The sequence below is a fragment of the Picosynechococcus sp. PCC 7002 genome (assembly GCF_963860125.1).
GTDB lineage: Bacteria > Cyanobacteriota > Cyanobacteriia > Cyanobacteriales > MRBY01 > MRBY01.
Genome location: NZ_CAWLFA010000006.1, coordinates 1 through 57,671, shown reverse-complemented (window position 1 = coordinate 57,671; position 57,671 = coordinate 1). Strand labels below are relative to the sequence as shown.

54 protein-coding genes and 1 CRISPR repeat array (1 of these 55 running past the window's edge) are annotated in these 57,671 nt (G+C 45.7%); of the genes, 32 read left to right on the top strand and 22 right to left on the bottom strand.

Annotation, left to right across the window (positions count from 1 at the left end; genetic code table 11):
- A CRISPR array of direct repeats spans positions 1-3,144; the repeat unit is 36 nt; unit sequence GTTTCTCTTCACCTGAGAAGCAAATAGATTGGAAAC (it extends 3,628 nt beyond the left edge of the window).
- A gap of 73 nt (positions 3,145-3,217) precedes the next feature.
- From AACQ84_RS15185 to AACQ84_RS15085, 21 genes are all read left to right on the top strand, one after another.
- Entirely contained in the window at positions 3,218-3,448 is a 231-nt protein-coding gene (locus AACQ84_RS15185; protein ID WP_012308595.1) for a hypothetical protein, read from the top strand.
- A 357-nt stretch (positions 3,449-3,805) separates the two neighbouring features.
- Positions 3,806-4,141 (top strand): hypothetical protein, encoded by a 336-nt coding sequence (locus AACQ84_RS15180; protein ID WP_156785486.1) that lies wholly within the window; start codon positions 3,806-3,808, stop codon positions 4,139-4,141.
- Between the two features lie 72 nt (positions 4,142-4,213).
- The gene (locus tag AACQ84_RS15175) at positions 4,214-4,915 is read left to right on the top strand and encodes a hypothetical protein (RefSeq protein WP_012308593.1); all 702 of its coding nucleotides are present in this window, start codon (positions 4,214-4,216) and stop codon (positions 4,913-4,915) included.
- A gap of 2 nt (positions 4,916-4,917) precedes the next feature.
- Positions 4,918-5,142 carry a hypothetical protein gene (locus tag AACQ84_RS15170; RefSeq protein ID WP_012308592.1) on the top strand — a complete coding sequence of 75 codons (225 nt, stop codon included), beginning with the start codon at positions 4,918-4,920 and terminating at the stop codon, positions 5,140-5,142.
- Positions 5,139-5,477, top strand: a complete 339-nt coding sequence (locus AACQ84_RS15165) for a hypothetical protein (protein WP_012308591.1) — start codon at positions 5,139-5,141, stop codon at positions 5,475-5,477. The genes AACQ84_RS15170 and AACQ84_RS15165 overlap by 4 nt, the downstream gene beginning before the upstream one ends.
- Positions 5,478-5,773: 296 nt before the next feature.
- A complete protein-coding gene (gene cas10, locus AACQ84_RS15160) occupies positions 5,774-8,725 on the top strand; it encodes a type III-B CRISPR-associated protein Cas10/Cmr2 (RefSeq protein WP_012308590.1) in 2,952 nt (983 codons plus the stop codon).
- A gap of 12 nt (positions 8,726-8,737) precedes the next feature.
- The gene (locus AACQ84_RS15155; protein ID WP_012308589.1) at positions 8,738-9,844 is read left to right on the top strand and encodes a type III-B CRISPR module-associated Cmr3 family protein; all 1,107 of its coding nucleotides are present in this window, start codon (positions 8,738-8,740) and stop codon (positions 9,842-9,844) included.
- 62 nt (positions 9,845-9,906) lie between these two features.
- Positions 9,907-10,704, top strand: a complete 798-nt coding sequence (gene cmr4 / locus AACQ84_RS15150) for a type III-B CRISPR module RAMP protein Cmr4 (protein ID WP_012308588.1) — start codon at positions 9,907-9,909, stop codon at positions 10,702-10,704.
- Positions 10,705-10,753: 49 nt separating this feature from the next.
- Positions 10,754-11,149 (top strand): hypothetical protein, encoded by a 396-nt coding sequence (locus AACQ84_RS15145; protein WP_012308587.1) that lies wholly within the window; start codon positions 10,754-10,756, stop codon positions 11,147-11,149.
- Between the two features lie 19 nt (positions 11,150-11,168).
- Positions 11,169-13,115, top strand: coding sequence for an RAMP superfamily CRISPR-associated protein (locus AACQ84_RS15140; protein ID WP_012308586.1), 1,947 nt, complete (start codon positions 11,169-11,171; stop codon positions 13,113-13,115).
- Between the two features lie 192 nt (positions 13,116-13,307).
- Positions 13,308-14,774: a tetratricopeptide repeat protein gene (locus AACQ84_RS15135; RefSeq protein WP_012308585.1), complete on the top strand. Its 1,467-nt coding sequence runs from the start codon at positions 13,308-13,310 to the stop codon at positions 14,772-14,774.
- Positions 14,775-14,842: 68 nt separating this feature from the next.
- A complete protein-coding gene (locus tag AACQ84_RS15130) occupies positions 14,843-16,903 on the top strand; it encodes a WYL domain-containing protein (RefSeq protein ID WP_012308584.1) in 2,061 nt (686 codons plus the stop codon).
- A gap of 82 nt (positions 16,904-16,985) precedes the next feature.
- Positions 16,986-17,864 carry a class I SAM-dependent methyltransferase gene (locus AACQ84_RS15125; protein ID WP_012308583.1) on the top strand — a complete coding sequence of 293 codons (879 nt, stop codon included), beginning with the start codon at positions 16,986-16,988 and terminating at the stop codon, positions 17,862-17,864.
- 31 nt (positions 17,865-17,895) lie between these two features.
- Positions 17,896-18,510, top strand: a complete 615-nt coding sequence (locus tag AACQ84_RS15120) for an alpha-ketoglutarate-dependent dioxygenase AlkB (protein WP_012308582.1) — start codon at positions 17,896-17,898, stop codon at positions 18,508-18,510.
- 139 nt (positions 18,511-18,649) lie between these two features.
- Positions 18,650-19,786: a hypothetical protein gene (locus AACQ84_RS15115; RefSeq protein WP_200807261.1), complete on the top strand. Its 1,137-nt coding sequence runs from the start codon at positions 18,650-18,652 to the stop codon at positions 19,784-19,786.
- The gene (locus AACQ84_RS15110) at positions 19,776-20,675 is read left to right on the top strand and encodes a hypothetical protein (RefSeq protein WP_012308580.1); all 900 of its coding nucleotides are present in this window, start codon (positions 19,776-19,778) and stop codon (positions 20,673-20,675) included. Before AACQ84_RS15115 ends, AACQ84_RS15110 begins: the two co-directional genes overlap by 11 nt.
- On the top strand, positions 20,668-21,831 hold the full coding sequence (locus AACQ84_RS15105) for a pentapeptide repeat-containing protein (protein ID WP_234991454.1): 1,164 nt from the start codon (positions 20,668-20,670) through the stop codon (positions 21,829-21,831). Before AACQ84_RS15110 ends, AACQ84_RS15105 begins: the two co-directional genes overlap by 8 nt.
- Before the next feature lie 229 nt (positions 21,832-22,060).
- Complete coding sequence (locus tag AACQ84_RS15100; protein ID WP_012308578.1) at positions 22,061-22,468, top strand: hypothetical protein; 408 nt, start codon at positions 22,061-22,063, stop codon at positions 22,466-22,468.
- 76 nt (positions 22,469-22,544) lie between these two features.
- Positions 22,545-24,242, top strand: a complete 1,698-nt coding sequence (locus tag AACQ84_RS15095; protein ID WP_012308577.1) for a hypothetical protein — start codon at positions 22,545-22,547, stop codon at positions 24,240-24,242.
- A gap of 17 nt (positions 24,243-24,259) precedes the next feature.
- Positions 24,260-24,928 (top strand): hypothetical protein, encoded by a 669-nt coding sequence (locus AACQ84_RS15090; RefSeq protein ID WP_012308576.1) that lies wholly within the window; start codon positions 24,260-24,262, stop codon positions 24,926-24,928.
- A 22-nt stretch (positions 24,929-24,950) separates the two neighbouring features.
- Complete coding sequence (locus AACQ84_RS15085) at positions 24,951-25,763, top strand: hypothetical protein (RefSeq protein ID WP_143589475.1); 813 nt, start codon at positions 24,951-24,953, stop codon at positions 25,761-25,763.
- 111 nt (positions 25,764-25,874) lie between these two features.
- On the opposite strand, the gene AACQ84_RS15080 is transcribed toward AACQ84_RS15085, so the two are convergent.
- Positions 25,875-26,330, bottom strand: coding sequence for a hypothetical protein (locus tag AACQ84_RS15080; RefSeq protein ID WP_012308574.1), 456 nt, complete (start codon positions 26,328-26,330; stop codon positions 25,875-25,877).
- A 165-nt stretch (positions 26,331-26,495) separates the two neighbouring features.
- The gene (locus tag AACQ84_RS15075) at positions 26,496-29,831 is read right to left on the bottom strand and encodes a helicase-related protein (protein WP_012308573.1); all 3,336 of its coding nucleotides are present in this window, start codon (positions 29,829-29,831) and stop codon (positions 26,496-26,498) included.
- Positions 29,832-29,868: 37 nt separating this feature from the next.
- Here AACQ84_RS15075 and AACQ84_RS15070 point away from each other — a divergent pair, with 37 nt between their 5' ends.
- Together AACQ84_RS15070 and vapC are read left to right on the top strand one after the other, a co-directional pair.
- Positions 29,869-30,108 (top strand): AbrB/MazE/SpoVT family DNA-binding domain-containing protein, encoded by a 240-nt coding sequence (locus AACQ84_RS15070; RefSeq protein ID WP_012308572.1) that lies wholly within the window; start codon positions 29,869-29,871, stop codon positions 30,106-30,108.
- Positions 30,109-30,504, top strand: a complete 396-nt coding sequence (gene vapC, locus AACQ84_RS15065) for a type II toxin-antitoxin system tRNA(fMet)-specific endonuclease VapC (RefSeq protein ID WP_012308571.1) — start codon at positions 30,109-30,111, stop codon at positions 30,502-30,504.
- On the opposite strand, the gene AACQ84_RS15060 is transcribed toward vapC, so the two are convergent.
- The 13 genes from AACQ84_RS15060 to AACQ84_RS15000 all read right to left on the bottom strand — a co-directional run bounded on the left by AACQ84_RS15060 (position 30,505) and on the right by AACQ84_RS15000 (position 42,257).
- Positions 30,505-30,927, bottom strand: a complete 423-nt coding sequence (locus tag AACQ84_RS15060; protein ID WP_012308570.1) for a type II toxin-antitoxin system VapC family toxin — start codon at positions 30,925-30,927, stop codon at positions 30,505-30,507.
- Complete coding sequence (locus AACQ84_RS15055) at positions 30,914-31,153, bottom strand: CopG family transcriptional regulator (RefSeq protein WP_238986484.1); 240 nt, start codon at positions 31,151-31,153, stop codon at positions 30,914-30,916. The genes AACQ84_RS15060 and AACQ84_RS15055 overlap by 14 nt, the downstream gene beginning before the upstream one ends.
- Before the next feature lie 67 nt (positions 31,154-31,220).
- Entirely contained in the window at positions 31,221-31,556 is a 336-nt protein-coding gene (locus AACQ84_RS15050; protein ID WP_012308568.1) for a XisI protein, read from the bottom strand.
- Complete coding sequence (locus AACQ84_RS15045; protein ID WP_012308567.1) at positions 31,544-31,969, bottom strand: XisH family protein; 426 nt, start codon at positions 31,967-31,969, stop codon at positions 31,544-31,546. Before AACQ84_RS15045 ends, AACQ84_RS15050 begins: the two co-directional genes overlap by 13 nt.
- Before the next feature lie 34 nt (positions 31,970-32,003).
- Positions 32,004-32,390, bottom strand: coding sequence for a helix-turn-helix domain-containing protein (locus AACQ84_RS15040; RefSeq protein ID WP_012308566.1), 387 nt, complete (start codon positions 32,388-32,390; stop codon positions 32,004-32,006).
- 12 nt (positions 32,391-32,402) lie between these two features.
- Complete coding sequence (locus AACQ84_RS15035) at positions 32,403-32,717, bottom strand: type II toxin-antitoxin system HigB family toxin (RefSeq protein WP_012308565.1); 315 nt, start codon at positions 32,715-32,717, stop codon at positions 32,403-32,405.
- A 105-nt stretch (positions 32,718-32,822) separates the two neighbouring features.
- Positions 32,823-35,987, bottom strand: coding sequence for a DUF1156 domain-containing protein (locus AACQ84_RS15030; RefSeq protein ID WP_156785485.1), 3,165 nt, complete (start codon positions 35,985-35,987; stop codon positions 32,823-32,825).
- A 282-nt stretch (positions 35,988-36,269) separates the two neighbouring features.
- Positions 36,270-36,635 carry an endonuclease domain-containing protein gene (locus AACQ84_RS15025; protein ID WP_041444102.1) on the bottom strand — a complete coding sequence of 122 codons (366 nt, stop codon included), beginning with the start codon at positions 36,633-36,635 and terminating at the stop codon, positions 36,270-36,272.
- A gap of 174 nt (positions 36,636-36,809) precedes the next feature.
- Positions 36,810-37,172 carry a type II toxin-antitoxin system VapC family toxin gene (locus AACQ84_RS15020; RefSeq protein WP_083764500.1) on the bottom strand — a complete coding sequence of 121 codons (363 nt, stop codon included), beginning with the start codon at positions 37,170-37,172 and terminating at the stop codon, positions 36,810-36,812.
- A gap of 65 nt (positions 37,173-37,237) precedes the next feature.
- Positions 37,238-37,585 (bottom strand): hypothetical protein, encoded by a 348-nt coding sequence (locus AACQ84_RS15015; protein WP_012308561.1) that lies wholly within the window; start codon positions 37,583-37,585, stop codon positions 37,238-37,240.
- 20 nt (positions 37,586-37,605) lie between these two features.
- Positions 37,606-38,034, bottom strand: a complete 429-nt coding sequence (locus AACQ84_RS15010; protein ID WP_012308560.1) for a DUF7680 family protein — start codon at positions 38,032-38,034, stop codon at positions 37,606-37,608.
- A 161-nt stretch (positions 38,035-38,195) separates the two neighbouring features.
- Positions 38,196-41,327, bottom strand: a complete 3,132-nt coding sequence (locus AACQ84_RS15005; protein ID WP_234991458.1) for an ATP-binding protein — start codon at positions 41,325-41,327, stop codon at positions 38,196-38,198.
- A 369-nt stretch (positions 41,328-41,696) separates the two neighbouring features.
- On the bottom strand, positions 41,697-42,257 hold the full coding sequence (locus tag AACQ84_RS15000) for a recombinase family protein (RefSeq protein ID WP_012305516.1): 561 nt from the start codon (positions 42,255-42,257) through the stop codon (positions 41,697-41,699).
- 138 nt (positions 42,258-42,395) lie between these two features.
- On the opposite strand from AACQ84_RS15000, the gene AACQ84_RS14995 reads away from it, so the two are divergent.
- The 7 genes from AACQ84_RS14995 (at position 42,396) to AACQ84_RS14965 (ending at position 46,196) form a co-directional block, all read left to right on the top strand.
- A complete protein-coding gene (locus AACQ84_RS14995) occupies positions 42,396-43,040 on the top strand; it encodes a plasmid pRiA4b ORF-3 family protein (protein WP_012305517.1) in 645 nt (214 codons plus the stop codon).
- A 4-nt stretch (positions 43,041-43,044) separates the two neighbouring features.
- Entirely contained in the window at positions 43,045-44,445 is a 1,401-nt protein-coding gene (locus AACQ84_RS14990) for an ISKra4-like element ISSysp7 family transposase (protein WP_012305518.1), read from the top strand.
- A gap of 301 nt (positions 44,446-44,746) precedes the next feature.
- On the top strand, positions 44,747-44,956 hold the full coding sequence (locus tag AACQ84_RS14985; protein WP_012308558.1) for a hypothetical protein: 210 nt from the start codon (positions 44,747-44,749) through the stop codon (positions 44,954-44,956).
- Positions 44,953-45,192, top strand: coding sequence for a type II toxin-antitoxin system HicA family toxin (locus AACQ84_RS14980; protein WP_012308557.1), 240 nt, complete (start codon positions 44,953-44,955; stop codon positions 45,190-45,192). The genes AACQ84_RS14985 and AACQ84_RS14980 overlap by 4 nt, the downstream gene beginning before the upstream one ends.
- 166 nt (positions 45,193-45,358) lie before the next feature.
- Positions 45,359-45,505, top strand: coding sequence for a hypothetical protein (locus AACQ84_RS14975; protein WP_012308556.1), 147 nt, complete (start codon positions 45,359-45,361; stop codon positions 45,503-45,505).
- A 91-nt stretch (positions 45,506-45,596) separates the two neighbouring features.
- Complete coding sequence (locus AACQ84_RS14970) at positions 45,597-45,848, top strand: AbrB/MazE/SpoVT family DNA-binding domain-containing protein (protein ID WP_012308555.1); 252 nt, start codon at positions 45,597-45,599, stop codon at positions 45,846-45,848.
- Between the two features lie 3 nt (positions 45,849-45,851).
- The gene (locus AACQ84_RS14965; RefSeq protein WP_012308554.1) at positions 45,852-46,196 is read left to right on the top strand and encodes a type II toxin-antitoxin system PemK/MazF family toxin; all 345 of its coding nucleotides are present in this window, start codon (positions 45,852-45,854) and stop codon (positions 46,194-46,196) included.
- A 20-nt stretch (positions 46,197-46,216) separates the two neighbouring features.
- Here the strand turns inward: AACQ84_RS14965 and AACQ84_RS14960 are convergent, their stop codons facing one another.
- The 5 genes from AACQ84_RS14960 to AACQ84_RS14940 form a co-directional block, all read right to left on the bottom strand.
- Positions 46,217-49,444: a UvrD-helicase domain-containing protein gene (locus tag AACQ84_RS14960; protein WP_012308553.1), complete on the bottom strand. Its 3,228-nt coding sequence runs from the start codon at positions 49,442-49,444 to the stop codon at positions 46,217-46,219.
- Positions 49,444-52,113 (bottom strand): PD-(D/E)XK nuclease family protein, encoded by a 2,670-nt coding sequence (locus AACQ84_RS14955; RefSeq protein ID WP_012308552.1) that lies wholly within the window; start codon positions 52,111-52,113, stop codon positions 49,444-49,446. Before AACQ84_RS14955 ends, AACQ84_RS14960 begins: the two co-directional genes overlap by 1 nt.
- Before the next feature lie 301 nt (positions 52,114-52,414).
- The gene (locus AACQ84_RS14950; protein ID WP_012308551.1) at positions 52,415-52,864 is read right to left on the bottom strand and encodes an AAA family ATPase; all 450 of its coding nucleotides are present in this window, start codon (positions 52,862-52,864) and stop codon (positions 52,415-52,417) included.
- Positions 52,865-52,877: 13 nt separating this feature from the next.
- Entirely contained in the window at positions 52,878-53,201 is a 324-nt protein-coding gene (locus tag AACQ84_RS14945) for a YlcI/YnfO family protein (protein WP_012308550.1), read from the bottom strand.
- A gap of 2 nt (positions 53,202-53,203) precedes the next feature.
- Entirely contained in the window at positions 53,204-53,635 is a 432-nt protein-coding gene (locus tag AACQ84_RS14940; RefSeq protein WP_012308549.1) for a putative toxin-antitoxin system toxin component, PIN family, read from the bottom strand.
- 422 nt (positions 53,636-54,057) lie between these two features.
- On the opposite strand from AACQ84_RS14940, the gene AACQ84_RS14935 reads away from it, so the two are divergent.
- Both AACQ84_RS14935 and AACQ84_RS14930 read left to right on the top strand, forming a co-directional pair.
- Positions 54,058-54,180 (top strand): hypothetical protein, encoded by a 123-nt coding sequence (locus AACQ84_RS14935; protein ID WP_254903518.1) that lies wholly within the window; start codon positions 54,058-54,060, stop codon positions 54,178-54,180.
- A gap of 50 nt (positions 54,181-54,230) precedes the next feature.
- A complete protein-coding gene (locus AACQ84_RS14930; protein ID WP_012308548.1) occupies positions 54,231-55,886 on the top strand; it encodes an AIPR family protein in 1,656 nt (551 codons plus the stop codon).
- A gap of 254 nt (positions 55,887-56,140) precedes the next feature.
- Here the strand turns inward: AACQ84_RS14930 and AACQ84_RS14925 are convergent, their stop codons facing one another.
- Together AACQ84_RS14925 and AACQ84_RS14920 are read right to left on the bottom strand one after the other, a co-directional pair.
- Positions 56,141-57,040 carry a ParB/RepB/Spo0J family partition protein gene (locus tag AACQ84_RS14925; RefSeq protein WP_012308547.1) on the bottom strand — a complete coding sequence of 300 codons (900 nt, stop codon included), beginning with the start codon at positions 57,038-57,040 and terminating at the stop codon, positions 56,141-56,143.
- The gene (locus tag AACQ84_RS14920) at positions 57,033-57,671 is read right to left on the bottom strand and encodes a ParA family protein (RefSeq protein ID WP_012308546.1); all 639 of its coding nucleotides are present in this window, start codon (positions 57,669-57,671) and stop codon (positions 57,033-57,035) included. Before AACQ84_RS14920 ends, AACQ84_RS14925 begins: the two co-directional genes overlap by 8 nt.

The window sequence follows — 57,671 nt, the reverse complement described above, 5'->3', positions numbered from 1 at the left end:
GATTGGAAACAGTCATCACATGTCATTAGATGACTTAATTCATAGTAGAGTTTCTCTTCACCTGAGAAGCAAATAGATTGGAAACGCCTCAATAGCCGCGACGTCTTCCCAATTACACATCAAGTTTCTCTTCACCTGAGAAGCAAATAGATTGGAAACGGCAGCACCCTCGACACATTACAGGATTAAAAATCGTTTCTCTTCACCTGAGAAGCAAATAGATTGGAAACAACAGGTCGTTTTCCGTCGCCGTCTACAAAAGTTGAGGTAGGTTTCTCTTCACCTGAGAAGCAAATAGATTGGAAACTCAGCCTTAAGACGAAGAGTTACATCAACTAAACCATTAATTGTTTCTCTTCACCTGAGAAGCAAATAGATTGGAAACTGGCCGTCGGGGCGCGTGGCGAGCCAGAACAGCGAGATCGACGGCGCCGCGTCGAGCGCCAGCGCGTGCTCGGTTTCTCTTCACCTGAGAAGCAAATAGATTGGAAACAACGTATTCTTCCTCCAGCCCATTGATTTGGCTGAACCTGTTTCTCTTCACCTGAGAAGCAAATAGATTGGAAACACGCAGCTCAGCATTTAGGTAATTGCTATTTACATAAATGTACGTTTCTCTTCACCTGAGAAGCAAATAGATTGGAAACGCAGTAGTTACTTGGTCAAACTGTACCAAAGAATCAACCGGTTTCTCTTCACCTGAGAAGCAAATAGATTGGAAACTAGAAGTGAATAAATTAGAGATAAAACCGAACATAAGTTTCTCTTCACCTGAGAAGCAAATAGATTGGAAACAGGTTGGCCAATACGGACTTGTTACGGCGTTTCACTTGAAGTTTCTCTTCACCTGAGAAGCAAATAGATTGGAAACAAGAGCACAGCGCACGCAATTCACGCACTGTCATTGCGCTGTAATCAAGTTTCTCTTCACCTGAGAAGCAAATAGATTGGAAACCCTTTTGAGCTGTATAGTCGTATCGAACCAATCCTTTACCCGGTTTCTCTTCACCTGAGAAGCAAATAGATTGGAAACTACGGGAATTGACCTACCCGTACTGAAGAGACAGGTCATTGTTTCTCTTCACCTGAGAAGCAAATAGATTGGAAACCTCCCTGAGGAAAAACTATTCATTGCCCGTAAGAATGCTAATGCGGTTTCTCTTCACCTGAGAAGCAAATAGATTGGAAACTCTAACTGATCGGCAGTTAGCTCATATTGAGACCAATGTTTCTCTTCACCTGAGAAGCAAATAGATTGGAAACAACTCCTCTAGTTCTGGTTCGGGTTCCCGTTCAGCGACGTTTCTCTTCACCTGAGAAGCAAATAGATTGGAAACAACTCCTCTAGTTCTGGTTCGGGTTCCCGTTCAGCGACGTTTCTCTTCACCTGAGAAGCAAATAGATTGGAAACCTCCAAACAAGATTCCCTACCTTAACAACCAGGGTGGAAGTTTCTCTTCACCTGAGAAGCAAATAGATTGGAAACCTCCAAACAAGATTCCCTACCTTAACAACCAGGGTGGAAGTTTCTCTTCACCTGAGAAGCAAATAGATTGGAAACGTTGGTAAGGCAGACGCAACCCTGCCTATCATTAGCTATTGTTTCTCTTCACCTGAGAAGCAAATAGATTGGAAACAGTAGCTGTAATCATATATAAATACTTGACTAACACGATGTTTCTCTTCACCTGAGAAGCAAATAGATTGGAAACGCCGCTAATAAGTGGGGGGGACTCCAACAATTCCAGTTTCTCTTCACCTGAGAAGCAAATAGATTGGAAACTAAGTTTACCAGACGCAATACTGCGTCAATGGTGAACAAAGTTTCTCTTCACCTGAGAAGCAAATAGATTGGAAACTTGGCATGGGCCTTTAGTTGTCTCACCAAGAGCTTACGCAACTGTGGTTTCTCTTCACCTGAGAAGCAAATAGATTGGAAACCCACTTTAGTCCCTTGCGTGAGGTTCTAGCTAATCTGTTTCTCTTCACCTGAGAAGCAAATAGATTGGAAACCACTTCGTCAAAGGTGAATTGCCACAGGCGTGCCCGTAAGTTTCTCTTCACCTGAGAAGCAAATAGATTGGAAACTCTTTGGTGGTCCTATTGGAGTTGACTCTGATATTGTTTCGTTTCTCTTCACCTGAGAAGCAAATAGATTGGAAACCCTTGTACAAAGGCGTGAACATACTTTTTCTCTTCTCTCAGTTTCTCTTCACCTGAGAAGCAAATAGATTGGAAACACTCAATTCTTTATAGAATTTTTCTGATTGTGACTGAAAAAAGTTTCTCTTCACCTGAGAAGCAAATAGATTGGAAACGATTCTAGAAAATTCTTTAACCGTAGGGTCATCTTTACAAGTTTCTCTTCACCTGAGAAGCAAATAGATTGGAAACTTAACAGAAAGTAATTCATCAAGATATTCAGCCATTTCTTGTGTTTCTCTTCACCTGAGAAGCAAATAGATTGGAAACATAGTTCCATAGAAAGTCTATATGATCTACAATCTCTGGTTTCTCTTCACCTGAGAAGCAAATAGATTGGAAACTCTTTTGATAGTCATCGGGTCCAAAGCGGACTTCTGCAGTAGTTTCTCTTCACCTGAGAAGCAAATAGATTGGAAACCTCCTTACTAAACTCAGGGAAGTTTTTCTCCTTCACCGTTTCTCTTCACCTGAGAAGCAAATAGATTGGAAACAACTTGTTGAGGAAGCTCAACGCTTTAACAATAAAGTTTCTCTTCACCTGAGAAGCAAATAGATTGGAAACGGTTCAATAGCTGATCATAGGATCGATAACCCATAGCACTCATGTTTCTCTTCACCTGAGAAGCAAATAGATTGGAAACTTGGTGTAAGTCACCAAGAACTCAGCAGTAAACCAGTTTCTCTTCACCTGAGAAGCAAATAGATTGGAAACTTAAAATAGATGTTGATTTGCTTTTAATAGATCCTTATGTTTCTCTTCACCTGAGAAGCAAATAGATTGGAAACTGTTACTCGCCAACAAAGCTCAAGAGAAGCCCTCTAAGTTTCTCTTCACCTGAGAAGCAAATAGATTGGAAACCAATAAGGAGTTTGCTGGTGTTCTCTCAATCCCTGTCTCTGCTTGTTTCTCTTCACCTGAGAAGCAAATAGATTGGAAAATAATGGATATGGCGTAGCCAACTAATCTTTAGGCGCGCCATTTTTTTTCAGCAAAGCCATTCAAAATTAATCAATGATTAAAAATCTCTTTCGTTTTTTTGCCGCTTCTTCCTTCGGGCTGACACTCTTTTTTTGCTACTGGACGTACCGCGATTACGTCGAACTGGTTAAGGCAGTGGAGGCCAATCAACCCCAAGCCGAACTGCGCCACCGGATTAACGTCGGTTTCGATGGTACTTGGGCGCTCATGTGTGCCATGACCATGGTCTATAGCATTGGGAAATTAGGCGATCGCCAACCCTAAGCTTGGCTGCTGGAATGGTTCTTGGGGGCAAAATTCAAAAGGCGATCGCCCCTTAGATTGTTTTGCACCACAAATCAACAAAAAGAAAATAATTTTAGTCCCCCCAGAATTCGGCTTTATTGCTGATTAGCTAGAGTTTTGGGGTTTTGCATTAGATATTGGCTTTTGATAGTTTTCCCCGGAGCCTTTCCCTAGGATAAAGATACAGTCAGCAATTCGTCAGCATTCCAGTTGCCCTTGCCGCCGACCACATCAAGTATCCCCAGAGAACAGTCCCCATGGTTGAAACCTAGAAAAAACCCATCTATCTCCCCGGTTATGCCGCCGTGGAACAACCCTTTGGCATCGATCCCCCCAATGTTCACTGTCCCATGCTGTGGCCAAGCCACCTTTACGATCACATCAGATAGCCACAACATGACGCCCTGTGACCATTTGGCCCTGATTTACGTCGGTTCCGTGGGTGAATATGTTTACCAATCTCCCACTTTCCAAGAACGAACTGCTTCCCTGGGGGTGCCAGACCAACCCTTTAAAGAATTTCCGCAGTACCTCAACCAAGCCGGTTATGACAATCAGTTATTGCTGTTAGAGATTACCTATGGGGGGATGGCCTGTGGCCCCATCTGGTACACCGACATCTATGGCTACGACTACAGCATGATTGGCAAGGAAACTGCTGAGACAGCCTGACTCCCCTGGGCGGCTTGGATACCCAAATTGTAAATTGTTGTCCCTTTTGGGGTGAGAGAGTATCAACCGACTATGTACGAAATTGAACCCGTTGCCCGCGTGTTATCAGAAACGACCCTCTATGACACTCTCCCTGTCTTTTCACGGGCCCAGGGCCTGCTGACCCATCAGCTAAATTTTTCAACCCTCAATGAAGAGTTCGTAATTCAACGCATTATCAACAATTACCAGGAGAAGAAAGCCCAGGAACAATCCCTCTGGCGTTGGGGGGGTGCCCTTGTGGGACTCTGTTTAGGACTTGGGGATGGCTTACAGATTGGCGACATGGTTGGGTCTGCCATTGGTGCCAGTATGGGCAACCTTGTGAGTAACGAATTGAATTTGGGCGATGAAGCAAAACTGCGGGAACTAAATCTGGAATGGGTGAATACCCCTGAATCTTATATTTATCATCGGCGGCGACATCGGGGTGATGCCCTGCGGCGACTATTACTAATTTTGCCCCATCCTAATACTGGCCGACCCTGCGCGAGTTTTGGGGTGCAGTTTCCCGATGGCTATGTGGCCCACCTTGGGATTATGCGTAACTTTGATCAGCCTCTTTTTTCAATGGCTGGGAGTGGCTTTGATACCGACTGGGTTCACGAAAAACAAACTTTGGGGATGATTCCCACTGATATTGGCATGAGCTTGCCAGTAGAACTTTGGCGTAGTCAACGCCAAGACAGTTTGATCGCGATTCCCTACCGAGTTCCTCACCATTGTTTGTACTAAAAATGGAACATAACAATCCTTTAGCCAGTAAACCGACCCTCAACACCATCGAGGATAACCGTTGGCAAATATTCCAGAGTGATGCCCGTCGTCGTCGCCTCATTGCCTTCGGTGGGACAACGGTGGCGATCGCCACCGGCATGTATTTCCAGAGCGTCTGGATTTTCCTCGCCGGGGAAGCGGGTCTCTGGTTAGCCCTCAGAACTTGGAGAGTATTAAAAAAATGACCTGGCACTATGATGATCTCCCCCCGGAGGAACAAGCTTACCTTGACCAAAGATTCACGGCCCATGGCCTCGATTCTGAGCTAGCCTATGATTATCTGATCCCCGATGCGGTTAAAACCCAAGGGCCTGATGCGGTTGAAATTTTTATGCGCCAAAAGGACATCTCCCACATTTATCCCCAGAGTGATTATCTAGAATTGGCTGATCAATTAAATAATGTTTTTTTAGAAGATCCGGATCTCAATGCCGCCCGGGGCGATCGCCTGGCTACACCCGATGAAGTATGGGCTGCCCATCAAGATAATTTAGCCGACGCCTGGGAGCTGTTTGGTTAACTACATAGGAGATTTTTAGCAGTATCGCGTCTAGCCTTTGGTAAAGCTTGGTCAAATTATGTAACCCAAAAGCCAATATTTTTAATAAAGCTTCATTACGGGCTTGAATATATTGAAAATAAACACTTTAACCTCTGTAATGCCCGCAATATTAAGAATTAATAATGAATAAATGACTTGTTTTTAAAATAACAATTAGCTAAAACAATAATATTGTCTTTTTAAAACTTCCCAAAATTTTTTTCCGAAAATCGCAACACAACGCCCCCTAGACCTATACGAGGAGATTTAAACGAGTGGCAGGTAAAGCATATTGGCAAGCAAAAATTTGGGGTCTACTCCATGATCCCGCCCTCAAAGCACTCTATGGGAATCCGGGGCGTGGCGAAGAAGGGTTATGGAAAAAGCTTGCTTGTATGGAAGGCTGGGCTTCTCCGAAATCGAGCGAGGAAAAACAAGCATCTGAGCTTAGTGGCACATGGTTAGATCATGTCGGCTTATGTGATCTCATTTCTTCAGCCAGCGATCGCGGCATTATCCACTACATCGGCACAGCCGTAGACTACGGTGCAGAAGGTCTAGAGTTATCGCACCTCCTATCTGGGGAGAAATTGCCCCTCCGACTCCAAAACCACGCTGAAATCCTTGGGCAGAGCAGCAGAAAAACTTACCTAGAACAGACTGAAGCCGATCTCATTGATCAAATGCCCGCCGAAATTCGTGACGATCCTGAAGCTGCCCAGGCTTGTTTCTGGTGGCTATGGCGCTGTTTACCCCAAGCTGTCGCTGATGAATTTGGCGCAGCAAGTTTTCTAATGCCCGCCGAAACTCGCTTACCTGACGGTTCGATCTGGAGTCATGCCAGTATGACTGCTGCCTTAGCCGGAGCCTTAGCGGGATACGATACCGAGTTAGACGATATCCCAAAAGGTGGTCAAAATACCCCGAAATCTCACCCTTATCTGGCGGTGTTTACCTTTAGTCCCGTCCAGGAACTCATTAAAGCCAGTCGTAAAATGAAGGACTTTTGGGCGGGGTCATGGATTTTGCATTATCTTTCTGCGAAAGTCTGCTGGCGATTGGCCCACAAATACGGCGCAGATTGTTTTCTCTATCCCAGTCTTTATGGACAACCGCTAATTGATCATTGGCTATTGCAAAAACATTCAGAATTTGAGGACTGGATCCAGCCACCAGATGACCGTCAACTGCTCACTGCCGGATTTCCCAACGTCATCATGTTGGTGTTACCGGAAGCCCAAGTAGCTGCAGCAATGCAATCAGCAAAGAATTTCTTACTTGATGCATGGCGCGAAATTGCGAAGGAAGTCCTCGCAGAATTACAAGGCGATCGCCATTGGCAAACAAACCTGAGCGATACAGATCCCAGTTGGAAAGGCTGGCTCGATGCCCAATGGCAAACCTATTGGAGTGCGGTGGCGATCGGTGATAAAAATAGCAGCTTTAAGAGTGTTGGGATTCCTACCCAGACTTCAGACAAAAAGGCTGATCTCGAAAAATGGATCGAACAACAAAATAAAGCCTTTAATGGCAAGCTTTTCACAGATACTGAACGGGACTTTTTTGAGAAAGCGACAGCAAAATTTACCGAACAACGCAACCGTAATTATGCAGGCAGCTTAAACGCAGGCTCATGGTGGGCAGATATTTGTGGGCAGACTCGTCTCGCCCTCAATACCGTTAAAAATGCCCGTAACTGGAAACTGCCGACCGCTTTTGGCACCCGCTCTACGATCTCTGGTTTAGGGCCTGTCGTCCATCCCCAAGGCAATGGCCAACATCGTGATTGGCTCACTGAGGGAGAGGCGCAACATTATTGGCAACGGGATGCAGGCTTGTTTGATGGGATCGAGCAACTCAACGCCACTGAAACTGTTAAGCGCGGTTTAGAAAAAGTTTTACCCAAACTATTGGATCGAGATCCGACCGAATTAAAGGCTTATTATCCTGATTTAACCGTCGGCGTTGCGGGTTACCTCAAAACCCAAAGTGAGAAAAATGGAGAAGCTTTAAATCAATATCAAGATGCTTGTCGTGCGATTAGGACAAAAATTACGGCAGACCACCATGAAATCGCGAATTTTGTCCGGCAAGAGTGGGGCATTCCATGGATTGATGAGACTCATGATCCGTTATTTGAGAATTTGCCCCATCCAAGACTATTAAATGCAGGCTGGCTTGTGGAGGAGTTAGAAAACCTCGATAAGGAAGCTCAAAAAGTTTATCGTCAGGATCTACAGAACGAAATTCAGAAATTCTATCCCCAAAATAATCCCGCCAGTTGGTATGCGATCGCCGCTGGAGATGGCGATGGGATGAGCGATTGGTTGAAGGGAACAAAGATGGAAGCCTACAAAGAATATTTCCCCAAAGCTCTCAATGTTCCTAATGATTTAAAAAAAAGCTTTGACAAATTTAGCGACGAAGCAAAACGGATGGGCCCCGCCACCCACAATGCCCTAAGCCGTGCCCTCCTCGACTTTTCTAATAAACTTGCCCCCTACCTCACTGAAGAACGCTATGCCGGACGCTTGATTTACAGCGGCGGTGATGATGTCCTGGCTTATACAAATCTATGGGAATGGGATCAGTGGCTTTGGGATATCCGCCAAGCTTTTCGAGGAGATAAAGACGATTGTGGTGAATTTAATAATCAAGGTCATTACTGGCAAGCCGATCGGTTTGATCGCCCTCTTTTTACCATGGGCAAGAATGCAACTATTAGTTTTGGTTTAGTCATTGCCCATCATTCTGTTCCCTTGGCGATCGCCCTCGAAAATCTCTGGGAAGCAGAAGAAGGAGCTAAAGATCATGAATATGAAGATTTCGCCCTAGAAGGTAAGGAGAGAAAGAAAAAGAAAGATGCGGTGCAGTTGCGGGTGATCTATGGCAATGGCAATATCCTCAAAGCAACCTGTAAATTCGATACTTTCCGAGCGTGGCAACAACTCTTAGAAATCACAGGTCTGGAAGCTTCAACCTTTGAAACGGCGGCAACCCTTTTAGAACAGCATCCTATTCCGACTTCAGTGGCGATCGCCCCATGGGTCAGTGCTTTTGTGGAGCGGCGTAGCAACCTTAACGAAGAACAAAAAATCGGCTTGCAAAAATATTTAGCTCACTTTTTGCAAGAACTGTGGAATACGACCAACGCAGATGACTGGGATAAAGAATCCAAAAACTGGCTCAAAGCCGCAGCCTTTAATCTTCGTACTCGCAAAGTTTAATCGGTAATCATTATGTATTGGTACACCCTCACTCTCCTCGATATTCTGCTCCTCCGCGATGCTAAACCCTTTACTCCTGGTGAACGGGCCTGGGCTGGTAGCATCTTCCCACCCAATGGCCATACCCTTGCCGGGGCAATCCGTAGCCTCTTACCCCAAGGTCAAAAATTAAGTCTGATCGGGAGTTTATTCAGTTACAAAGAAACGCTGTATTTCCCCCGACCCCTCGGTTTTGTGGGTAGTAAACCCCTCTATCCTCTCAGTTGGCATTCGGAACGGAGTTCCCTAAACACTCAAATGCTCTGGGATAAATCCCAACCCGCTCCCCTGTCTACTCTGGAGCCGCCTCCATCAGAAAACGAACAGAAGGAAACAGAAAAACAATATCGTTCTTGGCTGCCTGCTACTGTCATCGAAACTTATTTAAAAACGGGAAACATTACCGATGATGCTTGGTTACGAGATGAAACTATCGAGGGGGAAAAACAACCCTGGGAAGTGGAGAGTCGCCCCCATAATTCTATTGAATCTGGCACGCGTCAGGTCAAGGATGCGGATGGTTATTTCGTGGAAAATGGCATTCGCTTGAAAAAGGGCTGGAGTTTGGCGATCGCCCTCGATGATACAACCCATAATCATTTGCAAACTCTATCTCAACCTTTAACTGTGCGCCTCGGTGGAGAAGGACATCGAGTCATTCTCCAACATTCCCCTAAACTCGATCAACAATGGCAAACCATACACAATACTTCTGAGCAGAATTTACAGAAAAAGGGAAAGGCGATCGCCTATTTGATCACTCCCGGTATTTTTGAGCGACCCCAAGGTAAACAATCTGTTTGTCGTCCTTACCCCTGGGAATGGAAACTCAGCCATAACGAAGATGGACAGTTTGTGAGCCTTGCCACCGAAAAAGCCATCCCGATTAGTCCCCGCATTCAACTAGAGAAAAATGGCAAAAAAAGTAGTATTCCCGCCCCCCAAGTTTTTGCCTCTCCCCCCGGCACTCTCTATTACCTAGAAGAACCTGAAGAACCCGATCACAAGCGTACCCAAAACAATCAAGCCCTCGGCTATTCCCACCTTCTTTGGGTAAATGTTCCAACGATGCAAGCTTAAGCACTCCCTGCTCCTTATCGAGCCACCAATAGATTGACCGTAAACTTTCCCAACCGACACTGATGAATATTCAATATCTTTATCTCCTCGCTCCCCTCCACACTGGCGGCACAACCCAAGAAGGGAATCTCCTCGGTATTGCCCGTGAATCCCATACTAACTTTCCCTATATTCCCTCTAGTACGATTCGTGGACGATTACGAGCCAGTTCACCTCCAACACAACGCGATCAGCTTTTTGGTAATGAGTTAAATGATGGGCAAACATCCGATGGGTCTGACAACTTAACCCAAGGTCAAATCTGGATTGGGGATGGGTCTTTACTCTGGATACCGATTCCTTCCCTCAGCCATGGGGTGATTTGGGTTAGCTGTCCGTTGCTCCTCAACCGCTATGCTCGGTTCAGTGGACATACAGGGGCTGTGCAAGAGTATTCTTGCAATTTCCTCAAGGCCGGTGAAAAAATCTATCTGAAGGATGCTATCTTCAATCCGCAAGATTTAACTGATTTTGGGGCTTGGCAAAACTTTGTCCCCCAAAGCCATCAGCAGGAAATTACCCGGGTTCTCGTACTTCCAGATCAACACTGCGCCACGGTCATTCAAATGGGACTCTGGCGACAGGTCAAAATCAAACTCGATGAACACAAAACAGTCGATGGTGGTTTTCGTTATGAAGAAGCGATTCCCCCCGATAGCCTCATGTATTTTCCCTGGGGCATCACGGCCCAGACCCATAGCAACGACGCTGATCAGGCCAGCCAAGAGTTTCGGGATCTACTCACAGACACAGATCACGAGCTGTTGCAGATCGGTGGTCAGGAAAGTCTCGGACGGGGCTTTGTTCAGAGTTTTCAGTAATTTCACATCATCATTTTGACAAAATACAAAAATTTAGCAGGAAATAATAATGCGAACTTTTGACCCACGCACCCTAAATAAGGAAGCTTTTGAAGCGCTCCAATCTTTACGCGATCGCCCAAATCAGAGTGACGCCCATCTCAAGGAGCAAAAAAATCAGGCGATGGAACTTTACACCTATCTTTCTACTTGGGGCATGATGCGCCTTAAGGCAGAGGAAAAAGCCCTCAGTCAGGAGGGGAAAAAACAAGTGGTGCAAGCTTTTTTCCAACGGCTAGAGGGTTTGTCTGGAGTAAAAAATCTCGCAGGCGATCGCGGTTTACAAACCTTAGTGGCCCTTTCTGCAGATGAATATTTAGGCTTAACAGGTCTAGGAATCGAACTGGCCAATGAGTTCGGTTTTTGGGCAAATGCCGTCTATGCAGACATCAAAGGCGCACAGTAATTCACTGAGAAATTTCACTATGGTATACAACAGACCGCAGCCACCTCGTCCCCGTCCTAACCAAAATCGTCCTCGTCCCCAAAGAAATAACCAAGGTTGTAGCGATCGCAATAATCCTCCGCCACGTAATCGAGGTGGTCACGGCGGCAGTGGCGGGAACAATAATCGTCCTCCATCTCCCTGGCTAGATCCAGACAACGAACCCACTCCAGATCGATCCGCCTCTTTTGTAGAATATTTGCGCTGGATGCGTCCTGCGGATCATAAATACAAAGATGCCACAAAAACTCAAATTCTCCAGTTAGCGACGGAGAAGACTAATTATGATCCTTACTTGAGAAGCCGGAATCAACGGATAAAACTGATTGCGGGTAATGCCAATGTCTTTGAGGTGGTCTGTCCTTGGCGAATTCGAGTCGGGGGACACCGTGGCCCAGAGAGTATTCTTTTGCCAGCTTTTGATGCCCAAGGAATCCCCTATATTCCCTCTTCCACATTGCGGGGAGTGGCGAGAACCCAAGCGATCCGTGAGGTAATGGCCAACAAAAACTGTCACTGGGCAGACGCTGAAAAAGATTCCCTCATCGTCCGGCATTTTGGAGCTCTGGATGCGGAAGGGGCGGATAAAGCCGGAAAAATCGTTTTTTTGGATGCCTACCCCGTTGCCGATCGGTGCCAGGTTGAGATAGACATGGCCAATAATATCTGGAGTTGGGCAGGAAATGACCTCAACTATTCTCCCAACCCGAACCCTTTTCTCTCCCTGAAGGAAACAACTTTTCTGATTGGTCTCAGGCTCATCTCTGGGGAAACCAATCAGCAACTGCTTCAACAGGTCAAGAATTGGCTGATTGCGGGTCTGGCGAATGGAGCTGGTTCCCAGGTAAACACGGGCTATGGGCAACTGGTCACCAAAGCTTTAGCGAAGTCAGACCAGGAATTTCTGAGGGTGAAGTTTGCCTTAGAAGGTCAGCTTATCCATGGTTATCAAAAACCAGGTCAGTGGCAATGGAATGATCGGCGTAATGAGTGGCAAGCGCGGGGCAGCAATCAAGCGGAAGTTAGACCAACTGCTTTTAAGTCGATGTTGCGTTATTGGTTCCGGGTGTTTGCTCTTGGGGTTATGGCTCCGAAGCTGGCTCAAGATTGGGAAGGGAAAATCTTTGGGGCTATTTCTCCAACTCAATCCCATGGTTATTTGCGGGTGAATATCATCGAGGGCAAAGTGACCCAAAGAGAAGCACGATCCTCCCATCAGGGTAGAAATGATCCCTGCGGTGAAATGGAGGGTATGGTGACTTTTTCTTGGTCGCCGGAAGCGCCCCAAAATCGTGGGTCTGCAGAAAAACTGGTGAAAAATTTGGCTTGGCTGATGTTTAATTTGGGTGGCTTAGGTCAGGGAGCAAGGCGGCCTTGTTATTCCAGAAAAAATAGTGCTAGCCAGCGGGCTCCTTGGTGGCGGGGTTCAACGTTTTATCTGGAGTCAGATCCTTGGCACGATCCCGAAAATCTTTCACCGAAGGAATATGCCAGTTTGTTTAAGCGGCGACTCAGAGATTTTTACACGGCTTTAGGAGAGGTGACCCAGGGGCAAGTTATGCCTGAACGACTCCAAACTTGCGGCATGGTGAACGTTTCTACTTGGCAGGAGGCGGCTGATGTGAATTGTTGCATTGTGGTGGCGAGGGGTGAAGAAGATTTTGGGAAACCTTTTGCTCTGGCGCAACTGCATCACCAACGTTTTAAGGTCCAGGGTCGTAATGGTTTGGACTATGACGGTAATCTGTGCGGCCAGGTTGGCGGTCGCGGTGGGGTAAAGCCTTCACCAGTCTGGATTGCGGATGTGGGAGATGATTATCAGGTTGTCACCATTTTTGGGGCGACAGCTGCACCGCGACAGGATTATCTTCAAGCACTCCGAGATGCTGGAGCGATCCAGGTGTTTCCACTAGGAGGGAGGGGCTAGAGAATGCGACTGATCAGGAAAATGCCTGAAAGAGTAATGTTTCCGTTGAAACCCGCGACTGCTCATGTGGCAAAAATTTCTCTTTACCTGGAAAGTGAATAAATTAGCAAAATAATTATTTGGGATGTGTGATGAAAACATCCCTATTTTTTTAAATTAAGAACTAAGCGATATTACAGAAAATCAAAATTAATGAAAAAATACTTGGTGATTACGATTGGTACAAGAGATTTGATGTTCCGAGCTAATGACAACATCTGGTATAACGTAGGGAATGATCGCCAAAAAGATGACATCATCAGCGAACAAAACCAAGTCACCGCCAGCTTGGGCCTAGACTGGGAAGAATATAAGTCTTTTCGGAAACTGAGCCATTACCTCTGGGAAAACTATGTAACCTATGGCGATCGGCTACTGCCCGCCATTTGGGGACAACTGCTCACCGACCTAAAACCAGATCTTGAGACCATTTATCTCATCGGTACCAACCAACCCCAAGCCCTACCCCGACATCAAGAAAAAGATACCCTCTATGCTGCCGAGATTTTAAGAGCTTACTGTGAAAACCAAGGACTTGCCGCTGAAGTGATTTCGCTAGGCAGTGACAAGATCAACCCCACCGACTTCGACCAAATGCTGCAGTGGTGGCAACAGACTTTGACAGAAACAATCAAGGTAGGCGATCGGCCTGTGGTCCTCTGCCTTAAGGGAGGAATTGGCCAAACCGCCGAAGCCGGACGCATTGCTGCCCTGGGTACCTATGGCGAACAAGTGGCCTTCTATGACGCTATCGAAAAACCAGAACTCAACCGACAGGGCATCCCTTCCCCTTACATTGGGCCAAGCCTGGGCACCAACTACCTTTGGAGTCGCGTCCAGAAACAAGCCTTAGCACTCCTCCAGAGTCATAGCTACACCGCCGCCGAAGCTCTATTGCGTCCCTATTTCAAACAAGATCCCCAAGGCTGGTCTGCAACCCCCAATCTCCTCAAAGGGGCGATCGCCTGGAACCAAGGACAATTTCAGGCCTTTGTTAAACTCGCAGAATCCGCCCTAGACCGAAACCAAATCAAACAAACAGAAACCTATTGGTGGCAAGCCTACGAACAAGCCTATACCGCTGTGGTACGCCTAAAGCAAAACAACACCACTGAAGCTATGCAGCACAGTTTTCGTGCCGTAGAAGGGTTACTCTATGAATGGCTGCAAGCAAAACTAAGCAAGCATCTCGCCGTAGCTCACAGTGACGGATATCTGTTAATCAAATGCTCCATCCTTGAAGAATATCCAGCCTTGCGATCGCTATTTATCCATAATGCAAGAACAATCCAAGCCCGATTACACGTTTTGGCCGAACTCGTTGCTCAGGTTCAGCCAGCAACTTTTAATAGTGAAGCATTTCGCGCATGGAACAACAGAAAAGCAAGCACTACACGCAACGAAGTTTCCCATAAATTAGGCGGTATTTCCGAACAAAAATTATTCCAATCCTGGGGACATGATTTACGCACTATCCAAGACTGGGAAAAGCGCATTTTAGATTGTCTGAACCAAATTACAGGAAAGTCTTTCTATGGATTCCAGAATGCCAGTCTGTTCCCTGTGGTGCAATATCAAATTCAAACAGCAATTAGAAATTATAGTCCCACATTAAGATAAAAAATAAACCTACATAGCGAAAATTAAATTATTATCTACATTCTTCTTTGAGAAATCAAATAAAAATCGTGTTTATTTTAATCGGCGCACCAGCATCTGGTAAATCATATATTGCTGCATGCATTCTTCGTGAAAATCCAGATTATGGACTGATATCCACTGATAACTTACGTTACCAGCTATTTAATGACGAAGCTATCCAAGGAGATTGGAGTTTAATTGAAAAAGAAATCTTTAATCAAATCACAGAAGGATTAAAAAATAATCAAAATATTATTTACGATGCCACCAATGCCAAACGAGCATGGCGTCTTTCATTTATCCAAAAACTGAGAAAAGCCCTAGGCCAGGATATAGAGATTATCGGCTGGCATCTGAAGACTCCTTTAGCAGTCTGTAAAACTTGGAATAGTGAGCGTTCCCGACAAGTCCCAGAAGAAGTGATTGAAGAATATTACTTAGCCCTCAAACAATTTCCTCCCATTGCTGCAGAAGGATTTACCGCCGTTTACGATGTGCCCTACAAAGACGGAGCATTAGATCTGAGTGTCTTTGAAAAAAAATTAAGTCAACTCAGCAAAACCCAAATCAATCGAAGTAACCGTACTAAACACCGGAAAGTGGAATACCATCAATATTCTCGCCTACTAGACTTTGAGCGGTTAATGTACCTGATTAGTCTACTGATTCAATATCCAGGTCTTGGTAACCTCCAGCAGACCGACCCAGAATTATTGCAGGAGATTTTAGGAGAAACCGAAACATTTACTCAAGCCGCCGAAGAGATTGCCGCTGTCCTTAGTCATACCCAACACTCAATTTATGCAGATATTCCCGCGCTCCAAAAAAATTTAACATGGCTGACCGATAATCACATCATCGGCCAGATTGAGATCAACAGTGATTTACAACTAGACACTATTGAACTAGCGGAAAACGAGCATACCCATCCTTACTCAGACCGCGAACCATTCACTCGCCTAATCAATACCATTCGCTTTATTGTCAATAATCCCTTCCTTTACGATTCGACACAGGGCAGCCTAGGAACCCTAGTAGAAGCAATGGAGAGCCAAAATATTGTCCATTTTGGGTCGTCTAGCAGTATTCGCAAAGATTTTGAAAAAATCCTTAAATCCTATGGCATCTTACCCAAACGACCCATGAAAAAAGGCTACTATATTGGTACAGGCATCCTATCAGAGAATGACTTGCTTGAGGTTTATCAGTTACTCCAAGCCCAAGTGCAAAGCCTAGAAGATCCCCTAGCCATAGAACTTTATCAACGGTTCCAAGAGCGTCTGGGCAATCTAGGACAGTTACCCCGAAGTCCCTACCCAGTGCGGGCAATCCATAATCGTAGCATCGTAGACTTAACCCAATTAGCGTCTACTGCCCTACCTGCCAGAATCCAAGACGTAGAACGAGCCATTATTACAGGCAGAGCCTTGGAACTAAGCCGAATGCCCAATGGTGGACGCTTCGCAAATACCCCAAACCCAGAGGGTATATTTATCGCCTATCCCATCCAAATTGTCTTCCATGACATTGCTTGGTATTTAGGATTTGAAATCCTCGAAGGAGAACAAACCGGTCTCTTGTCCTTTGAACGCATCGATCGCCTCCGACTGGTGCGAGAACTACCCCAACACCGTTCTCAAGCAGAACAGAACTTAGCCCTAGAAAAACTAACAAAGTTGATTCAGAGTAGCGGCAGTATTTTCATTGGGAACCGCGTCGCTGACCAAAAAAAGTACCTGAGCAAAGAAAAAGGCATCAAGAAAACCGTCGAAATTAAACTTGAGCTGCTGTGCACAGAGCCTATCTTTCGTTTTATTAGCGAAGGAAATCAACGTTTCCCGAAAAGTCAGATGAAAATGTCGCGTCGCATTAGCGGCCCCTCTGCTAACCGAACCCAATCACCTTATACTCTGCCAGCCTCAACTGATAAAACACATCCCCACCGATTTCAGGTCACCTTACCCAAGTGGGCCTTGCATGACATTAATTTACTACGTTGGATTGTGGGCTTTGGCGAACAAGTGAAGGTAGTAAACCCCCCAGAACTAGTTGAGATTATCAAAAAGCATGGAGAAGGAATCGTTAAAACCTATGAAATAACAGCGTAAATTCGTCGTTCGCATTAAACTACCTGACAGCTTATTTTTCCACCCCTACACTGCAAAGAGTCGATGGAAGGGAGACGGAAAGATGAAACTAAATCAGACGATGAAGGCGGTAATCGATGCGACCATTGCGAAGCAGTACGAACAACAAAATACCTGTGAGGTATGGCGAAAAATAGTGATGCGTAAAGATGATGCGGCCCAGCGCTATCACATTCTGCGTCAGGGTAAAGCAGACTTTGTGGCTGGGGAAGCAGGTCTGAGTCCATTACAGACAGTCATTTTATACTGTCGCCACTATATGCAAATGCACCTAGCCAGTAGCCGCTACCTGTTTAAGCTATTCAGCATGGCAAAATCAACCGTCGACTACCCTTTACATACCGACGGGGTAACAATGATTGACTTTGGTTGTGGCCCCATGACCTCTGGTCTGGCCTTAGCTACTCATATCCAGGAGCTCCATCAGAAAAAAGCCACCATCAACTACATCGGCATCGACCACTCAGCCGCCATGCTGGAAATGGCAGCAGTCTTTAGCGATCGCCGCGAACTCTTTCATCCTGCATCTAATTTCCAGTTCCTGCAAAAGTGTCATCATGCAGAAGAGCTCATTGAAATTATCAACCAACAGGAAAAGGGTGGTCAGCAATCAACCATCATCTTCAACTTCTCCTATCTATTTGCGAGTGAGACCCTCGATCAAAAGCAGTTAGCCTGCATCATTAATGGACTGCTCCAATACTTTCGAGAAAAAAAGATCGTTTTCTTCTTTCAAAATCCCCCAGGAGATTACCTCAATAAAAAATGGATTCTCTTCAAAGAAGAATTATCTTTTAATCTGGAAAGTACCACAAACCAGATTTTGGTACCTTACTACGAATATCAATTTTTCAAAACAAATAAAGTAGATGTGCCAAAACGAGCGATAAATCTATACTATGAAATCCTAAGAAATTATTAAATCTAACAAATTTAAAATGGGGGATAACAATATGAATTCTAACCTTAATGATCAGCAATTAGAGTTGTTTGCATCGGTCACAATCAACGAACCTCAAATACCAGGATTACAATACATCGAAGAATTTATTGATAAACAAACAGAACAAGAACTCTTAAATCTAATCGACCAGCAGCAATGGTTGATGGATTTAAAGCGTCGCGTCCAGCACTATGGGTATAAATATGATTATAGAACTAAGAAAATTGATTATTCGATGTACCTGGGTATTCTACCTGATTGGTTATTCCCCATCATTGAGCAAATGGTTTCTTTAAACTTGATCTCTGAGCTTCCAGATCAGGCAATTGTTAATGAATATCTCCCTGGTCAAGGAATTACATCTCATGTTGATTGTAAGCCCTGTTTTACAGATACGATCATTTCCCTGAGTTTAAACGCACCATGCATAATGAATTTTGATAGTATCGTTAACAATGAACGGCAATCAAAATTACTCAAACCTAGAAGTTTAGTGATATTGCAAGGAGAATCTCGATATCTCTGGAAGCATGGGATCCCACCCCGTAAGAGTGACCAGTGGAACGGTCAAAAAATTATGCGTGATCGCCGCATTTCAATTACTTTTAGAAAAGTGATTATTTAGAAAGTGTTTTTATTTAAAATCATTATTAATCTTGTCTGATGCAATGTTTTGAGTAATCTTTAATTATTTTTTGGCCATGCAAATACCAATTTCACCACGTCCTAAATATTATCCAGTGAAACTTGAGTTTCCTAATCCTGTGACTCATAAATCTATCCTCTCCCAGCAGCAGATTTCTAATAAAGCTTTTTTTCTTCTGAAATGTGCCTTGATTTGTGATGCAAAAGATCTCCATGGCACAGCAATTGTGACCCAGGATTTACAGCAACGAGCCCACTTAAATGCAAGCCTTATCACGATTTCTAGCTTTGTGAATACCCTTGGCATTGCACCATTTGTTTTTCTTGCTCTGAGTGGCTTTGGGCTTTTTTTATCCCCCGTAGCAGCCATGGTTGTCTTGGGAGGAATTAATGCAGCATCCAATCACTGTGGGGCGCTCGCCGCGAGACACGCGCCAGGTTATCGGGCGAATGCTTGGTGTGGTCTAGGAGGATTTTTGATGATTAATACTCTTTTGACCGTATTTACGGGGCCAGGCATTGTGATGTTCACTAATCAACCTGCTGTGAGGCAAACATTAGCCGGAACGGTCATTCACGAACAACGGGAACGATTGGACGTTCTTAAGCAACCTGCTGAACTGGATGAACTCAAGGCTGAGATTAATGAATCTAAAGCACTCCTGCAGCAAATTGTCGTGCAGGAAGGGGAAGTTGCTTCCCGGCAAAATCCTGAATGGCAGCGGCTTCAGCTCAGCCTTTATGGCTCCTATGAAGAGCGAAATACCGATTGGACGATGGTAAAAACCCCTAATTTGCCCCTGACCCAAAAGCTTGAACGCCTTGAAACAGAAAATATGGCCGCTTATGAAGCCGCCAGTACCACATTGGATGAAGCCCTAAGCCGACGTATTGAATACGGGGATGATGTGCAGTTTCTCCAGGCAGAAATGCCCCGACACTTTGAAAGCAAGTTTCAGCCTGATCACAACCTGAAATCTCCCACTGATGGAGTGGCGATCGCCACTCAATTATTTATCAATGATTTCAAAATGGGTCGTTTTGAACAACTGGCCTTTCCGATGTTGATGGCGGGAATTTCCGTTGTTTTGAGTGCTACGGCCTGCCTATTGACCTACAGTTTTGCCCGGAGCCCCGCTGTCCAGGATAGCCTTGACCCCAAGAAAAAGGCTTTAGTCCAAAAGGCCGTGCATATCCTCCGCCAGCGTCATTACCAGGCTCAAGGAGCTAAGGAGGAAATCCACCATGATCAGTAACTATCCGACTCAATCTCAGTATGGGCCAGACCTTGCGACCCTTGATCACATTGAAGCCACTGGTGAGGTCTATCATTCCTGGGAAGTGATGGAATTAATTCAAGTGCTTGAACAACAAGTCCAAGAGGAACTCGAAGCCCGCGATCGCCAAAAACGAGAACAGCAGGCCCAAGAGGAACTCGAAGCGCTGGAACAGCAAAAACATCTCCAGCAAAAATTAGCTGAACTAGAAGAACTGCAATCTCAAAAACAAGACCAGCAAGTCTTAGGAGAGTTTGAGCAACAAGGTTTAGATACACAAAGTAACGACGCTGTTCCTGGAGCTGTTGATTCAGCGATGGTTACAACCTACGAAGAGGAGCTAATGGCTTTAGGAGCACATCTCAAACAGCACTGCCAAGATTTATTCCAAGCCTTAACCCCCATCACAGAAACCCCAGTGGTGCAATTCCCTAGCACTCCGGCAGAGGTTCAAAATCACATTGACCAAATTCATCAAATTATTATGCCGCTGCTGAATTTAACCTACAAATATCAAGAATTTCTGGTGGCGACAGATCGTCGAGATGGCATTACCCATTGTTACTATCAGCGGGGATTAAACTACTGTGCCAATTATCTCGCTCAGCGGGCTACCCTAGCCACCTTGACGACGGAATTTAAAATAGCATTCCGGCCGGCGATCGCCCTAGAACGAATTTATCGTTATCTCGATCAATTGCCCAGTCTTTATTATTCCTTGACTAATCGACTGCTGCAAACGCTTTGGGCACAGATATCTGAGACATATTTGCCCCCTGAAGCGCCCGATATCTTAACCCCTGAAGTTCTGACTCCAGAATATTTACCTGAAGAGGCAGTGAAAACAAATGAAATCCTTGATGCGTAGTATTATTCGAAATCTTGATGTTCTTATTTTTTGGCATCATACAGCCCCCTTTCGCCCTACTTTTTCCAAAGAGCGTCTCAATGATGCTCAGTTTCAACAAGCGATCCAAGGTGATCGCCGTGACTTTAGTCGAGTGGTATTTGTAGGGGTAGACTTTAGCCAATATTCCCTCCAGGGATTTGTATTTTACCAAGCAGATTTTCGCTTATCTAACCTATCTGCTCCTGGTATTAACCTAGCTGGAGCAGAATTAACCGGTGCTTTTCTCCAAAATATGAACTTAGCCGGAGCAAATCTCGAAAATGCGGTTCTGTGCCATGCAAACCTTGAAGGCGCTAACCTCTCCAATTGCAACCTCAAAGATGCCAACTTGAGTAGAGCAAACCTAACCAATGCTCTGTTAAATCAGGCTCAACTGACTGGAGCGACGCTAGTGCGAGCCAAAGCCCAAGCCGCTAATCTTAAAGAAATTCAAGGGGAGGGGCTCAATGCTCACCAGGCAGATTTACGTGGTGCCAACCTCAGCGAGAGTATTCTTAATGGTTCAGTGCTAACTCGGGCTCAGTTAGACGGAGCCAATATTGCCCACAGCGAATTGCGGAGCAGTAACCTTGCTGGGATTCAAGCTCCTCAGCTTAATGGAGTTGGTTGCGATCTATCCGCAGCAGCATTACAAAAGGCAAATCTCCAAGGCGCAAATCTCCAGGATGCGATTGTGCAACGTACCATGTTGCAGCAGTCAAATTTGGCGGGGATTCAGTGGGCGCGGGCAGATCTGGCCTATGCCACTTTGAGTGGCGCAAATCTCAGTGATGGTGTCTTTGATAATGCCAACTTGGAAGGGGTCAACTTAGCAAAAGCTGTGTTGACAGAAAGTAATTTAAACCATGCTTATTGTGCAGGGATCAATGCAACACGGGCAAATTTAGCAGGTACTAACTTCGCCAGTGCTGACCTCCGTAATGCGAATCTCCAGGGGGCCGATCTGAGCGGTGCTAACTGTGTTTGGGCTGATTTGCGGGGAGCAAATTTATTAGGCACCAAAAGTGCTGGCTTGAGTCTGGAAAATGCCGATCTAACCGAGGCCAGCGTTTCTGGATTAGACAGCGTCGGCGCTACGACCTGGCTTCCCAAGGAACATGCGATACAAAACTGATCACTGAAAAGGCCATGTGTTTCTGGGATTGGGAATTGAGCATCACGAGGTTTAATAGAAAGTGTAAGTTTCAGATAGATCCAAGCAAAAGCTCAACCAAAATTTTTTCCCTATCTATACCTAGTCTGAGCATACCGTACCGGAATAGCAACAATGCCCTCTACCAAAGGATCAATAGCTCGTTGATTAGGACTCAATAATTTTTTCTTAGTTTTATTTTTAATTAGTCATGAACGATAAACGCCAACAACTCCAAGAACTACAGATACTACGGGACGAAAACCTAATTAGTGAAGCAGAATTCTTTAAGCTCAGACAAGACATTCTCTCCAGTAACTCCCTTCAACCCCAAACGAACCTTGATCGTCTTGCCCGGAAAAAAATTTGGGTCGTAGTTCTGTGGGCACTATTTGTTCCCATTGGGGCCTATGCCTATACTCGTCGTTGGAAGGCTTTTTTCATCACCTTTGCCTGTCTAGCTGCTCTAGGGGGATTTATTGGAGTAGCAAGCGAAGATGTTGAAGAGGCGATCGCCAATGCCTTTGCCCTTGGTTCCATCGCTGGGCCTTTGGCAGCAGGAGTTGATAATGGCGTTGCGATCAGTCGTGCCCGGGAAAATAAACCAGATTGGAGCTAAACCAAAGTGCTCGATTGCTCTGGGAGTCCTACGGGCGAGATAAATTTTATGAACTTTATGAATTTGATCGAGGTCAATGGAAATGCGACAAATACAACTGACGCGCCAAGCCATTCAAGATTTACGTAATTTACAGAGCACAGGTTCCCTGAAAGTGCCTGAACGCTTATTTGAGCGGCTTACAGAAACGCCCGATGATAGTAATTTTCCTAATACAATTCACTTTTCAGGCGGAGGTTGTGCAGACCATTGGCGATCGCGTCTCGATCTAGGTGGTGGGAGTTCCCTAAGGTTGATTTGGACTCTCAATCAAGAGGATAGTTCGATCCGAATTCTATATGCTGCGCAACGTGACGATGATACCTACAGCATCGATATCAGGGCACTGCCTCGAGAACCCGCCTATACCTGGAATGGAGAGAAGGGCATCGATTGGTCTTTTTTTCTGAACGGCCACTATAACTACAGCCCCGTGATGACCCAAGCCCAAAAATCGACTAGCGATCAAATTGGTCAACACACAGCAGTGAGCCACTATGGAGAAAATCCCCGGATTGGCTTTTTCGCCCATATTACCCAAAGTCCCCCAGGCACAGGGAAAACGGTCACTGCCGCACTACGGGCCTGCGACCTATACGGAATGGGGTGGAATGTTCTTTTTCTGTTGCCCCAGAGCTTACTCGAAGAGGTTAAAGAATTCCATTGCCTGCAATCTATTCCTTCGGATATGTCCCAGGGATTTTTCTATGGCACGTTTCAAGACTGGGTCAAACATGCCTCTCCAGAGAGCGAATCCTCGATATTATCCCCAGATGAGGAGCTAGAAATTCTCAAACGGCTGGCTCAAAGGGCTGAACAGTCCCAAGCTAGCCTGAATTTTCAGGGCATTAGACAAAGAGATCTGATCCTTTATCAATCCTTTGTTCTAAAACAGGACTCGGATCAAACCAAAAATTCGGTCTACCGAGAAAATGCTGATCGAATCGAGGTACTTAAACGAATTTCTCCGGAATGGTGGGACCAAGCATGCAAAGATATTAATAAATTATCCCGCTCAGATATTGCAACTCGGCTCTGTGAGCAATGGGAGCAAACTCCGGTCACCCTTCCCTCCAAGGATAGAGGCGGCATCACTGTAATTATTGATGAGTCCCAAGATTATCTGCTGAGTGAATTAGAGGCGATTAAAAAGCTTTGTCGCGGTTGGCAGAAAGCTGGTCAACCGACCTATCTGTGGTTGCTGGGTGATCTCAATCAAAGAATTATGCCAGTTGATTTTGATTGGGGTGCCTTGGAACTCGTTAATGTGCAGGAACCGGATTGGAAGTGTTTCCGCAATTCAAAACGCATCCTTGAATTTAGCAATTTATTCTTGGCACCAGCGTCAGAAAATGCGAGGCAAAATAAGGCGCGTTGTCCCTATCAACCGACTGAAGCTGACTATGCCTACAAAACAGGAGAGAAGGTAAAGCTGATCAAGTACCCATCTCCATTGGAGGCAGAAGTTTTTTTGGAAAAACTCTGTCAGTCTTTGGGGCGAAAAACCAAGGCTATTGAAGCAAGTAAATCATTGATCTATAAACTCGTTAGTCGGATTAAGGTTTTATATGCTGAAACCTATCAATCGAAATATAACGACCAATTAGAATTTCTCAATGTCCATGAGGTGAAGGGACGGGAATTCGATACATCTGTGGTTTTCAATGCTTTTAAAACGACCACGCCGGAACCCACCTCAGAGGACTGGTGGCAATGGGTATACGCTTTTGACTAGAACCCGTTCTCGGCTTCGTGATTGTCATCACTGAAGCGCAATATAAACTCCTTTTGCGGTATCTGCCGAATTTGCCAGCAGTCTGTGAGTCGATTGATTATCGGGACGCATCAGCCATTGACAATTTAATCCACTGGCTACAAGCAGAGGATGATGAATTGATTCTTGCTTTGCAGAAAAAAAATATCATTCGTCAATATCTTCTCGATGCTTTGCAACTGGAGTCGGTGCTGATTTACCGGGATATGTATGAAGTCCTGGATCAAATTAACTTTAAGGGGGAAGAACGCAGCCTCCTTGAGCGGGAGATGATTCTATGCCTCCAGCAACGATCCTTAGAGGAGCTCAAGGTGAAGTTAGCACTTTTGGATACAGAGCAAGTGAATCCTTTACTCCAAAGTCTTATTCTCCGGGCGATGGGAAATTACTGGGATGGGGCACGTAGGATAACAAGCCTCAAACAGACTCATTCAGCTGAATATGACAGGATTATGGAGGCGATCGCCCATGATCTTGAGGCTGTGAATCTATTTGTTGAAGCGGCAAGACTTAGATTTCAAATGCGGCAGATCCCCTATCCTAAACATCTACCCCTGCCGGAGATTGCTCAAGCCGAAGGCAATCTGATCACAGCTTTAGTAAAGATTCTCAAATCCCAAGACAACGTTTATACACAAGGAAATTAACCCGATTATGAATCCTCAAAATATGACACACAATCATCCAGCAGTCCTCAAGGATAACGATACCTTAATGGCATTGGGTGAACTGGAAAAAATGTTGAAGCACGCGATCACTAAGGCCGAAAATTTATTGGCAAAAGCCTGGGATCGGGATGAGATTCAGCAGGTGATGGCAGAAATCGCAGCCGCACGACAGACCCTAAAATCAGCCAACGAGGCTTTGCATGACCACCAAGAGCGCGGTCAAGATCGCTTACAGGAACTCAGCTCTGGAACAGCCAAAGCCCAGGCCATATTTCAGGAACTTAAGGAGATCATTAACCAGGCAGAAAAGACCCACTCCCAACTAGAATCGCAAAAAGAAACAGGCGATCGCTATCTTGAATCTCTTGGTACTTTGACGCAAAAACAGCGAGAGTACAAGGTTGATTTTGCCAAAACAAATCAAACATTAGAGGCCGCAGAAAATCTGATTTCGGCGCTAGATCATAAATACGAGGCACTAGTTGATGTCGAAGCCCACATTCTTGAATTATTGAAATGCCTCGATGGTTACCAGTCTATTCAAGAGTTGATTTTGTCTATTCAGGCGGCGACGGAAAAACTACAAGCAGAACAAATAATGGCTAGGGATGTTATTAAGCAAATGGCCAGTCTCCAGGAACAGTTTGATCACCTAATCCAGACCCAAAGCCTCAATGACCGAGAATATCAAATGCAGATAGAAAGGCTTAATGAGCAGGTGCAGTATCTCATCCAGGCCCAACGCTCCCCCTGGTGGTGGCCTGGTAACTGGTGGTGGAAAAGAAGAGCTACTTTTACGCCAAAACGTTTTTGAGTTGTTAACCTAGACCAAATACTGGATGGGGGGCAGCAGCAAGAATTTTTGAGGAGGGAGAGAGAACGAAATAATTGGTTTTATGCTCTCTCTCCCTATCTGTCAGGGGTTTTACACAAAAATGAGACGATAACTCTTCTGTTGACGGTCAATTTCTCTGTAAAGGAAATCAACCCATTGGTTTTGGCTAGGGAAGTGCTTTGGATCTAGGCAGAGTACCCAGTAAGCTTGAATCCCTAACTGGCGACGCACCTGAAAATAGGCGGCTTGATTAGCCTTGTTCAAAGTTTTGTAAGCTTGGAACTCATTGGGTACTAGACATACACCGACCCGGATCTTTTCGCCCATCTGATTTTCCAGACAGAGAACCGCATCAATTTTAAGCAGATCCCAAAAAGTATGGGGATCTTCAGGATCTTGACGCTTGGCGATCGCCTTTTCAAGTTCCCAAGAGAGATGGGTCTGTACCAAGTTACTAACCTTGGGAAAGGCGAGATCGGGATGTGAATTGTCTAAAACTTGGAGGCGGGCGGCGATGGAGCGGAACTGGAGATTTAGTAGAGACATACTGGTTTTTCCTCTTTGGAAGTTACGTATAGGCGCAGCAATGGTTCTGCAACCTTTGAAACTTCTGTGGGAAAAACGATGTTGCTCTAGCTCATCTACTAAATCAGTGGTTTGAATGACGAGATAACCACGTGAAAATAATATAGCACGACCTCTAAGTCATTTCTACAGACTGAGACTATTTTTTTGAGCTTTTAGGCAAATTTGGATTAAGTTCCGAAGCAACGGCTCCCCAATGCTCATTAGTCTGAGGGAAGAGGAATATTCTTCAAAGGTTGCGGGATCAAATGTAACTGTTTCGGTTTTTGACTTTTGAGTCAGTAACCACTGACGCGCACCTTCGCTGTCCCTGGAGGGAGTACCTTTGTTTGCAAAAGAAATTCCGGCTTGTTTCAGGCTTGGAGAGGTTGTAAGCCACCGTTCCAGATCCTGCCAGGACAAAGGAGAGGGTGGTTGGGGTTGATGAATGCTGGCAAGATCAGCTTCTACATCCATCTGCACCATGTCATCGAGGGTTACCTGTAGTGGTGGAGCATCTAATTCATGGTCAAAATCCGAAAAGAGTACGTCGGCTTCTTGGGGGTCGGCGCTCATGGTTGCCCGTTCGATCAGGGTCGGGACTTTGGCCAGGATGGGTTGGAGGCTACCAACAACCGATGAAAAGGCGTGAATGCGATCGCGGAGGCGCTGATAGACTCTGGCTTCCACGGTGCCGTCGTAATAGAAGTTGTGGATGATGACCCTGGGGAAAGTTTGACCGATGCGATCAATCCGGCCAATTCGCTGTTCGACACGCATCGGGTTCCAAGGCATATCGTAGTTAATCAATACGCCGCAGGTTTGCAGGTTCAACCCTTCACTGGCGGATTCAGTACAGAGCAGAATTTTTATTTCCCCCTGGCGAAATTCCCGCTTGATTCGTTCTTTGGGGACAGTGCGCCATTCGCCATCGATTAGCTTTTCGCCACTGCGACCGGAGTAACAAGCAACCTGGGTGTCATAGATATGCCGCAGTTCTCCCCGCAGAAAGTCCAGGGTATCGGTGTATTGGGTGAAGATGATGGCACTATCGCGATTTTGGAACTCTTGGCGGAGGATGGTGAGCAGGTGGGCAAATTTGGTATCTTCTCCGGTGTTTTCAAATTGGCGCAGCAGTTCTTCGAGGAATTCGATTTCCTTGGGGTGAATCTCCTCCATAAAACTTTCAAGACCGTCAATGATGGCATCATCTTGGTCTTCGAGTTCCAGAAAATCATCATCGCTCAAACCACTACCTTGCTGAGTAATCAACGCATCTAGGCGGCGCTGTAGAGATTCACGGATAGCGTAGAAGGAACTGGTCAATCGTTTGCGGTACAGGGTCATTAAAAACCCCAGGGCTTTACGATTTTCCTTTTGGGCAAGGCGATAAAAATCTCGCACATAATCACTCACCTGTCGGTAAAGCTCGGCTTCTCTGGTGGGTTCAAGGGCGATCGCCTGATCTTGGACATCTCTTTGGGGAATGTCCTTTTCGAGGAGTCCCCGTTTGTAATACTCGCGGAGGGTATTGCGGGTATGGCGAAACATCTTCTCTTTGAGGGGGGTGTGGATACTGAGATATTCCTTAGAACGCTCCATAAATTGGGTGTCGTTCAAATATTGCCGGAGGTTAATGGTGGGATATTTGCCGCTCCAAAAATCATCGAGGCGCGAGGCCAGGAGGCGATCGCTTTGATTGAGGTAGGCCTGGAATCGGGGGCAGGATTTACCGCCATACTTGAAGTAATCCGCCGTCATTTGCTGCCAGAATTTCAACAGATTTTCGTTGGGTTGATTGTCGAGGGTCGCGAAGTAATCACAGAAGACATCACCATATCTCCAGTGACCCTCTAAACCAATGACGGAGATCAGGTCAAAAACTTCGATCGGGTCGATCTGCATGGGTGTTGCGGAGAGTAAAACCATACTTAAGGTTTTTTCCCGCAGTTGTTGAAGCAGTTCCAGTAAACGATTGGGGGTTTCTTTTCGATTTTGGGGCGCTTTGCGGCGGGCGTGATGGGCCTCGTCAATAATCACCACATCCCAAGGCTCGGCGGCGAGTAATTCTTCCATGCGGTCTCGGCGGCGTACAAGGTGACTAGAGGCCAATATGAGATCTTGGGTATTCCAAGGGTTATCGAGGGAAGGACAGGTTTCGCCATCGGGATTAGTTAGTTGTCCTTTGCTGTAACTCCAGAAATGCAAATTGAATTTTTCCCGCATTTCGCTATGCCATTGGGGTTGAACGCTAGCAGGGGCGAGCACTAAAATCCGTTTGGCTTTACCGGAGACGAACAAGTAACGGAGAATTAGTCCTGTTTCGATGGTTTTACCCAGTCCCACCTCATCGGCAATGAGAAAACTACAGGGGAAATTTTCGACGACGTGGCGCAAGATTTTGATTTGGTGCGGCCAGGGGGTGATAGGAATCGACTCTAGGCAATAACTCAAACAACCTGGATCGGTCGGCAGGGCTTGCCATTTTTTAAGCATTTCCTGTTCAAAGATGATTGCTTCTTGCCCCCCAGCCCCCGAATCGGGGGAGTAAGAGGGATCGGGTAAGTCCCCAGATGATTGCCCTCCTAGCCCCCCAACTTGGGGGGAATTTGAATGTGTGCTGGTATTTAAGTCCCCAGAATGGGGATTTAGGGGCGTGTTCGTATTGTAGTTATCACCATCTTCTTTCACACTGGAACTCTGGGGCGATTTGAATGTTTTTGGTAAGGGGCGGTAGTCGTAATCCTTTGCTGGGTTCCACTGAGGTTTTTGTGAGGGTGTGTAGCGCAGTATTTTGTCCTGAATTGCGTCGGGCATGGCAAAGCTTTTGACCCGTGGCATTTGGTTAATCCAGAGTTGCTCGAATCTGACAATTTCTTCCTGTACTCGCTCTAAATCTCGTTTGCCTTCCCAGGAGCAATAGACATGGAAAGATTCTGTATTTAGTTCCCAACCGCCGACGGATTCATTGGCTGATCCATTGGTGGCAATTTGGTTCCCTGCGGCATCGGTGAAGATACAAACCTTTTCATGAAAGATATGGTTGAAATCAAGCGTTTCTTCGAGGAGCTGGGGATCACCGTTTTGTTTGAGCGGGATAGCAATGCGGATATCTAATCGACCCGCTTGGATCAACCAACTGAGGATTTCAAAATGGTGGAGCTGGGCGAAGTTTTGTGGTGGCGTGAGATCCGCATCAAGGCGGGTGGTTACTGCCTCTCGGAGTTCATAGCCTTTTTTGATGGCGGCAACATCTTGGGCGCTGAGGTGACAACCGAGAATTAGGCGCATTTTGCCGTCTTGGTTCAACATTGTGCCTAGACCTCTAGCAATATGGCTTAGGATGGCACTGCCAAAAAATCCCGATTTACGGTCGTATTGAATTGAGCGTTCGAGGGCCGGGATGTAGAAATCGGCAATGGGGTTATTTTGATCGCTGCTATAGCTAATTTTCCACGGGTAGTCGGGCAGAGAGGAAGGCATATATACTAGGAATATATATTTTTATGCTTAGTCTAGTATGTCTCAACCTAAAACGGCAAAGTTATTTATGAATGGCAATAGTCAGGCGGTACGGTTGCCTCGTGAGTTTCGGTTTGAGGGGAAGGAAGTCTTTATTTACAAAGAGGGCGATCGCGTAATTTTGTCGCCGAAGAAGCGATCGTGGCGGGATTTTTTTGAAAATGCTCCTTGTGCCACGCCAGATTTTATGGAAACACGGGATGATCAACCGCCCCAAGAAAGGGAGGAATTATTCTAAATGTTCTTGTTGGATACGAATATTTGTATTTACATCATTAAAGAAAAGCCATCTCAAGTTTTAGAAAAGTTTGAACAAATTGAGCCCCACAAATTAGGGATCTCGATTATTACTCTAGCGGAATTAGAGTATGGAGCAGCAAAATCAATGAATCCAGCTAAAAACTATCAGGTTATTGAAGATTTTATTACTTATTTAGATGTCTTTAACTGGGATCGTCAAGCCAGTCATATTTATGGTGAACTGCGAGCAACTTTAACTCGTCAGGGCACGCCGATCGGTATCTTAGATACTCAAATCGCTGCCCATTGCCTCAGTTTGAATCGGGTTTTAGTGACGAATAATGTGCGGGAGTTTGAGCGGGTTCCTGGGTTAAAAGTAAAAAATTGGGTTTGATTAGGGAGACGGAATGAGAAGGTTTTGAAAAGGTTTGGTATTTTTCCAGCGGTAAATGCCAAAATCACGCTGATCAGTCGAGAAAATCCTGCCATGTCCAAGTTCCTCCGCCAAGATGACTAAAGAGGCATCGGCTAAATCCATCGGTAAGTCAGCATATTGTTCTGTCAATTGGATAATTCTGGAGAGGTGCTTTGTTTCTAACTGAAAAATTCGAGCAAAACCTTGATCAAGACTTTTGAGAAACTTAGTTTGATATTTCGTCCCTTGCCGCTGTAGCAGTAAATGACAGGTTTCTGTGATCACTGGATATGTAGTGATTAGAGTAGATTTGAGTATTTTGACAGCTTCTACAGATTGTTGATGATATTTATCCTTGCTATTCATCAAGGCATAGAAAAAGCCTGTATCAGCGATGATCATATTTTTTTGCCAATGATTCTGTTAGAACTTGTTTATAGTTACTTGACAAATCAGGATCGTCTTCAAAACAACCGATTAAACCTGACTCTTCCAAAATTTGCAGGGGTGTTTTTTGTGGAATTTGCAGGGTTTGATAATAAAGCTCGATCGCCTTTTTGAGAATTTCAGAAATATCCTGTTGTGTTTGTTGTTGGATCAAGTTAATTTTGTTAGCGATATCGGCCATCAACTTGGGCATTAACTTCCATGATGTTAATCTCTTGCTATGTAAATAATTTACAATTGATAATCATCTAAGCTGTTTCTAAGGTTAAGTGCTCTCGAATATAGGCCGGTTGTAAGCCTGAAATAATATCGATTTTTGGAACACCTTTTTCGAGGAGTTCTTCTGTAATGGATTGATCAGTCTGGTTATTTTGTATCCAGATTTTTTCTTCTTGAATCTCTAAGTGAAGTACACAGGAGTAGATTCGCTGTTGGTCATTCCAACCGAGATGTACTAAGAGATAGCGGTCTTTTTTTTCATCGAAAACGGTTTCTACTTCGATGTCGCCACCAATGGGCTTGATTTTCGCTTTCTCGTTGAGCATGTCTTGAATGATTTGACGATAGTGATTTAATTTATCCATTCGACTAACATCTCCTTGATTGGGTCATAAACAATTAGATTAAGTTGATATTGCTTAATTGCAGCTTTTGGTAAGTCTCTCTTAAAGAAGGATTGATAGGCATAAAGGGGAACGGCTAAGAATAAAGTCCGATTCGGTTCGGTCGTCTCTAGGACTAATCGATAATTTAGAAATTGTCCTAGGCCTAGGGCGAGGTGAAAATCTGATAAAGCGGAGTCATTCAGAAAGCTCTTAATCTCTACTGCAATTTTCTGGTTATCTTTCTCTGCGCCGAGGACTTGTTCTGCGCCAAGGTCGATTTGTACTTGATCATATTCGCCAAATTTTAGGTTTAGAGGATTATGGGTGATTGTCCAGTTTTCTTTGATGAGTGCTGTTTTTACAGCTTCATGGAATTTGTCTTTTGCTGCCATCGTTATTCAATTTGGCTATAATCATAGTCCTGTTCTAGGGATGAAACCTGTACTTTAGTGGTTCTTGAAAAAGAGACTCTAGGGGAATGTTTAAGCCTTTATGCAAAGCCTGAATCATGTTTTTGCTTAGTTCTCGTTTTCCTGATAAGACTTCAGAAACTTTCGACTTACTACCAATGTAAGGAACTAAATCTTGTTGATTAAGACCTTGTTGCTCCATGCGGAACTTGATTGCAGCGATCGCCGTTGGTGCATCTATTCTATATTCTTTGGCTTCATAGGCTTCGACGAGGGTAGTCAGGACTTCTAATTCATCAAATTCAGGTGTATTTGGTTCTGCTTCCATCAGCATTTCAATTCTGCTTAATGCTTCCTCGTAGTCTGATTCTGTGCGGATGGGTTTAATGTAGGTTGTTAGCATAATTTGAGTTGTTTAATTCTCTAAATTCACAGTATTTGCATCGATGTTATCGTAGTCTTGGTGAGTGCCGATAAATTTAATAAAAATGATTTGTGCTGGATAGTTGATTGAAACGACTAGACGATATTTGTTTCCAGCAATATTGAAGACAACACGATTATTTTTTAGGATGCTGGCGCTTTTATATTGTTCTTTGATTTCTGCTGGTGTTTTCCATTGGGCAGCTTTTGCTTCGCTATGCCATGCTTCAATAGCTTCTTTGGCATCATGGTGTTTAGGGTTTTTTTCAATAAAATCAATTAACGTTTTTTTTGCAATAATTCTCATGGGTTTTGGTAATTATTTCTCATGATAACAAGCAATTCCCAAAATGGGAACCTCACCTATCCACCCCACCAGTAGAAAGTCCCCAGTATGGGGATTTAGGGGCTTCTAAAACAAACTCCCCTGTACGGCCTGCCCACTACCCTCGGCATCCTCTGGGGTGACATATCGCACCTTCGCCTTGATCTCATCCATCGCTAACCACAGATCGGCCAGGGCTTTTTCTTCGGGCAGTCGTTTTTTCTCGTCGCCGATGTGGGGGATCGCTTTTAGGGCAACTTCCCAGGCGCGCATAAATTGGTCATTACTCAGGAGTTCGGTTTTCTTCAAGAATTGGCGGACAGGCTCGATGCTCTGTTCTTCTTGATAGATGGCAATGACGGCGTGGAGTCCATCGACGAGGGAAGTGAGGCTAAAGTCGGTGGGACTAACGGAAAAGGCGCGTTTTTTCAGGCGTTGGGTCGGGGTGAGTAGGCTACAGGTGCCGCTTTTGGCGCTGATTAGTTTATGGCTATTTTTTAGGTCGTTGATGTCGAATCCTCCCACCGCGATCGCCAACTGTCTGGCTTCATCAAAGGAGAATTCGCGGGCGCGGAAACTATCCCAAGCGAGGATATACCATTGGGTGAGGGCATCGAAGCCGCTGGTTTCTTGGTTCAGGAGTTTGTTTAGGCGGTAGTGGGAGATGGCTTTGCGGGCTTCTTCAAAGGCGGCTTCGGGGCGCATAGCAATGCCAGAGCTGTCGAGGACTGGCCAACGACGACTAAAAACGCTCAAGGCGGGGCCAAAGGCACTTAGGTAAAGGTCAATGCCTGTAATGCCATTGGCTTCAAATTCTTCGGCGCGTTGGGTGACGAGGTTGTTGAGTTCGGGGCGAATGTCATCCCACCATGCGTTTTCGGCTCCACTTCCTATTCCCCCACTCTGGGGGTCAGGGGGCATACTTCCCCCACTCTGGGGGTTAGGGGGCAAACGTTTGCGGCAAACTAATAATACGGTACTGGATACGCTGTTTTTCTGGGCTTGGTGGAGGTTTTGGGGGTTTTCGGTGCTGACGGCCCAGCTTGCGGTGATCTCGAATCCGGCATTGATCAGGGATTGGGCGAGGACATCCCATGCGCCGCTGTCTTTGTGGTTGAATTGTACGGTCATTACGCCGTTATCTTTTAGCACTCGGTAATATTCGCTGAATGCCATTTGCATTTTGGCTTCGTAGTCTTGGTCGGCGAGGTCTTTGGGGCTGATGCCCATGGCACGGAAACGGGACGGGTTGGCGACGGCTTCGCGGTCTTTGTCGGTGAGTTCGCTGTAATAGAGTTCGGGGAAGATATCGCTTAATATTCGCTTTTGCCACACATAGAAAAAGTCTGATAATTCGGCGTATTGAATGGTGCTGTAATAGGGTGGATCGGTAACGACGGCATCAATGCTTTGATCGGGCAAGTGATACAGGCTATCGGCGGAAGCGTTTTCGATGTGAAAGCTTTTTTCGGTATGGGTTTCTAAACTTTGAAAACTGGATGAATTTATTTTTGTACCGAGTAATTCACAAAGTTTTATATATCCATCAACTGTACTAAATGAACAAGTATCCCAAAGCCATCTAGGTGTACTTTCACAATAATTCCACATTAAATTAAGTGAATGACTGGCAGAAGCCCTAGCAGGAAATGCTGGATTAATTTTCCAACCACTTAAACGGCAATTATGATCGATACAGCGATCTAGTAAACAAGCTAAATAAGTGGCGATCGCCCTTGTTTTCTCCTCCCCTAACTCAGCCCTCATTTTTTCCTTAGCTTCATTGATAATCTCAACATAAGTCACCAACGTTAAAAGCTGCCGAGAGTTAAAAAATACTTTCCAATTTGTCAAACCAAGTTGATCAACACAATCTCTTTCGTAAACACGATTGCTATAAGGGATATGAATATCTGGAATTAGATAGCTACTATCCGAGTTTTCTAATTCTCTTAACCTTTTCTCAGCGAGTTCAAACCCTTGCAAATCGATATTGTTGGCGATTCTAAATTCTAAAGTTCCTTGATTCTTCTTAAAAGCAACGGCATAAAGTTGATGACCTAAGCCTATGTCCTGAGCCTGTTTTTTAATTACTGAATCTTCAATAACTGATTCACAATTAGGACATTTCCCTACCCCTCGACTCATTGTAGAAAAATCATTGGGATCAAAATCACCATCGGGCGTTTGAATGGTGTTACCTTTGCCTTTTTTGCCCTTAATCAATTCAAAATCAACCCGTTTTTCAGCAAGATTCGGCACAGGTTTAACCGCACAAATTGCACCCTTTTTAATTGCCCCCAGCGATCTATCAATCCACCAATTCGGACTTAACGGCACAGTCGATTCACAGTGAGGACATTGCACCGTATGGGCCCAAAGATAATTCTGAATCCGTTCCTTCTCCCCCAATGTTGGGGGCTGGGGGGCTGCCCCTAAATCCCCCATTCTGGGGGACTTTCCAGATTCTTCTCCCCCAAACTTGGGGGTCGGGGGGCTAGGCTGGGGACTTACTACTGGTGTGTTGCCCCTAAATCCCCACTCTGGGGACTTGCCGGAATCTTGCTCCCCTGCCCCTAAATCCCCATTCTGGGGACTTTCTACTGATGTACTGGATAATCTTTCTCCCCCATTCATGGGGGCTGGGGGGCTAGGCTGGGGGGCGTGGCTACTCGGAAAAAACTCATTTAAGCGTTCCTCCGCCTGTTCCCCAACCCATTGCACCCAGCGATCAATATCCTGCTGTAACTCCGCCCCAAACTCTAACGGAAAGGCGATCGCAGCCTTCATCGTCACCACCGCCACCGGATTCAGATCCGACGCAAACACCCGCAACCCATACCGCGCCGCCTCAAACGGAATCGAACCACCCCCCGCAAACGCATCCAACACCGCCGGAGTTTTGTCCCCCCAGAGTTCTTCACAAAGTTCCTGTACCCGTTTAACCCGCTCAGGAGATGGCGGCGTTTTATAAAGACGAGTGCGATTGTGGCGATCGTCCCGCTCTAGGTCAGATTCGTTTTTTCTGGCTTTATCTAACCCAAGGAGATATTCAAACTCCTCCATGGTCACATCCCCAGGCAACAGAGAACCCAACACCGAAGCCCGACTAAAAGACAGCGGCTTACGGGAATACCAACGGTGTAGCCCCTTAAACGGATTTCCCCCATTCTCGAAATACACCTGCTGATTGAGGAGATTTACAGGAAAAATTTTTTCGATGAAAACGGGTTTACGTTGGGGAGTGGTCATAGGTGTCAATGTTGCGCGGATATTCCCTCATGATAGCCCCCCTAACCCCCCAATTTGGGGGAATTTAGCCCCCTAACCCCCGAATCGGGGGAACAAGAGAGAGATGAGGGCGATCGCCTTTTCAGCACACCAGTAGAAAGTCCCCATTATGGGGATTTAGGGGCTTTTCTTTTACCCCCTAGCCCCCGAATCGGGGGAATATGCCCCCCAACCCCCAATATTGGGGGAGTAAAAGATTATCTATCCCACCAGTAGAAAGTCCCCGGAACGGGGATTTAGGGGCTAGGGGCTTCTCAATTGCGCTCTGATACGCTCCAAAACATCACCTAAATTATGGATGACTTCATCGTTGCTAAAGCGAGTCACTCGATAACCTAATGTCTCTAGTTTTTCGGTGCGGGCTTGATCGTATTCTTGGCGATCGCGGTGAATCTCGCCATCAATTTCTACGACTAATTTACAACTAGGACAATAAAAATCGAGGATAAATTGTTCAACAGGATGTTGACAGCGAAACTTGAAGCCGTCGAGTTGTTTTCCTCTGATTGCTTCCCAAAGTTTTGCTTCTGCCGGAGTTAGATTGTCTCGGAGGCGACGGGCTGCGGCTTCAATTTCGGGAGTTGTGCCGCGTATTCTTCGATATCGCATATGTTTACTTTGGGTTGTATTGCCCCCTAGCCCCCGAATCGGGGAAATTTGCCCCCTGACCCCCATTCTGGGGGAACAAGAGAAAGATGGGGTAGAGGCGATCGCCTGTCTAGCACACCAGTAGAAAGTCCCCAAATCGGGGATTTAGGGGCATTTTTTTACTTTGCAAAATCATTATAAAAAATCTTTTAAAACTAAAACTTCTATGTTTAAATCTGGAATCTTTTGTAACGCAAAATCATTCGTTAAAAATATGTCACACCCAGAGGCGATCGCTGTAGCAAGATGAATCGCATCCGGCGTTTGAACCTTAAATTTTGCCCTTAATTGAGCCGCAAACTTCAAAATTGATAAGATGATCGGAATGGGATAAACAGCACTATCACAAACAACATTATTATAAGCATTAATGAGTGCAATATTATTGAATTTTAGCGGTACAACCAAAGTCTCCATTAAACTTAGCTCACTAGTATAGACCTCAATGATCTGTTGGTTGATAGAATCCCAAAGTTCTTTAACTAAGGTTGTATAAATGGGATTTTCTTCAATTCAATAAATGATAACAACAGTATCTAAATAAACTTTTTTACCACGAAAATTTAATCGTCCCATGATGCTCTTTCCTCTTGAAGATAAGCATCAATTTCTTCAGCCGTCCGAAATCCTGACCGATCTCTAATACCAGCGCGAATATCTTCAATAGAAAGGATTATATTTTTTTCTGCTTTCTCCCGCTTTACATTCTGAATCAAGTCCAAAGTTTGATCATAGATATTGATGGCAGCGTCTTTAATACTCAAATCAACTTCTGAAAAGTTAGCAGACTGGTTTTCCTTGAGAATCACCATCACCTCAACCTCCCCATCCCGTGGAAAAGGAGCAGTGGCTGCATCTAGCACAAGCTGACCATTTTCGATTTTGCCTTTGGCTTTAATCAGAACTGACATGACATTATCTCTCCAGTTGATTAATCATCTAGTAATACTCTAATCGCTTTCTGGGCGGATCGGTTGTGGCCATTACTCATCTTGGCAAACCAATAATGGGCTTCCTCATTACTCATTGAGCGTATCCCTTGGGTAATATTGGCGATGCGTTCCGGCTTACTGAGGCGTTTGAGCGCTTGAAAAAGGACAGCGAGATTTACCCCAGAAGTTTCATCTAGGACATAGGGCGTTTGGCGCTTATAACTTAGGGATTTAGGATCATATTGATTTTGCTTGAGGGAGTCATAAACCGCTTGCCGCGCCAAAATGAGAGGGTTACCTTTTAAACGTCCTATTTTTTTTGCTGGTGGACGCTTCTTCTCTCCTGCTTTTTTATAGGCGCATTGGAAGAGCTCTAGGGCAAATTCATTATTTTTTAACGGTACAACCCGCAGTTGAAACTCTTGCATTGTTATTTCCTAAATCGTTGAAGCCCTTAAATCCCCATGCTGGGAACTTTCTACTGGTGTGTCGCCCCCTAAATCCCCCATAGTGGGGGACTTCCCAGAATATTGCTCCCCCAAACTGGGGGTTGGGGGGCTTATTCCCCCGATGCGGGGGCTAGGAGGCACTAATCATAGCCAACCTTCACAAATAAACCGAGGCGATCGACTGGGTTACGACTGAGTATTCCCTTAAATTCATCGAGAATTCCCTCTGTCGCTGATAGCGCCTGCTCAAATTCGATCCGAATTTTCAGCATGGCATTTCCTTGAATATCAGGGGTATTAAAAAGCATATTTAACGGCGCTGAAAAGCCTTGATAGCCCCGCAAGTCCCCTTGGTATTCCAGCCGTGTAAACTGCCCGTTGCTCTGTAAAGTAACGCTCTGCACGATTTGGGGCTTATGGCGGGCGAACAACGGAATGGCTGTCCCTAGCTTGCGGTAGTCCTGAATTGTATCGACTGTAATTTCTACCGCTGAAATTGTTGTGACCTTACTATCCGTAATCTGATCTGACAATTCCGCAAACACCTTATTCGGTGAACCTTCCTTCGTAATTTCCGTTGGACGCAAGCTTGGCAGTGGAGGGTGTATTACACCACCGCCAATATAAACAGTTTTAGTTTCTTCCTCGATTCCTTCTTCACCATAATCCGCGACGATCTTAAAAGTTGTCGTTGTTGTAATGGTTAACTCCTCATCGCCCGATGGCGGGTAGTCATCATGAATCAGTTCATGTTCCCGATAAAGTGCAGTGGCGATCGCTCCTTTGGCTCGCCAGCGTAACCGTACTGTTTTTTCCGTCTCATGACCTGGTAAAACCTGGGCATCAAACTCAATCTCCTTGGGTTCCGGCGGTTTAAGAATACCTCGACGGTAAATTTCCAGCCTTTCTGAAAACTCGATGTTGGGTAAGTGGTTCCCCCCAGATTGAGGGGCTAGGGGGGCAATAAAGACCTGCTGCCCAAATTTGAGATCCCATTGCTCTTGCTCTACCCCAGTCCGAATCGTATCTCGCAGCTTACTGAGTTCTCCTTCCAAGAACATATTGAGATTGATATTTTTCGCAAAGGCTTCCCGCATCGCTTTCGCCGTCCAATTATCAATCCCTGCGGGCCAAACCTTTTGGAGAATATAAGCAGGCGCAAAAGGAGGTGCCTCATCCGCCCGAACTTTACTGCAATCTTTGAGTACCTTGAGGATAACTTCCTGTTGATTGTTTCTCCCTTTGACAGTGCTGGAATCTTGGGAAGGTAAAATATAGTGCATCAACCCTTTGGGTGCTTTGACCGGATCTGGGTTGGGATAAAACAAATGACGATAGGTATTTGTCAGGGCAACTCGTACTGCAAGATCAAGCTCTCCTTCTCGTGTTTTGAGTTCCTTTTGTTGCGTTTCGGACAATTCCTCTAAACGGCGCGGGCTGCTACGGAGGGTTTTAACAGCAAGATATTCCCTCGTCAAATTTAGGGCACGCTCTAGCTCCTGTTCATTTGCCATCAAAAAAAGTAAACGATTTTTGAAGATCCTAAATTTCCCGGCCTCCCCGGTATTCTCAAAAATTTGCTCGACTATTGCTGGGGCAGAATCCGTTGAACTCTGAATTTGAGCTTCATTAAAATCAATTAAACACAGGGCGATGCTATCGGCGCGGTCATCCACGTCATAGGCACCCTCTGGATCGGTAACACAATCAAAGAAGCGCCTCTGGAAAATGCTATCCCGTCGCTGTCGTAACTCCTCTTTTGCGACTCCTACACCCACTTGTTCTTTCTCTTGGGCAATGATCTTGTTGGTCGATGGCTCTTCCTTAAACTGATAAATATTGGTCACTGCATCAAAGTCTAAATGCCAAGCCACGGCTAAAAGATTACTCACGGCCCGCTCAACAAAACCAATTTCTACATAGGGCGTCAGCAAGGATAAATTTAGCTCTGAGTGTCGAATACCTGCCGTAATGCCTTGGGTGAGGGAATGCAAAAAAATGGTTCTGGCGACCCAAGAAGAGAAAGGGGGCTTCCCCATATCTCGCCATTCTTGGTCTTGAACTTGGGCGTGGGCGCTAGTGCCTGTGTCGTTATAGATATCTGCTTTTACGGCTAGATCCATCAACGAGCGATCCAGACGGGAGGTGAGTTCTGTCGTCATCTCCGCATGAACCCCAATAGGCAAATGGTGGGGGTGAATAAGGGTGATATGTTCCGATTGATGTTGCCAAAGATATTGCACAAGCCGTGCAAATAAGCGTAATGCCCCACGGGTGCGCTGAAATTCTGGAATAGAAGCAATTTTTTTCGTGAGAAGATTAAACAACTCAGGATGGAAGGGATAACTGTTGGCGATCGCCTCTCGATAACTGAGGTCTTTGCAACTATCCGGCAGATCACTGCGGCTAGACCGATAGGCGTCAAAGTAAGCATCAGCAGCTTTTTTCGTGGCGTCCTCACTGATGCTGTCAAACATCCGCTGTTTAACGATGTTGTAAATTTCAACGTCATTACTGGGCCGGAGAATCCTTTCCTGTCGGGCTGAAGCACTCCGTAATTCCCGCTGTAGGTCTGCGGTTTCGTCGGCAAAGGTATCGGCACTAGACGCTAATGAATAAACAAATACTAGGTTATTGCAGGATGCCGCACAGTCCATCAAAGAAAACAAAAAGGCAACAATCTGTTTGGCTAGGTTACTGTCACCAATCCGTTTCGCCTTCGCGGCGCTGAGATATCGGGCTATTTCATCCAGAATGATGAGGGTGGGTTGATCCTTGATTAGTCTTTCCAAGACTGCTGTACCCGGACTAATACCAGATTCATCGGATCCTTTAAGGAGTTGATATCCTTCAACCCCCCTGACTTGATAAGCAATCTCGCCCCAAATGGTTTTTGTGGTGATTCCTGTTTCCGGATGGTAAACTCCTTCTTCTGGACTGAGATCACGGCCATCTACAGCCGCCACCTGGATTGAACCTTCTGGGATTAACTCTAATACTTCACTGAACCGTTCATCGTCTCCCAAAAGCGATCGCCCTTGTTTAGCAATGTGCCAGAGCGCAATTTCATCATGGGTTTTTCCACCACCAAAACTGGTTTCCAACCGAACCACTGGAGCACCGATATTATTACCTGTGAGGCGACCGAAAACTTCTTGAATTAATTCTCTCAGCCCATCTGTGACAAAGGTATTGGCAAAAAACTGCAGCGGATTTTGATAAAGACTTGGGGCTTTTCCTTCTACGACTAAACGAAGCTTCGCGGCAAACAAATCAAAGGATAAATCACCAGATACAATCTCAGGGCGAGGGATACATGCATTAAAAACTGATGACAACATTAGCGATTGAAGTGGCTTTACGAAGTTTGAGATTGTTGTAATTGTAAACCTGCCTGAACACTCTGGTCACAATCAGTTCAATATTCAAACCAATCCAAATTTGTCTCAAGTCAATGCCAAAAAGTTGGCGATCGCCTGGGGGAATTAAGGTCACGGGTGTTTATCAAAGAGTATATAACATACTCTTTGTCATTGAAGCTTAATTAAGCGTTTGTGACTCAATATTGCTCCTTTATTATGAGAGTGATTAAAAACGGGGGAAAGTATACTCAGAGTGGATCACAGGGATCTAAATTCTCATCAACTTTTTACCGTTTCCGCTTCCTTCAAATAGCGATAGATAGTTGCCTTAGAAAGGCCGTAATCTTCCATCAACGTTTTGATTAATACCCCTTGTGAGCGTCTTTTACGTAGTTCTTGGCATTGACTTGGCGTGAGCTGCTTTTTACGGCCAAACTGAACCCCACGAGCTTTCGCATTTTGGATGCCATCCATTTGACGTTCCGCACGTATTTCCGTCTCAAATTGGGAGATCGCCCCCAACATATTGAATAAAAGCCGTCCGGTCGCATCTCCAGTATCAATACTCTGTTCAAGCACTTGAAGATTCACCTGCTTAGATTCCAATTGTTTCGCAATTTCGCACAGGTGCAGGGTTGAGCGAGCCAGGCGATCTAAACGAGTCACAACTAATGTGTCGCCTTCTCTGACATATTCAAGACAGGCTTTAAGCCTAGGGCGTTTGTACGAGACACCACTGCACTTTTCTTTGAAAATCTTGTCGCAATGCTTGAGCTTCTCGATTTGAACTTCCAGACTCTGCCCAACAGAACTGACTCGCGCGTAGCCAACCATCGCCATGATGACTCACCGTAATGTTTTATAACGTCTTAGACACGATGATAAAGCCATAATGAGACATTAAATAAAACACTGTTTTGCACATTCTTGCAAAGTACACTTTATAAGACTATTGAGTCTATTCGTTGATGTAGTGGTATGGATAGTGGCTCAGGCTCACATGCATTTCAGATCAAAGCTGTTATTGCCGGTGTCAGCCCAATGATCTGGCGTCGGTTCCTAGTGAGAGGCGACACAACGATTGCTCAACTACATTTTATTCTACAGATCGCTTTTGGCTGGAGCGACACATATTTACATCGCTTCGTCATCCACGGCAACTCCTACGGCATCCATCATATTGGTGGGGAATGCTTCAGCGATGATCCCCATTCTGTAACTCTCTTAAGTCTGGGTTTGCGGGTGCGAGAACGGTTTCGCTACGAGTACAACTATTACGATAACTGGCAGGTACAACTGCGAGTTGAAAAGATAACTGAACTTGAGCCCGAAAAAACTTACCCGATTTGTATTGAAGGTAAACGGAATGGCCCCATTGAAGATTGTGGAGGGGCTTGGGCTTTCCAGGAACTTAGACAGGGATTCTCTACAGGAATGGTACTCCACCGCATGGCTGAAATTCTTTTCCAAGGAGATGATGAGCTTAAGCCACATCTGAGTGAACTTCGGCAACTGAGTTATTGGCTGTTACTAGACAACCTTGAGTTACCAAAACTCAATCATCGCTTACAGCAAAATCCCTTGAGTGACGACCCAGCTTTTCGAGAGGACATTATTTTCTAGGCTTATGAATATCAAAATCAGCTTAAGGATTGAAGCCGATGATGGCAGCATAAAAATCATTGAGGATGTCGCTCAATTGGAGCGAGGCCCATTGACTCCTACTAATCTAGGCTTGACTTTGGCCGAATCAAAACAGATTTTGCAAGGGATCCAACAAGAAATGGTTTCGTCACAGGTCAGTCAATATGTAGAGCAACAGGCGTTTTGTCCAGACTGTGGTCAACCGCGTAAATGTAAAGGGAAACATAAGCTAATTTATCGTTCTGTATTTGGGAAGCTGACATTAACTAGTCCTCGATTCTTTCATTGTCCCTGCCAGTCCCAAGCAACAAAAAGCTTTAGCCCATTAGCCTTACTCCTCACTGAACGGCAGTCTCCTGAATACCTTTACCTGCAGACAAAATTTGCCTCCCTGGTTTCCTATGGTCTGAGTGTCCAGTTACTTGATGAGGTGTTGCCATTGAACGGCACCCTTAATCCTTCAACCGTGAGATATCACCTGCATCAAATGGGGCAAAAGCTCGATGATGAATTGGGAGAAGAACAAATTATGTATGTAGAAGGTAGCCCTCGCCAATGGGAGCAACTCCCTCGACCTGAGCTTCCCCTCAATGTAGGAATTGATGGTGCCTATATCCATGCTCACTGTTCTAAAGGGAGTAAACAACAGCGCCATTTTGAACTGATTGTGGGCAAGAGTATTCCAGATGAAGGACCCAGCAAAAGCTTTGGTTTTGTCCAGACCTATGACACCAAACCAAAGCGACGGTTATTTGAACTCCTAAAATCCCAAGGAATGCAAATGAATCAGCAGGTTACCTTCTTTTCTGATGGAGGCGATACAGTCCGAGACTTGCAGCGATTTCTCAATCCTCAAGCGGAATATCTTCTGGACTGGTTTCATGTCACCATGCGGATCACTCAGCTCAGTCAATATCTCAGGGGGTTGAAGCACTATGATTTAGACAATGGAAAGTCTATGGTAGAGAGGCTAAAGAGTGTCAAATGGTATCTCTGGCATGGGAATGTCTTCAGGGCATTACAAGAGCTGGAATGGCTGGAGGAGGATGCTGACTTTCTCGAAAGTAATTATCCGAAACTCAAAAAAATGCGGCGGGCTATTGCTGAGTTCCACACGTATATTCAGAACAATGGCCATTTTATTCCCAACTATGGAGAACGTTACCGCTGTGGGGAGCGCATCTCAACGGGATTTGTGGAATCTACAGTCAATCAAGTCGTGGCTAAACGAATGGAGAAGAAGCAGCAAATGCGATGGACTCCGAAGGGTGCTCATCTATTACTACAGGTGAGAACTAAAGTCCTAAATCAAGACTGGAAAGAAGTGGTTGACCGATGGTATTCTCCGCCACTGAAGGAGACTGGAGTGCCTAATGCTGCTTGATTCCCCCGTTTTTAATCACTCTCCTCCATAATTCATTCATTGTAGAATCCGCATCGGTATCAGGGGTGGGCTGGGTCAACATAATAAGACTCGAACGCGGATCCTAAAGGCGATCGCAGGGAAGCATTTTCATATCACACAAAAAGATATTGTCAAAGCCCGACAGGAAATGTGAGGAAAATCATTTAAACTATGTTCTCAGTCATTGCCACCACAGCACTAACTCTTGATTTACCCCTTGTGACCCGTGACGTAAAAATTCAACAAGCAACCAACATTAAAACCATCTGGTGAAATTACGATGAATGAAATTTTATTTTTAGTCGAACCCGATCCCGAAGGTGGATATACCGCCCAAGCCATGCAGGAAGCCATTTTTACTCAAGCCGATGATCTCCTCACCCTCAAACAGGAAATCAAAGATGCCGTCCATTGCCACTTCCCTGATGCTAACCAACGACCCAAAATTATTCGTCTGCATATCGTCCAAGAAGAAGTTTTTGCCTCATGAAATTACCCAGAGACTTATCAGGAAAAGACCTGGCCAAACAACTTAAAGTCTTGGGCTATGAAATCAGCCACCAAACCGGAAGCCATATCCGTTTAACAACCCAGACTAATGGGGAACACCATATTACCATCCCAGCCCATAACCCGCTAAAAATTGGCACGCTGAGTGCAATTTTACGGAGTATCGCAGAGCATTTTAAGATTTCCCGTGATGAAGTCCTCCAGAAAATTCAGTAGCAACACCCATGACCTTACCCGCCATCGAAGCCCAACAAGTCATTTCAGCGTATTCAGCAAGACTAAGCCCAGCGGGAAACCTTCTTAACGCAAATGCGCGATCGCCCGGCGTCTCAAAACAGACTTTAGGGTAAAAAATCGGAGGCTTAAATGGATTTTGAAGCTGATGTCGATTATTAATTTCGCCGTCTGGGGTTTACCAAGCCAATTCCTCTATCGCGCTGGAGCCACCACTGAGGCAGGTCATAATTTCCCAGTAGATCTCATCTCCATCGAACAAGCCAAACACCACATCAAAGCGAAATGTAAGTAATCAAGACTCGAGCGCAGCTCCTGTGGGCGATCGCCTTTGACATGACTACAAAGAGCTAAAATTATACATAAGATAATATTGAGCTAAACCCATGGATATACGTTTGAGAAAATGGGGCAATAGTTTAGGGCTACGCATCCCTCACCACCTCGTCGAAAGTTTCGGCTGGGATGAAACCTGTACCCTGGAATTGCAAGAAAAAGATGATACCCTCGTCATCCGCAAGAAACCGAGTGCTCCTACCTTGGATGAGTTACTAGCCAGCATCCCCGATGATTTTCAATATCCTGATGATGTTCAGGCATTTCTAGATACGCCGGCAACAGGACGGGAGCTCCTATAGACCATGGCACCCTATCCCAAACGTGGAGAAGTGATTCGGATCAACCTCAACCCAACTCAGGGTCGTGAGCAGATGGGAGAAGCTCGTCCCTGTCTTGTCCTCAGTCACACCCAATTTAATCAAAGCCGTAATGGCATTGTGATTGTTTCGCCGATCACCAGCGTTCACAAACCAGAGGTTAAAACTTTAATTGCCATTCCAGCCGGCTACAAAGTGCAAGGGTCGATTATTGCTGAACAGGTGCGGACTCTTGATTTGAGTCAGCGTTGGTGGCGCAGTACTGGTGAAATTCTGCCAGCTAAGGTGCTCGAAAAGGCGATCGCCATATTGCAGGTAATTGTCGCTTAGGTCGGAAACAGGGTGGGATTTTAGCTGAGTTCCCCTGCCAAAGCAGACTTCCCGGCATCACAAATCCAGTTATAAGGACAGTAGGAACAGTGGTCAGAATGAGGTTTAGGCGTGTAATCCCGTTGGGCGATCTGTTGCATTAAGATGTCGGCTTCCTGATCGATGCTTTTTAAATCCGTTGGGCTAAAAGTATAGAGTTGTCGCTGGCGAAGGTAAGCAATATAGGCTGTGGGTTTTTCTGCGGCTCTGGCGTAGGCCCAGAGTTGAAAACGATGTTCTATCGGATTGGGCTTTGAATCTGTTTTAACGTCGAGGACAAAATTTGTGCCAACGAGATCCGCCCGACCGTTTAAGACCAACTGATTTTGACGGAGTTCTAAAGCAATTTCTTTTTCACCTGCTTGGACAGCCGCAAATACTGGGTCTGTCCGGAAAGTCTGGGCCAGATCAAGGGCTTCTTGCACTTTGTCAGGGGGGAGCTTGAGATCCTGGTTATGGAAATTCAATTGCTCGACGGTTTGATAGTCTTTTTCGAGGGCAGTATGGGTGAGGGAACCAATGGCCGCCCCGTAATTACTTTCCCCTTCCGTTAAACCTGGATGTCTGATGATTTGTTCAAAGTAGAACTTTTTCGGGCAACGAGCATAAGTCGTCAGCGCCGTCATTGGTAACTCAAGGCCATAGCTCCGGGCTGGTTCTAGGAGTAATTGAGGAGGCTGTTGTGGTTTTGAAGATTCATCGCCTTCGCACCAGGGCTCTGCTGGGGGATACAGATCCGGAGAGATATCTTTGATCGCAAAATCCTCTAAACCCGGCTGCAGTAAATCTAGGCCCCCGCCTTTCTCTTTTGGTGTGGTCAGAATTAGGCGATCGCGGGCGCGGGTGAGGGCAACATACAAAACCCGTTTTGCTTCCGCAGTTTCTCGCTCTTTTTGATGACCTTCAAGGAGTTGAAACAGTACCGATTTTTGAAGCTTTCCCTGGTCATCCCGTTGTTTGAGAGCAACACCAAATTCTGGATCAAAGAGAATACTGGAACTGGTATTGGAAAGTTTTCGGGTCAAATCCGGCACAATCACCACCGACCATTCCAAACCCTTCGCGGCGTGGATCGTCATTAAAGAAACGGCATTTTCTGCTTCGAGGGGGGGCCGGGGAATTTTAACTCCATGGCGCTGGAAGCGTTGCAGACGACGCACCACAGATAACACATCGCCAGTGCCCTGTTCTAGATGACGCAAGAGTTCTAAAAAGCCCCGCCAATCGGCAAGACGACGCTCTGCTTGGGGAAGATTGGTAATCACAGCAGAATAGCCAGTCAGTTGATCGGCCAGTTGGAGGAGTTGGGATGGAGTGAAGATATCGCGTTTATTGAGCAATTGTTTGAGAATCGTCACCCGTTGTTGGACTTCTGGCTGCTGACTATCCTTTAAACAAGACCACCATTTTTTGTCTTTCTTCTGGGGACGTAATTCATAAAGCAGGCGATCGCTCAAGGTCAAAAATGGACTCCGGAGGACTGCAACTAAGGCCAGATCATCATTAGGATTGGCAATGAACTGGAGCAGGGACAGACCATCCAGGGCTTCAGGGGTATCTAAAAGGTTGCCGCCACTGGATTGGAGGAAAGGGATCTGCCATTGGGCCAGAGCTTGACTGTAAATATCTAGGGGATCCCAGGTACGGGAGAGAATGGCAATGTCTTTCGGAGCGATCGCCCTTAATTTCCTTGTTGCTTTATCCCAGACGAGCATTTCTTGGGACAGCATTTCATAGATGAGTTGGGCGATTTGTTGGGCTTCGACTTTCCGGGCCTCGGCGATCGCCATTTTCTCTTTTGGGGCAAAGCGATAAATTTCTAAATGGAGCGGATCGTGGGGGGCTTCTTGACGATGAGCATCCAAATCCTGGTGTAATTCTCCGAGGACAGGCCGAAATACAGTGTTGATATTTTTGACTAAACTTTCATGGGTGCGGAAACTTTGGGTTAAAGCGACGCCATTATTTAACTGCGATCGCCAAGCGCGAAAAACTTCCACATCGGCGCGGCGGAATCCGTAGATGGACTGTTTATCATCCCCGACAATTGTGAGTTTACTTTGCTCTTCACTTCTCCCCGTTAAGGCTTCGAGTAATTTCCCTTGGGTAGGGTTAGTATCTTGAAATTCATCAATCAGGTAGGCTCGCCAACGCTCTTTGTAATAATCCCGCACCGCTGGATCTTCAAGGGCTTTGAGGGCATAAATTTCTAAATCATTAAAATCTAAAACCCTGGCTTGCTGTTTGATTTCCTTTAGTCGTTGTTCTACCCACTGGAAAGCACCCTGTAAAGTCGTCACCCATTGGGTTTCCCGTTCATCCAATTCGCCCAAAGTCAAACCCAGTAACGAGATATCCGGAAATTTCTGGACAAAATCCCGGCAGGCGATCGCCTGACTGCGGACTGTTTTGAGAATATCTTCACTGAGCCAATTTTTCTTTGACCCAACACTGCCTACTTTTAAGCTTTTCAGCGCTTGTAAGGTACTTTGAAAGGGAACACTCGTAATGTCATCCTGATTGCGTTCCAGGTCTGACATTAACTCCGCTAAAGTTTGGCGCACCAGCTCTAACTTATCCCCAGGCGCTCCCTGGTATTGGGTAATCAGGGCTTGGGTCTCTTGCCAAGTCTCACTGGCTAACAGATTTTTGATCACCTGCTGCTGTTTATCTCGCAAAGCAGGCAGCCAATCTTTACGACTTCTTTCTAGAGCCTCACGGGCACTCAGAGGATCACCAAGCAGGGCGGCGATCGCCGTTTTGAGAGTCGAATAGGGAATCTCCCCATAGAGTTCTGGGGGCATCTCAGCCAGGGCCACGTTTAACTGTTCCGCTTGCCAAATGCTCCCTTCCCACTCGTCCAAAGGTTGAAAATTTGCCGGCACCCCTGCCGCTTCAGGATGTTCCTGACAGATACGCATTGCCACCGCATGGAAGGTACTAATTTGGGCCGCTTCTACTTCGGCGAGCCAATCAAATTTATCTGGGTGTTCCTGGGCGATCACCTGGCGAATCCGCGCCCGTAACTCTGTGGCTGCTTTTTCCGTAAAGGTCATCGCCACTACTTGGAGAGGAGACAAGCCATCATTTTCGAGGTGATGGAGATAGCGGGCGGCCAACATGTGGGTTTTTCCCGTCCCTGCTCCGGCGGTGATGCTGACACTGGTTTTTGAAGTGACCGCTTTTTCTTGTTGTTTAGTTAAAGGCATTATTCCTGTTCCTCCTGGTTGATGCGGCACACTGATTTGAAATCACAATATTTGCAGGCGTCATATTTTTTGTCGGGGGCAACGGGATAAGAGCCTTCTTCGAGATGAATTTTGAGGCGATCGCCTGCAGCCTGGAGATCTTTTTCATCGGGGGATTTTGAACTGAGTTTTTTCCCTTTGGTTAGGGAGTAATAAAGATTCTGCTTTACCTGAAACTCAGGATATTGGTGCTGTACCGACGCTTCATAGATGGGTAGTTGGAGATCAATTTTAAGCAGGCCAGATTCATCCTGGATCCCTTTAGGTGGACTAGAACTGGTTTTGTAGTCCATAATCACCAGCTCGTTTGTGCCACTGATTTGATCAATGCGGTCAATGTATCCAGTAATTCGGAAATCTTGCCAGGTAAACTGAATCTTGTCTTCTAGCCTAAAGACATGACGGCCTTCCGGTAAAAATTCTGGGGCGGCGATCGCCCGTTGGAGGGTCTGAATATGTTCGGTGCACTGTCGTTCCCAAGCGGACAATTCCGGCAATTTTAAAACGTCTTCTGCTTCGATAAACCATGCTTTAAGCTGCTCAAAGTCCGTTAAATCCAGGTCGGGATTCTCTCGATAAGCGTTGAGGGCCAGTTCCAAAACTTTGTGGTAGAGAATTCCCCGCTGACTGGGTTCTAAGGTGGTTTCGGGTTCATCGAGGGCTGCGAGTTTCAGTACCTTACCCGCAAACCACTTGAAAGGACATTGCCCTAATTGCAACAGTTGCGACGCACTAAAAGTATGTTCTCGCCAAGGGAATGGTACCCCGATCAACCCTTGGTATTCATCTAATGCGCTCTTTTGAAGACGTCGTTGCTCGATCTGGTGGGCGGCGATCGCCTGGTCTAATGTTTCCGACTGAAGTTCTGTTGGAATTTGGGATTGGGTTAGATAAAACTGGCGGGCTTCTGCAACACTGGCAGCAATAGCAATTGATGTCTTCTTGGGCTGGAGGCCAAGCTTTTTAAAATAAATTGAAGCAACTTGGGAACGGTAGCGGCCTTCGCCTTGACCAAGGGTACTGTAGGAAAAAGTGAATTGCTTTTGGGGCACCTGCAACAGGCTATAAAACTGAAATTGTTCTCGCCGCGCCTTGGCGATCGCCCCTTCGATGGGCAATTTATCAGACAACTGCTTACGGGTATAAAAATCTAAAACGGGTTCATCCCGCAACGGTCGAGGCATTACCCCTTCAGCCCCATCAATACAAAAAATATAGTCATACTGGGCACCAATCAGATTTTGGGGATTATGCACCCCCACCCCACCACGCATTGGATAGGCTGGTGTGGTCAATAGTTGCAAGCTAGTGCGGATTTCTGCCTGAAACATTTCCCAGGTCATAGTTTCCGTTAGAGATGTCCCTAAGCTGTCGAGGCCATCAATGAGTTTCTTGTAGGCGACGGTTTCCGTTACCCAGGGTAAAGCGCGGCGACGCACCTTAAGAACGTTCAAAATTTCCTTCAGGTATTCCCTCCAAACCAAAAAACTCCCTTGTTGGGGTGGCTGCAATACCGCAAGATCCCACTGATAATGCTCCTGGGTAAGTGCCTGCCATGCTTCAAAATGATTAGGCTTTAGGGTGCGGGCCGCCTGCCAAAATTCTCTCCCCAAAGGATGGGTGAGGGGATGGCTTAACCACTGGGCCGTGACTTCAAAGGAATAATTAGTTTCAATGACGGTTAAAAGTTGCTCCAGCCAAGCACCGAGGCGGGTTTTTTGGAGAGAAATCGGATTCGGTAGGCTCAGGGGCACGTCATATTCCTGAGCGACATGAAGCAAGAGCGGCCCCCAATGGTTATCTTCGTTCGTGACGATGGCAATTTTTCGTGCTGCGACACCCTGTTGTAGCAGTTGTTTAATTTGACCCAGGGTGCCCCTGGCCTCTGCCTCCCAGTTGGGATAAACGTGGGCTTGGACGGTTTTAGGTTCGAAATTAACACTGTTTTGACCGAAGAATTTCTGGCTCAGGCGATCGCCCAAGGTTAATGTCTCTGGCTGGCTATCATCTAATTGCCAACCTTTCCCTTGTAAGCGTTTGATGAGTTCGGCTTGGGGTGAAAAAAGAGGCTGGTCATCTACCTGGGGTAAATACAGCAAACTATCGGGAGCGGCGATCGCCTCGATAAAAGCAATTTCATCGGCCCGAGGATCAGGATAACCATAAATACAGAGCGTTTTGAGATCTGGCTCAAGGGCGATCGCCCGCCACAGTGCTGCAGCAGAATCGACAACATTATCAGCCTCAAGTTGGGCTTGATAGGCATGAATTACCTGATATAGCTGCTGAATCTTGGGCGTCTCAAATTTCTTCAAAGCATCCAGCTCACGGCTAGTTTGCAGCAGTTCTTGGATTGCTCCCCGCCAGGTTTGTACTGTGCCTTCTAAATCAGTCGGGTTTAGGGTTGCGGCGATCGCCTGCTTAAAATAACGATATTGCTCTAGGGGATTCAGCACGCGAATCCCTTTCTGCCATAACAGTTCCGCAGCTAAGCTGGTCAGAGAATAGGGCAGTTGTTTCAGGCGTTTAGCTGTTTGTCTGGTCGGGGCGATCGCCTGCGCTTTCCTTGTTTTGAGAAGAGTCTGAGCTGCCTGTAGAAAAGGTGATGAATGCTTGTAAATAGTGCCCATAAATTAAGTTACCCTCATCACTGTTTCGTTCAAAGCTCATAATGCCGCCACTCTCTCTTAGCGCGCATCATCTAGAGAAAGTTACCCATAACGTTATGGGTAATTCACAAAAGCTTTTTAAACCTAATTCTCAGAACTTACCAAATAAAACACTCTAGCGACTCAGATTAAGTGAAAAAATTATCTAAACTACTCCTGTGAGGCGATTATTTTTTTTGATTATCGGTAGTTACCCATAACGTTATGGGTAATCGTTTTTTCTTTATTCTCGTTTTCTATTTTCTAATCCATGTAAAGGGAGTCATTTATAAACATCGCCAGACATGGCTTTAAGAGATTGCATTTTGAGATCCAAAACATTACCGAATTTCTGACAGTGTTGAAGAATCACATTAACCTGAAAGATTCGTTCCTCCAGACTTCCACTGAGCCGAAAAAAAGGCACCCGCCTCTCTGCTAAATCAGCCAAGATTTGCTTCTGAAACCATTTTCGCTTTTGATCGCCACTGCGATCCCAGGTATCAGCATAGGGAATATCGGTATCACAGACGAAGAACAAATCGTAGCGTTTCTCTGCCTCTGTCGCTAAGCGAGTAAGCAGTGGCCCCGCTTCGCCATGGTAGTCCTTTGCAAAGACATAGGTCGTGATGGGGTTTGTATCGCAAAAAAGATACTTACGGGCCTGGAGCACGAGGGCATCCTCTCGGCTAATGTGTTCCGGGGCGATCGCCAATCTATTTTTGTAAGCCATAAACTCAAAAAGTTTAGACTTTGCTACTTATCTTCTGGCGGAGTTTGGTGATGGTCTCTGGGTTTAATTGGCTTTCTGGCTCTACGGCTTCCCTTGCGGCTAGTGCAAGTTTTACCTCTTCAGGAATCGCCTGACCCAAATCATTGAGAAGTTTTTGGAATGAGGTGTTTTGCTGTTCAACGGTCTCAGCGGGAACGGGTTCCACAACGTAATTTTGGGAAACCTGACGGGTTAGGGCATAGACGATGTATTGATTCAGGGATACGCCTTCTTGGGAGGCTTGATGGCTGAGTTGTTGATGGAGGCTTTCGGGTAGGCGTAGGGTTAAACGACTCATTGTTATTCATCTCCTGTGAGTTTCAGTACTAGTTCGACGGGGGACAGTACGGTTAAGCCGAGAGATTGTTTTGCCCGTTGAAAATCTTTGAGGTTTAAAGTAACGATCGCCGCATTGGCATTCATGGCACAGTCAATGATCAGATCATCGCCAGGGTCGGGGGAAATGGGTCGCCATGTAAAATGGATTTCGGTGAATTTAGTGAGGGTGAGTAACCGACCAAGAACAGGTTTTAGGGTTTGCCAACGAGTAGGGGATAGTTTACGGCTCAAAACATCTTGGTATTCATAGGCAATCGCCGTGGAAATGTAAACGATAAATAATTCGGCTAACCAAGCTTCGATGATCAGCCCTGATGCGCTCCCCTGTTTAGTTAAGCCTTCTAGAACAATGTTGGTGTCAATAACGAGGTGTAATGGGGCTTGCTCTGTCATGACACCACTATAGCACCATATTCAGTGTCGTTTAGTTGCATTCGGCGATGAACTAGAGGGCGCATCTCGACAGAAACCTAGGATTATAGAAAAAATATTGCCTGAGAGTCTTGTATAGAGATCGTTTCAAGGCTCGACCTTTTTTACTGATTTTAACGAAAGAATAGTGGTTTCAGTGATCGCTAGTGGGTACTTCTTTATTCAGTAAAGGCTGACCTAATTCCTTCACAGAGCCATCACCATTGATATAGGAATGAAGTGCGCATCATTTGGAGAAAGTTACCCATAACGTTATGGGTAATTCACACAAGCTTTTTAAACCTAATTCTCAGAACTTACCAAATAAAACACTCCAGTAACTCAGATTGAGTGAAAAAATTATCTAAACTGCTCCTGTGAGGCGATCGCCTTTTTTGGTGATTATGGCAACTACCCATAACGTTATGGGTAATCCATCCCAGTCTAAAAAACTCAATCCCCAAAGCTTAACCAATCAGATGAAAAAAATGATCTATGCTGCTTCCGTGAGGCGATCGCCTTTCTAGTCCTTGGTAAAATAAGCAAAGCTACAGAATCTCCAGGCCATCAGTTGACCATGAATATTAACGCTTCAATCATCGATCAACGCCTAGGCTCCCTAATCGACGATATCCGCCAACCGGCAAAGGATGAATTAAATATCCAAGACGAAAACAAGCTCAAGCCCCTGTCCTTCGTCTATCTTTGTGTCAAAACCATTCTCGACCTCGACCATAGCGAAACATTGGATTGCTTGACTGAAGGGGGAGGAGATTTCGGCGTTGATGCCATTCATATTTCCGAAGAACATGACGGAGAATTTACCGTTAGCCTTTTCCAGGCGAAATATAAAAATAACTTCAAAGGAGATGCCAATTTTTCTGAAAGTGACATTGAAGCCTTGATCAATGCGATTCGGCATCTCTTTGATCCCAACGCCACACTGCAACAGATTAATCCTCGACTACTGAGTAAAGTAGAAGCAGCCCGCAGCCTCATCCGTGACGGTTATATTCCCCAAGTCCGAGCCTTAGCTTGCAATAATGGCCAACCATGGAATGTCGCCGCCGCCGAAGCGATCGAGCGCACTGGGTTTGGTGGTCAAGTCACCTGGGAACACGTTAATCACGATCGCCTGATCAATATTCTCCAGGCGACCAAACCCGTTAACGATACCCTCAGACTCAGCGGCAAGGCGATCGTTGAAGATATGGACTTTAGTCGTGTTCTGGTCGGCAAAATTGCGATCACCGAAATTGCGGATTTAATTGATCGCCATGGAGAAAGACTCCTCGAACGTAATATCCGTCGTTACCTGGGTTTACAGAGAAATCGCGTCAACGAAGGAATTCGCAATACATTGATCAACGGAGAAGGGAAGAACTTTTATTTCTACAACAACGGTATCACCCTAACCTGCGACTCCTTTACCCACAATGCCTTTCAGCAGGGAGACTATCAAGTGAAGGTTGAAAATCTCCAGATTATCAACGGTGGTCAAACCTGTCTAACCATCGCCAAAACCCTCGCCCAACCCAGTCTTTTTCCCCAGGAAGCTTACGTTTTAATCCGTCTGTACCAACTCCCCAAGGAAAATGAAGACCTCGTCAAAAATATTACCTATGCCACAAACAGTCAAAACCCCGTTGACTTAAAAGATCTCAAGGCGAATGATGAACGTCAACAACGCCTAGAACTCGATATTCAGACCCTCGGTTTCAGTTATCGGCGTAAACGTTCTGAAAGTTATTCCCGTAGCGATATTACCTCAGGGGTGGCCGCAGAGGCCGTCTTGTCCGTATGGCGAAAAAAACCCCATCAAGCCAAATTCTTTTCACGAAAACATTTCGGTAAGTTGTACGATTCGATTTTCACAGACCAGCTCAATGGTTCCCAGGTGATTACTGCTGTTTTACTCTATCGGATTGCAGAAAATCGGCGTAAGCGTCCTGCTAAAGATGATCCTGATTTTGTACGTTATGCTTCTTGTTTTGCGGCGATGCAAATGGGCCAAAAGCTGCTGTCGGAGATGAACCTTAATTTAGAGGGCCTTAATCACCAATATTTCCCTCAGGCCCAGGAACTAATAAAAATGAGAGGCGATGACTACTTTAAGGCCGCTATTGATGATATTCAGGTCGCGCTCCGGGATCTCTATGGCGATCGCCCCATATCTTTACAGCAACTCGCTGCCACTTTCCGGAGGGGTGATTTAATCGAAAAACTCCGATAAAACTTGGTGATCCAGCAGACCGACTGCTGGTGGCTTTAGCAACCCAAAACCTAGATCAGTTAATTACAAAAGATTCTGTAATCGGTAATTTTTAATCGAAACAAAAGGGCGATCGCCTTTTTTGGAGACCATAGCAACTACCCATAACGTTATGGGTAATTATCTTTCCCTTTTCCCGGAACGAAACAGAGTCCCATGGGAGAGGAATTACAGGCAGTTTCATTTTTTATCTCAGCGGGCAATCACTACCCAAACTAATGGGATGCTTCGGAAATTAGTTCATCAATCTGGGCGAGTAATGCCTGCATCTGATCCCATTTTTCAGGATTTTTGTCCCAGAGACGCGCAGCCTTGAGTCGTTTGACCGTTTGATCAATGCGTGACTGGGGCTTTTGTTCTGCGGTGTTGAACTTTAGCTCGTTGATACGCTGCCTAATCTCGCTTAAGGAGAGATTTTCCTGGATGGCGGTTTCTAATAGGTTTTTTCGTGATTCGGCATCTTGTAGACGGGCGATCGCCTTTGCTTTGGTGTAGGCAATCTTGCCCTGGCGGAGCACTTCTAAAATATCGTCAGGTAAATTTAGTAAGGGTAAACGATTCGCCGTAAATGACGACCAATTCTGACCTAAGTTTGTAAAAACCGATTGAATCTGCTCACCAATTTCACTACCCATAACGTTATGGGTAATTGTTTTTCCTTTTTTTTCGTTTTCCAGTCGATAAAGTAAGCTTTTTACCTCCTGGGGTTGAAGCTGCAATTCTATTGCGAGGAGATTAAGGACACCTTCTGCTTCTTCGACGGGGTTGAGATCTTCGCGGGTGAGATTTTCCACAAGGGCGATCGCCAATGCCTGCTGATCATCCAGGTCACGAATCACAACTGGTACAGTTTTGAGGCCCAACTGCTTCGCGGCCCGATAACGTCTTTCCCCTGCAACCAATTCATAGCGGTTAGTTTGATGGCGAATCGGTCGAACCAGGAGAGGTTCTAAAATGCCATATTCTTTAATTGAAGCGGCGAGCCGCTGAATTTTCTCCGGGTCGAAGTAATGACGAGGTTGACTCTCCGGCAAGCGAATATTGGCGATCGCCACGGAAGACTCTGGCTCAGTGGGTAGCTCTGCTAAATAATTTCCGACGGTACGTCTAGCCAAGGTAACTCAAAGCCTCCATAAATAAATTTTCATAGTCTTGTTGAGCTGCTTTTGCGGCAGAGCCCGTTAAATCAAAAACCGTCGCCTCTTGAATTGGCGCATCAGAAATACATTGCCGCTGATAGACAATGGAATTAATGAGTGGAAACCGCTGGTCTTGACTGAGGGCCTGCTGTGCTTCTTTTAATAAAACGGTACCTTTGACGGCACGGCTCAGAAATAAGCCGACATGGGGCTGACCACCACGCACCTTCTGTCGCTGACGAATTACTTGCAGAATCTTACTACTACTACTGAGATCGAGACCGGATGGTTGGCAAGGAACGAGGGTGAGGTCAGAGATATCCAGAATTGTTTTGGTAATTTCACTCAGGCTACCGGGGCCATCAACAATCACCACATCATACTGATTACTCGCCTCTTCGATCGCATCAAAAAGGGCTTCAGGATCAAGGATTGCGGCGTTCGGAATTTCCTTGGGCAAACGTGCCAGCCAGCTCGAACTCGATTGCTGCGCATCGGCATCAATTAACGTGACGTTTTTATTTTGGGCCAGCCAATAGGCAAGATGCACGGCGGTCGTACTCTTACCGCAGCCACCCTTTTGGTTCACAATGCTGATAATGCTCAC

What these genes read in the sequence shown, in the direction of transcription:
- AACQ84_RS15155 (WP_012308589.1), top strand. Translation starts at nt 8,738, where the DNA reads ATGTATTGGTACACCCTCACTCTCCTCGATATTCTGCTCCTCCGCGAT.
- AACQ84_RS15165 (WP_012308591.1), top strand. Translation starts at nt 5,139, where the DNA reads ATGACCTGGCACTATGATGATCTCCCCCCGGAGGAACAAGCTTACCTT.
- AACQ84_RS15175 (WP_012308593.1), top strand. Translation starts at nt 4,214, where the DNA reads ATGTACGAAATTGAACCCGTTGCCCGCGTGTTATCAGAAACGACCCTC.
- AACQ84_RS14935 (WP_254903518.1), top strand. Translation starts at nt 54,058, where the DNA reads ATGGCAACTACCCATAACGTTATGGGTAATCCATCCCAGTCTAAAAAA.
- AACQ84_RS15015 (WP_012308561.1), bottom strand. Translation starts at nt 37,585, where the DNA reads ATGTCAGTTCTGATTAAAGCCAAAGGCAAAATCGAAAATGGTCAGCTT.
- AACQ84_RS14930 (WP_012308548.1), top strand. Translation starts at nt 54,231, where the DNA reads ATGAATATTAACGCTTCAATCATCGATCAACGCCTAGGCTCCCTAATC.
- AACQ84_RS15010 (WP_012308560.1), bottom strand. Translation starts at nt 38,034, where the DNA reads ATGCAAGAGTTTCAACTGCGGGTTGTACCGTTAAAAAATAATGAATTT.
- AACQ84_RS15135 (WP_012308585.1), top strand. Translation starts at nt 13,308, where the DNA reads ATGAAAAAATACTTGGTGATTACGATTGGTACAAGAGATTTGATGTTC.
- AACQ84_RS14955 (WP_012308552.1), bottom strand. Translation starts at nt 52,113, where the DNA reads ATGGGCACTATTTACAAGCATTCATCACCTTTTCTACAGGCAGCTCAG.
- AACQ84_RS15000 (WP_012305516.1), bottom strand. Translation starts at nt 42,257, where the DNA reads ATGGCGATGGTTGGCTACGCGCGAGTCAGTTCTGTTGGGCAGAGTCTG.
- AACQ84_RS14995 (WP_012305517.1), top strand. Translation starts at nt 42,396, where the DNA reads ATGGATAGTGGCTCAGGCTCACATGCATTTCAGATCAAAGCTGTTATT.
- AACQ84_RS15075 (WP_012308573.1), bottom strand. Translation starts at nt 29,831, where the DNA reads ATGCCTTCCTCTCTGCCCGACTACCCGTGGAAAATTAGCTATAGCAGC.
- AACQ84_RS15055 (WP_238986484.1), bottom strand. Translation starts at nt 31,153, where the DNA reads ATGGCCGATATCGCTAACAAAATTAACTTGATCCAACAACAAACACAA.
- AACQ84_RS14945 (WP_012308550.1), bottom strand. Translation starts at nt 53,201, where the DNA reads ATGAGTCGTTTAACCCTACGCCTACCCGAAAGCCTCCATCAACAACTC.
- AACQ84_RS15060 (WP_012308570.1), bottom strand. Translation starts at nt 30,927, where the DNA reads ATGATCATCGCTGATACAGGCTTTTTCTATGCCTTGATGAATAGCAAG.
- vapC (WP_012308571.1), top strand. Translation starts at nt 30,109, where the DNA reads ATGTTCTTGTTGGATACGAATATTTGTATTTACATCATTAAAGAAAAG.
- AACQ84_RS15140 (WP_012308586.1), top strand. Translation starts at nt 11,169, where the DNA reads ATGGTATACAACAGACCGCAGCCACCTCGTCCCCGTCCTAACCAAAAT.
- AACQ84_RS14965 (WP_012308554.1), top strand. Translation starts at nt 45,852, where the DNA reads ATGGCACCCTATCCCAAACGTGGAGAAGTGATTCGGATCAACCTCAAC.
- AACQ84_RS15100 (WP_012308578.1), top strand. Translation starts at nt 22,061, where the DNA reads ATGAACGATAAACGCCAACAACTCCAAGAACTACAGATACTACGGGAC.
- AACQ84_RS15120 (WP_012308582.1), top strand. Translation starts at nt 17,896, where the DNA reads ATGAATTCTAACCTTAATGATCAGCAATTAGAGTTGTTTGCATCGGTC.
- AACQ84_RS15110 (WP_012308580.1), top strand. Translation starts at nt 19,776, where the DNA reads ATGATCAGTAACTATCCGACTCAATCTCAGTATGGGCCAGACCTTGCG.
- AACQ84_RS15170 (WP_012308592.1), top strand. Translation starts at nt 4,918, where the DNA reads ATGGAACATAACAATCCTTTAGCCAGTAAACCGACCCTCAACACCATC.
- AACQ84_RS15045 (WP_012308567.1), bottom strand. Translation starts at nt 31,969, where the DNA reads ATGGCAGCAAAAGACAAATTCCATGAAGCTGTAAAAACAGCACTCATC.
- cmr4 (WP_012308588.1), top strand. Translation starts at nt 9,907, where the DNA reads ATGAATATTCAATATCTTTATCTCCTCGCTCCCCTCCACACTGGCGGC.
- AACQ84_RS14950 (WP_012308551.1), bottom strand. Translation starts at nt 52,864, where the DNA reads ATGGCTTACAAAAATAGATTGGCGATCGCCCCGGAACACATTAGCCGA.
- AACQ84_RS14975 (WP_012308556.1), top strand. Translation starts at nt 45,359, where the DNA reads ATGTCGATTATTAATTTCGCCGTCTGGGGTTTACCAAGCCAATTCCTC.
- AACQ84_RS15070 (WP_012308572.1), top strand. Translation starts at nt 29,869, where the DNA reads ATGTCTCAACCTAAAACGGCAAAGTTATTTATGAATGGCAATAGTCAG.
- AACQ84_RS15085 (WP_143589475.1), top strand. Translation starts at nt 24,951, where the DNA reads ATGACACACAATCATCCAGCAGTCCTCAAGGATAACGATACCTTAATG.
- AACQ84_RS14940 (WP_012308549.1), bottom strand. Translation starts at nt 53,635, where the DNA reads ATGACAGAGCAAGCCCCATTACACCTCGTTATTGACACCAACATTGTT.
- AACQ84_RS15095 (WP_012308577.1), top strand. Translation starts at nt 22,545, where the DNA reads ATGGAAATGCGACAAATACAACTGACGCGCCAAGCCATTCAAGATTTA.
- AACQ84_RS15050 (WP_012308568.1), bottom strand. Translation starts at nt 31,556, where the DNA reads ATGGATAAATTAAATCACTATCGTCAAATCATTCAAGACATGCTCAAC.
- AACQ84_RS15105 (WP_234991454.1), top strand. Translation starts at nt 20,668, where the DNA reads ATGCGTAGTATTATTCGAAATCTTGATGTTCTTATTTTTTGGCATCAT.
- AACQ84_RS15025 (WP_041444102.1), bottom strand. Translation starts at nt 36,635, where the DNA reads ATGCGATATCGAAGAATACGCGGCACAACTCCCGAAATTGAAGCCGCA.
- AACQ84_RS14990 (WP_012305518.1), top strand. Translation starts at nt 43,045, where the DNA reads ATGAATATCAAAATCAGCTTAAGGATTGAAGCCGATGATGGCAGCATA.
- AACQ84_RS14960 (WP_012308553.1), bottom strand. Translation starts at nt 49,444, where the DNA reads ATGCCTTTAACTAAACAACAAGAAAAAGCGGTCACTTCAAAAACCAGT.
- AACQ84_RS15180 (WP_156785486.1), top strand. Translation starts at nt 3,806, where the DNA reads ATGTTCACTGTCCCATGCTGTGGCCAAGCCACCTTTACGATCACATCA.
- AACQ84_RS15185 (WP_012308595.1), top strand. Translation starts at nt 3,218, where the DNA reads ATGATTAAAAATCTCTTTCGTTTTTTTGCCGCTTCTTCCTTCGGGCTG.
- AACQ84_RS15125 (WP_012308583.1), top strand. Translation starts at nt 16,986, where the DNA reads ATGAAACTAAATCAGACGATGAAGGCGGTAATCGATGCGACCATTGCG.
- AACQ84_RS15040 (WP_012308566.1), bottom strand. Translation starts at nt 32,390, where the DNA reads ATGCTAACAACCTACATTAAACCCATCCGCACAGAATCAGACTACGAG.
- AACQ84_RS15080 (WP_012308574.1), bottom strand. Translation starts at nt 26,330, where the DNA reads ATGTCTCTACTAAATCTCCAGTTCCGCTCCATCGCCGCCCGCCTCCAA.
- AACQ84_RS15035 (WP_012308565.1), bottom strand. Translation starts at nt 32,717, where the DNA reads ATGAGAATTATTGCAAAAAAAACGTTAATTGATTTTATTGAAAAAAAC.
- AACQ84_RS14980 (WP_012308557.1), top strand. Translation starts at nt 44,953, where the DNA reads ATGAAATTACCCAGAGACTTATCAGGAAAAGACCTGGCCAAACAACTT.
- AACQ84_RS15145 (WP_012308587.1), top strand. Translation starts at nt 10,754, where the DNA reads ATGCGAACTTTTGACCCACGCACCCTAAATAAGGAAGCTTTTGAAGCG.
- AACQ84_RS14985 (WP_012308558.1), top strand. Translation starts at nt 44,747, where the DNA reads ATGAATGAAATTTTATTTTTAGTCGAACCCGATCCCGAAGGTGGATAT.
- AACQ84_RS15030 (WP_156785485.1), bottom strand. Translation starts at nt 35,987, where the DNA reads ATGACCACTCCCCAACGTAAACCCGTTTTCATCGAAAAAATTTTTCCT.
- AACQ84_RS14970 (WP_012308555.1), top strand. Translation starts at nt 45,597, where the DNA reads ATGGATATACGTTTGAGAAAATGGGGCAATAGTTTAGGGCTACGCATC.